General features: G+C 63.1%; 48 protein-coding genes (2 of these 48 running past the window's edge). 23 read left to right on the top strand and 25 right to left on the bottom strand.

Features of this window, described 5'->3' with window-relative positions; genetic code table 11:
- From FG13_RS11070 to FG13_RS11055, 4 genes are all read left to right on the top strand, one after another.
- Positions 1-224 carry the 3' portion of an SOS response-associated peptidase gene (locus FG13_RS11070; protein WP_035820845.1) on the top strand. Its footprint begins 418 nt before the window's first position, so only the last 224 of its 642 coding nucleotides appear in the window; its start codon lies off the left edge, out of view; its stop codon occupies positions 222-224.
- Positions 225-348: 124 nt separating this feature from the next.
- Complete coding sequence (locus FG13_RS29420) at positions 349-1086, top strand: HNH endonuclease (protein ID WP_081922533.1); 738 nt, start codon at positions 349-351, stop codon at positions 1084-1086.
- A gap of 149 nt (positions 1087-1235) precedes the next feature.
- Positions 1236-1586, top strand: a complete 351-nt coding sequence (locus FG13_RS11060; protein WP_152598744.1) for a hypothetical protein — start codon at positions 1236-1238, stop codon at positions 1584-1586.
- A gap of 770 nt (positions 1587-2356) precedes the next feature.
- Complete coding sequence (locus FG13_RS11055) at positions 2357-2497, top strand: hypothetical protein (RefSeq protein ID WP_235211718.1); 141 nt, start codon at positions 2357-2359, stop codon at positions 2495-2497.
- Between the two features lie 170 nt (positions 2498-2667).
- Here FG13_RS11055 and FG13_RS30030 read toward each other — a convergent pair whose 3' ends face one another.
- A complete protein-coding gene (locus FG13_RS30030) occupies positions 2668-2994 on the bottom strand; it encodes a hypothetical protein (RefSeq protein WP_152598743.1) in 327 nt (108 codons plus the stop codon).
- Positions 2995-3055: 61 nt separating this feature from the next.
- On the opposite strand from FG13_RS30030, the gene FG13_RS29415 reads away from it, so the two are divergent.
- The 4 genes from FG13_RS29415 (at position 3056) to FG13_RS30440 (ending at position 5175) form a co-directional block, all read left to right on the top strand.
- A protein-coding gene (locus FG13_RS29415; RefSeq protein ID WP_235211717.1) for an IS5 family transposase occupies positions 3056-3860 on the top strand; the annotation gives its coding sequence in 2 pieces (ribosomal slippage) (positions 3056-3391 and positions 3393-3860; 804 coding nt in all).
- Between the two features lie 57 nt (positions 3861-3917).
- A complete protein-coding gene (locus FG13_RS11040; RefSeq protein WP_035820839.1) occupies positions 3918-4199 on the top strand; it encodes a hypothetical protein in 282 nt (93 codons plus the stop codon).
- A 348-nt stretch (positions 4200-4547) separates the two neighbouring features.
- On the top strand, positions 4548-4739 hold the full coding sequence (locus tag FG13_RS30920; RefSeq protein WP_235211716.1) for a hypothetical protein: 192 nt from the start codon (positions 4548-4550) through the stop codon (positions 4737-4739).
- A 232-nt stretch (positions 4740-4971) separates the two neighbouring features.
- Entirely contained in the window at positions 4972-5175 is a 204-nt protein-coding gene (locus FG13_RS30440) for a hypothetical protein (RefSeq protein WP_051958909.1), read from the top strand.
- Positions 5176-5556: 381 nt separating this feature from the next.
- Here the strand turns inward: FG13_RS30440 and FG13_RS30020 are convergent, their stop codons facing one another.
- The 6 genes from FG13_RS30020 to FG13_RS30010 form a co-directional block, all read right to left on the bottom strand.
- Positions 5557-6015 carry a hypothetical protein gene (locus tag FG13_RS30020; protein WP_152598741.1) on the bottom strand — a complete coding sequence of 153 codons (459 nt, stop codon included), beginning with the start codon at positions 6013-6015 and terminating at the stop codon, positions 5557-5559.
- Entirely contained in the window at positions 6012-6794 is a 783-nt protein-coding gene (locus FG13_RS30015; RefSeq protein ID WP_152598740.1) for a hypothetical protein, read from the bottom strand. Before FG13_RS30015 ends, FG13_RS30020 begins: the two co-directional genes overlap by 4 nt.
- A gap of 148 nt (positions 6795-6942) precedes the next feature.
- Entirely contained in the window at positions 6943-7242 is a 300-nt protein-coding gene (locus FG13_RS28935; RefSeq protein WP_152598739.1) for a hypothetical protein, read from the bottom strand.
- Between the two features lie 18 nt (positions 7243-7260).
- Entirely contained in the window at positions 7261-7767 is a 507-nt protein-coding gene (locus tag FG13_RS28930) for a tyrosine-type recombinase/integrase (RefSeq protein WP_051958904.1), read from the bottom strand.
- A 5-nt stretch (positions 7768-7772) separates the two neighbouring features.
- The gene (locus FG13_RS30435; protein WP_161784175.1) at positions 7773-7916 is read right to left on the bottom strand and encodes a hypothetical protein; all 144 of its coding nucleotides are present in this window, start codon (positions 7914-7916) and stop codon (positions 7773-7775) included.
- A complete protein-coding gene (locus FG13_RS30010; RefSeq protein WP_152598738.1) occupies positions 7913-8143 on the bottom strand; it encodes a hypothetical protein in 231 nt (76 codons plus the stop codon). Before FG13_RS30010 ends, FG13_RS30435 begins: the two co-directional genes overlap by 4 nt.
- Before the next feature lie 97 nt (positions 8144-8240).
- Here FG13_RS30010 and FG13_RS11015 point away from each other — a divergent pair, with 97 nt between their 5' ends.
- The 3 genes from FG13_RS11015 to FG13_RS11005 are packed head-to-tail and all read left to right on the top strand — an operon-like array spanning position 8241 to position 14085.
- The gene (locus FG13_RS11015; protein ID WP_327062294.1) at positions 8241-9407 is read left to right on the top strand and encodes an efflux RND transporter periplasmic adaptor subunit; all 1167 of its coding nucleotides are present in this window, start codon (positions 8241-8243) and stop codon (positions 9405-9407) included.
- The gene (locus tag FG13_RS11010) at positions 9407-12595 is read left to right on the top strand and encodes an efflux RND transporter permease subunit (RefSeq protein WP_035820832.1); all 3189 of its coding nucleotides are present in this window, start codon (positions 9407-9409) and stop codon (positions 12593-12595) included. Before FG13_RS11015 ends, FG13_RS11010 begins: the two co-directional genes overlap by 1 nt.
- The gene (locus FG13_RS11005; protein WP_035820829.1) at positions 12592-14085 is read left to right on the top strand and encodes an efflux transporter outer membrane subunit; all 1494 of its coding nucleotides are present in this window, start codon (positions 12592-12594) and stop codon (positions 14083-14085) included. The genes FG13_RS11010 and FG13_RS11005 overlap by 4 nt, the downstream gene beginning before the upstream one ends.
- Before the next feature lie 22 nt (positions 14086-14107).
- On the opposite strand, the gene FG13_RS11000 is transcribed toward FG13_RS11005, so the two are convergent.
- Genes FG13_RS11000 through FG13_RS10990 form a run of 3 tightly spaced genes read right to left on the bottom strand, consistent with a single transcriptional unit; the run spans position 14108 to position 15848 of the window.
- Positions 14108-14947 (bottom strand): MBL fold metallo-hydrolase, encoded by an 840-nt coding sequence (locus FG13_RS11000; RefSeq protein ID WP_035820827.1) that lies wholly within the window; start codon positions 14945-14947, stop codon positions 14108-14110.
- Between the two features lie 21 nt (positions 14948-14968).
- Positions 14969-15295 (bottom strand): hypothetical protein, encoded by a 327-nt coding sequence (locus tag FG13_RS10995; RefSeq protein ID WP_035820825.1) that lies wholly within the window; start codon positions 15293-15295, stop codon positions 14969-14971.
- A 7-nt stretch (positions 15296-15302) separates the two neighbouring features.
- Positions 15303-15848, bottom strand: a complete 546-nt coding sequence (locus tag FG13_RS10990) for a hypothetical protein (RefSeq protein WP_035820823.1) — start codon at positions 15846-15848, stop codon at positions 15303-15305.
- A 158-nt stretch (positions 15849-16006) separates the two neighbouring features.
- Here FG13_RS10990 and FG13_RS10985 point away from each other — a divergent pair, with 158 nt between their 5' ends.
- The 4 genes from FG13_RS10985 to FG13_RS10970 all read left to right on the top strand — a co-directional run bounded on the left by FG13_RS10985 (position 16007) and on the right by FG13_RS10970 (position 27836).
- On the top strand, positions 16007-16915 hold the full coding sequence (locus tag FG13_RS10985; RefSeq protein WP_035820821.1) for a LysR substrate-binding domain-containing protein: 909 nt from the start codon (positions 16007-16009) through the stop codon (positions 16913-16915).
- Positions 16916-17103: 188 nt separating this feature from the next.
- Complete coding sequence (locus FG13_RS10980) at positions 17104-19116, top strand: S9 family peptidase (RefSeq protein WP_035820818.1); 2013 nt, start codon at positions 17104-17106, stop codon at positions 19114-19116.
- Between the two features lie 755 nt (positions 19117-19871).
- Entirely contained in the window at positions 19872-27377 is a 7506-nt protein-coding gene (locus FG13_RS10975; protein WP_051958901.1) for a putative Ig domain-containing protein, read from the top strand.
- A 165-nt stretch (positions 27378-27542) separates the two neighbouring features.
- Positions 27543-27836, top strand: a complete 294-nt coding sequence (locus tag FG13_RS10970; protein ID WP_235211715.1) for a DUF6916 family protein — start codon at positions 27543-27545, stop codon at positions 27834-27836.
- 70 nt (positions 27837-27906) lie between these two features.
- On the opposite strand, the gene FG13_RS10965 is transcribed toward FG13_RS10970, so the two are convergent.
- The 3 genes from FG13_RS10965 to FG13_RS10955 are packed head-to-tail and all read right to left on the bottom strand — an operon-like array spanning position 27907 to position 29556.
- Complete coding sequence (locus tag FG13_RS10965) at positions 27907-28440, bottom strand: phage tail protein (protein ID WP_035820816.1); 534 nt, start codon at positions 28438-28440, stop codon at positions 27907-27909.
- A 48-nt stretch (positions 28441-28488) separates the two neighbouring features.
- On the bottom strand, positions 28489-29022 hold the full coding sequence (locus FG13_RS10960) for a phage tail protein (protein WP_035820813.1): 534 nt from the start codon (positions 29020-29022) through the stop codon (positions 28489-28491).
- Positions 29023-29052: 30 nt separating this feature from the next.
- Complete coding sequence (locus tag FG13_RS10955) at positions 29053-29556, bottom strand: phage tail protein (protein WP_235211714.1); 504 nt, start codon at positions 29554-29556, stop codon at positions 29053-29055.
- A 544-nt stretch (positions 29557-30100) separates the two neighbouring features.
- Between FG13_RS10955 and FG13_RS10950 the strand changes: the two genes are divergently transcribed.
- Positions 30101-36865, top strand: coding sequence for an IPT/TIG domain-containing protein (locus tag FG13_RS10950; protein ID WP_051958898.1), 6765 nt, complete (start codon positions 30101-30103; stop codon positions 36863-36865).
- Between the two features lie 331 nt (positions 36866-37196).
- Here the strand turns inward: FG13_RS10950 and FG13_RS10945 are convergent, their stop codons facing one another.
- The 8 genes from FG13_RS10945 to FG13_RS10910 form a co-directional block, all read right to left on the bottom strand.
- Complete coding sequence (locus tag FG13_RS10945; RefSeq protein ID WP_152598737.1) at positions 37197-37817, bottom strand: hypothetical protein; 621 nt, start codon at positions 37815-37817, stop codon at positions 37197-37199.
- A gap of 217 nt (positions 37818-38034) precedes the next feature.
- The gene (locus tag FG13_RS10940; RefSeq protein ID WP_152598736.1) at positions 38035-38709 is read right to left on the bottom strand and encodes a hypothetical protein; all 675 of its coding nucleotides are present in this window, start codon (positions 38707-38709) and stop codon (positions 38035-38037) included.
- A gap of 273 nt (positions 38710-38982) precedes the next feature.
- Complete coding sequence (locus FG13_RS10935; RefSeq protein WP_035820807.1) at positions 38983-41061, bottom strand: methyl-accepting chemotaxis protein; 2079 nt, start codon at positions 41059-41061, stop codon at positions 38983-38985.
- A gap of 57 nt (positions 41062-41118) precedes the next feature.
- Entirely contained in the window at positions 41119-41913 is a 795-nt protein-coding gene (locus tag FG13_RS10930; protein WP_051959597.1) for a TorF family putative porin, read from the bottom strand.
- Between the two features lie 239 nt (positions 41914-42152).
- Positions 42153-42566 carry a hypothetical protein gene (locus FG13_RS10925; protein WP_035820805.1) on the bottom strand — a complete coding sequence of 138 codons (414 nt, stop codon included), beginning with the start codon at positions 42564-42566 and terminating at the stop codon, positions 42153-42155.
- A 62-nt stretch (positions 42567-42628) separates the two neighbouring features.
- Positions 42629-43648: a helix-turn-helix transcriptional regulator gene (locus tag FG13_RS10920; RefSeq protein ID WP_051958896.1), complete on the bottom strand. Its 1020-nt coding sequence runs from the start codon at positions 43646-43648 to the stop codon at positions 42629-42631.
- Between the two features lie 81 nt (positions 43649-43729).
- Positions 43730-44749, bottom strand: a complete 1020-nt coding sequence (locus tag FG13_RS28925) for a GGDEF domain-containing protein (RefSeq protein WP_161784174.1) — start codon at positions 44747-44749, stop codon at positions 43730-43732.
- Between the two features lie 108 nt (positions 44750-44857).
- Positions 44858-45568 carry a FadR/GntR family transcriptional regulator gene (locus tag FG13_RS10910; RefSeq protein WP_035820803.1) on the bottom strand — a complete coding sequence of 237 codons (711 nt, stop codon included), beginning with the start codon at positions 45566-45568 and terminating at the stop codon, positions 44858-44860.
- 140 nt (positions 45569-45708) lie between these two features.
- On the opposite strand from FG13_RS10910, the gene FG13_RS10905 reads away from it, so the two are divergent.
- The 4 genes from FG13_RS10905 (at position 45709) to FG13_RS10890 (ending at position 50455) form a co-directional block, all read left to right on the top strand.
- Positions 45709-46500: a (Fe-S)-binding protein gene (locus FG13_RS10905; RefSeq protein WP_035820800.1), complete on the top strand. Its 792-nt coding sequence runs from the start codon at positions 45709-45711 to the stop codon at positions 46498-46500.
- A complete protein-coding gene (locus FG13_RS10900; RefSeq protein WP_035820797.1) occupies positions 46497-47213 on the top strand; it encodes a LutC/YkgG family protein in 717 nt (238 codons plus the stop codon). Before FG13_RS10905 ends, FG13_RS10900 begins: the two co-directional genes overlap by 4 nt.
- A complete protein-coding gene (locus tag FG13_RS10895) occupies positions 47210-48655 on the top strand; it encodes a LutB/LldF family L-lactate oxidation iron-sulfur protein (RefSeq protein WP_035820794.1) in 1446 nt (481 codons plus the stop codon). Before FG13_RS10900 ends, FG13_RS10895 begins: the two co-directional genes overlap by 4 nt.
- A gap of 93 nt (positions 48656-48748) precedes the next feature.
- Positions 48749-50455: a lactate permease LctP family transporter gene (locus tag FG13_RS10890; protein ID WP_035820791.1), complete on the top strand. Its 1707-nt coding sequence runs from the start codon at positions 48749-48751 to the stop codon at positions 50453-50455.
- Positions 50456-50513: 58 nt separating this feature from the next.
- Here the strand turns inward: FG13_RS10890 and FG13_RS10885 are convergent, their stop codons facing one another.
- Together FG13_RS10885 and FG13_RS10880 are read right to left on the bottom strand one after the other, a co-directional pair.
- Complete coding sequence (locus tag FG13_RS10885) at positions 50514-51041, bottom strand: NADPH-dependent FMN reductase (protein WP_035820789.1); 528 nt, start codon at positions 51039-51041, stop codon at positions 50514-50516.
- A gap of 109 nt (positions 51042-51150) precedes the next feature.
- On the bottom strand, positions 51151-51384 hold the full coding sequence (locus FG13_RS10880; protein ID WP_081922528.1) for a DUF3563 family protein: 234 nt from the start codon (positions 51382-51384) through the stop codon (positions 51151-51153).
- Between the two features lie 303 nt (positions 51385-51687).
- Here FG13_RS10880 and fucP point away from each other — a divergent pair, with 303 nt between their 5' ends.
- Complete coding sequence (gene fucP / locus FG13_RS10875; RefSeq protein ID WP_035820787.1) at positions 51688-52989, top strand: L-fucose:H+ symporter permease; 1302 nt, start codon at positions 51688-51690, stop codon at positions 52987-52989.
- A gap of 51 nt (positions 52990-53040) precedes the next feature.
- On the opposite strand, the gene FG13_RS10870 is transcribed toward fucP, so the two are convergent.
- On the bottom strand, positions 53041-53934 hold the full coding sequence (locus tag FG13_RS10870; protein ID WP_035820784.1) for a LysR substrate-binding domain-containing protein: 894 nt from the start codon (positions 53932-53934) through the stop codon (positions 53041-53043).
- A gap of 160 nt (positions 53935-54094) precedes the next feature.
- Here FG13_RS10870 and FG13_RS10865 point away from each other — a divergent pair, with 160 nt between their 5' ends.
- Entirely contained in the window at positions 54095-55591 is a 1497-nt protein-coding gene (locus FG13_RS10865; protein ID WP_035820781.1) for a succinate CoA transferase, read from the top strand.
- An 86-nt stretch (positions 55592-55677) separates the two neighbouring features.
- Here FG13_RS10865 and FG13_RS10860 read toward each other — a convergent pair whose 3' ends face one another.
- Complete coding sequence (locus FG13_RS10860) at positions 55678-56340, bottom strand: TetR/AcrR family transcriptional regulator (RefSeq protein ID WP_035820778.1); 663 nt, start codon at positions 56338-56340, stop codon at positions 55678-55680.
- 301 nt (positions 56341-56641) lie between these two features.
- Between FG13_RS10860 and FG13_RS10855 the strand changes: the two genes are divergently transcribed.
- On the top strand, positions 56642-57671 hold the 5' portion of the coding sequence (locus tag FG13_RS10855; protein ID WP_035820776.1) for a M14 family metallopeptidase. It continues 92 nt past the right edge of the window; only the first 1030 of its 1122 coding nucleotides appear in the window; it begins with the start codon at positions 56642-56644; the stop codon falls past the right edge of the window.

The following is a 57671-nucleotide window of genomic DNA, read 5'->3' as shown; positions in this document are numbered from 1 at the left end:
TGTCGTTCTCGATGCTGACGATAAACGCCGATGGATACCCGCTCATGCAGCGTTTCCACAAACCGGATGATGAAAAGCGGATGGTGATGATCCTCGACCCGGGCCAGTATCAAGGCTGGCTCGATGGCTCACTTGTGAGTGAAGCGGATTTGTTCCAGCAATATCCAGCAGAACGCCTGGTGGCTGTAGCTGATCCACTTCCGCCCAGAGCAAAGGCAAAATGAAGCGCAGATTGGGTTTTGTTAAAAAAGTAAGTGCGTGTTCGTTGCCTATCGCAGAATATTAGAGATGGCCTACTGAGTTTCACTTATATCTCAGGTCATTACAGCTCGGTATATCGGGAGGGAAATGATGAAGATTACTGAGGAACAGGTGTCAGCAGCTTACCAAGTAGCAAAAAAAGTGTTTGATGGTCATATGAAGGCGACTTATGGAGGGAAAGTTCTTTCTTCGGAACACGGCCTAAACGACACCACGGCAAATGATTTCATAGTTGACTACAAGTGCTTGTTAGAAGGTAGGGTGTTTTATCGGGCTATGAGTGCGTCAGCGATGCGTTACTTCATGGAGCAGATTTTCGCAGAGAATGATGAGCATTGTAAGGTAAATGCCATTACTGCTCTGCGAGGTCATATAGCGTACTATGAAAATCACTACAAGACCCGGATGCACTTAATGCGAGAGGTCGCTAATTATTTCGATGCGCTTATGCAAAGACCCAAGACTATTGTTGAGGTTGAAGCTGAGTTCGCCGTTGCTGTCGAACGATCTTTGCGTGGTTCGTCAAGAGATCGATTGCGACGTCTCGCAAATGCAGGAAGGAAACCCACTTCAATCGTTGTTCAGTCAACAGTCTTTGTCAGAAATCCGGATGTTGTCGCCGAAAGGTTACTACGAGCTGGTGGACGATGCGAATCATGTCTGGCTGAAGCGCCTTTCATGCGCGCCAAAGATGGTACACCATACCTGGAAGTTCATCATAAGGTGCGGCTAGCTGCCGGTGGTGATGATTCGATAGAGAACACTGTTGCACTTTGTCCCAACTGCCATCGAAGGTTCCATCATGGGGCAGCCACTACGATGTAGCACGCTTGCCTGATACTGCTTTCTGGTGTCGCATAATGGGGAGCCCGCTTCCAGGATCTCCAACGCATCAGCCCGTGTCTGAATGGCGGACCTGATCCTCGCGTCCACGTCGCGGCGTTCGCCAGACAATGGCGGGAGGGGCAAACGGAGTGGATCAATTCGGTGCGCAAACGATCACAGGGGGGGATATGCGAGATGGATACGAAGAGTTCGGGGCTGGCTGGCTTCTCATCGTTGGTGTTATAGGGTTTGTTTTGGGGTTCCTGCTTACTAAAATGAAAGTCTTAAATGACTGCAACGCAAGCAAATTTGCAACGGTGTCATCGGGCATACTTGCCGTGCTTATGGCGCTGTCTGCTGACGGTGTAGCGACTGGCTTTATAGGTTGGATGGGACGAGTTGCAATCTTCGTTTTAATGTGGTTTGCTGGCGGTATTGTGTTTACTCTCGGTGTCTTGTTGGGACGGGAAAAAGCAGACTCCCAATCCAAGGGTAAATAATGTTGGTTTGCGAGCGGAATTGATCCGGTCGATCTGACCCTCCCTCCATGTCCTCGCGAACGCTGTAACCCTGTCGTAAGATCCCTGGAACCCCAATTCTTTTAGGTGCCCATGGATTTTCTTTAGCGTGTGTCGCTGCTTGCGCGATTACGCTTCTTCCGTTTGAGCATTGCCGAAAGTTGGCCAGCGTATTGATCGATGGCGCCCTGCTGCTATTGCACCCATGTATATTCCAGCGTGGTGCCATTGCGTTTTGGGACGGGTACGCAAGATATCTTGTATCGATGTCTGAGTGTAGGTAGTTGTGTAGGTACGGTTTTCATATTCTCTGTGAAAATCGCATGAAAACTAACTATTCGCATTACACCGCTTCAACGGATTTTTCCGGAAGTGAACATGGGATTCGTGAGGCCGGAAGTGGCGAAAAAATAGGTGCGAAAATGTATAATTTTCGAAGACAGAACGCCGAAACATGCGGGTTTGAGTACCCATCGAAAAGTACTGTATATTATACGACTCACCCCCTATATGTAGCATCCATGCGGGTTCCGGCTAAGTATCATCGAGCATGGGGTGCATGGGGTCGGAAGTTCGAATCTTCTCGCCCCGACCATTAGATTCAAGGAATTAGGCCACTCTTCGGAGTGGCCTTTTTCTTTTCTGGAGTTTTTTACCCCTACAATTACCCCTACAGTTCTACGGATTCACATTACCCCTCGCGGTATCGCCTGAACCTGTTCGACATCATCGACAAGCGGTACCGGGCGCTGATGCCGACCATCCTGCTGACCAATCAGGGTAATAGTGGCTTGAAGGCGTTCCTGGGCGATCGCAGCTTTGACCGACTGTGCGAGGGCGGCCATTGGGTGATTTTCGAATGGGAATCGTATCGCGGGCGGGTTGCTGCATGAGCTTCCACCTATTCCGGACCGGCAAGGCCAAGAATTACCACTATCGCTTCCAGATCGCCGGCGCGCGCGTGCAACGCAGCACCTGTGAGAGCTGCTAGGCGAAAGCCAATGCGGCGGCGCAGCGCGCGTATGACGAGGCGCTTACGCATCTTCATGATTATCATCAGTCATCAGTTGATGGCAAAACCGTCCTGCGTGTAGGGCTGTCTGCGGCAGGAACGGTAAATACCGGCGGCAACGACTATGCAGAGTACATTTTTAAGCGTGAAGGGTGTGGTGTAGTCGCACCTGGCCAAATAGTCGGTATCAACGCCGACAATAAAGTCACCGACAAGTGGGCCGATGCCGTTATGTTCTCGATCAAATCGATGGCGCCGTCGTTCGTGGGCGGTGCTTCCTGGGCCGTCGATGCCGGGCTGCAGCCATCCCCACAGGCGCGGCCCCAGCTCAGCCCGTTCGTCGCGAAGACTTAGAACGCCTAACAAAACCTCACCCATAGAAACAAACGGCCCCGAAGCTGGTCAAACTCACTTGACATCGTTTTTGGGAGCCGATCACATGGCCAAAGCACTTCTTCCTGATGACCTGTGGGCGCTGATCCAGCCTTTACTGCCAGTACATCATCCTTCCCCAAAGGGAGGACGCCCTCGCATTGACGACCGCGCCGCCTTGACCGGTATCCTGTTCGTCCTCAAGACAGGCTTGCCCTGGGAATATCTTCCTCGTGAATTGGGCTGTGGCAGCGGCATGAGTTGCTGGCGGCGCCTGCATGCATGGCAACAGGCTGGTGTGTGGGAACGCATCCACGAAGCCATGCTGCACCACTTGCGGGAATACGATCAGATTCAATGGGAACGCGCCAGTGTCGACTCGGCCAGCGTGCCATCCCCCCCTCGGCGGACAGCATACCGGCCCCAATCCCACCGACCGCGGCAAGCTCGGATGCAAGCACCATCTGCTCGTCGACCAACGCGGACTGCCTCTGGTGGCGAGCATATCGGGGGCTCAGGTACATGATTCCCGGATGCTGATCCCGCTGCTCGAAACTGTCCCATCCGTATCCGGGCTAGCGGGCCGGCCACGCAAACGTCCGGCCAAACTGCACGCCGACAAGGCATATGCTTCGCGTGCCCATCGGGCCTGGTTGCGCAGCCGTGGCATCGCTCCACGTATAGCCCGCTACGGCATCGAGTCGCGCGAACGCCTGGGTAAATGGCGCTGGGTGGTCGAACGCACACTCGGTTGGCTCCACCGTTTCCGCCGGTTGCGTATCCGCTACGAGCGCCGAACCGATATCCACCAAGCATTCCTCTCGCTTGCCTGCATACTCATCTGCTGGCGATATATTCAGAGGTTTTGTTAGGTGTTCTTAGTTGCGCAGCAGGCAATTCCCCACACTGACCCACCGGAATTTGAGGAGATGGTTGCCGAACCCGGCGACACCGATGACGCGTGGGCCGCAAAGCAGGCCGCCTACACTGCCGCGCTGGCCGCCCACAGCATCGCCGTGCTGCAGGACGCCGAGGCCATGGCCGCCTTCGACGCGGCGCTGGAAGTCGAGCGCCAGAAGGTGGACCGCATCGCCATCGCAGGCCGCGTGCCGGTCAACGTGCAGGACGGCGCCGGCATCAAGGGCATTCCCGTGCACGAGGATGACCTCAGCATGAAGCAGTACTTTCGCGCGGTTGGCCGCGTGATTTAGATTGAACCCGACGGCAGGGCCTATGTGATGGTCAAGGTCGTGTAGCAAATCAGCATCCCACCACAAACCCGCTTCGGCGGGTTTTTTCATTTCTACCACCTGAAAGGCATTACATGGCCATCGAAACGACCGCAGCCGGCGGCGCACTGATAAAAATTTTTGGCATCCCGGTTCTTGCCGGCGCTGTCGTAACCTCACTGAGATTCATGTTCATGTGGCCAAAAACTGGCAAGGAAGCGGGCGTACGCTTCTTCGTCACTATTTTGTTTTCGGCCCTGATGGGCCCGGCCCTGGTGGTGGTCGTGCGCAACTGGATGCCGGGCCTGTTCGACAGCGCGCGCCGTCGCCGTGCTGTACGGCAGCGACCCGGCGCTGGGCTTCCTGTTCATTGCCGCGCCGCTGATGGTGGCCGCCGGCTTGCCTGCCTGGTGTTTGTTGGACGCCACAGTGCGCTGGTTCGACAAGCGCCGCGACAAGGACATCGGTGAGCTGGCGCGCGACGCGGCCGCCGTCGTCAAGGATGTGAGGGGTGGCCTGTGAGCCTGAACCCACATTTCAGCCTGGCCGAGCTGGTCGCCTCGCAGGTGGCCACTCGCAAAGGCATCGACAATACGCCGGCGGCGGCCGGCGGCGGCCGTCGTCGCCAACCTCACGCGCCTGGCCGCGCTGCTCGAGTATGTGCGCGCGCTGGTCGGTGCGCCCATCGCCATTCCCAGCGGGTACCGCTCGCCGGCACTGAAAAGCTGTGGGCGGGGCCGGTAATAGTGCTCACGTGCAGGGCCTGGCCGCCGATATCAGCACGGCCAAGCTGGTGGCCAGCTCCACCGGCACCGGCTGGTGGCTGGTCGCCAGCGACCGGGATGCCGCGCGCGCGGCGCTGGCGAAAGAACAGAGCGGAAGCGCCATATTGCGAGCGTCAATCGGCGAGCAAAACCGCGCCATCGATGGTATGGCCAAGGCAACCTTGGCGGCGTAAGAGCGCGGCGATGCGGCGCAGGCGGCGGCCGCTGCCAAGGGCAAGAAGTATGACGCCGCCTTGGTGCAGATCGCTAGCGCGCGCCACGACCTGCGACGAGGCTATGCCGGCCGACAGGCTGCTGCTGGAGGGGGTGCGTGAAATGGCTGCTTGCATTGGTTCTGGCCGGCTGCGGCAGCGCCCCGAAGTTCCCGTCTTTACACCATGTGTAAAGACGATGCCAAAGCCGCCGGCCTACGAATTCGATAAGCTGGAGCCAACTGCAACGGATGGCGAGATCGTTTTAGCGCTAGCGAGAGATTGGCCACGCAGCCGGAAATACGAGGCGGAACTTGAAGCTTTAGTTGCTGGCTGTCCTCAAAAATCGTTGACAACCCCAATCTAGATTTTTCTTATGGCAAGAGCGCTTGGCTTGAATATGCCGCCTACGGTAGTTAACCAATCCGATCGATCTTTTTCTGTGCCTACAAAATTTAAAATTGTATGCAGCAACATGGAGTGGTGTAATTTTACTTCAGCAGAGCAAATGGTAGCTAGTACAACTCCATCATCTACAATTTCACGCAATGAAGAAGAAAAACGAATATTATAGATTGTATCAAACCTAACCACATCATAATTCAGATCCTCTCGATCTCCCGTGAGGCGGCTCTCGGCTATGTAGTCTTTTGATATAAAGAAAATTGAATTTAGAGTTGGGGTATCTGATCCAATTTCCATGGAAGGGATGCAAAATAGTATATCTTGTTCAAAAATAGATTCCATTTTATTCTTAATTTCGTCGAAATGGTCCTCGTCTATATATTGAAGTGAAATGGATTTTAGTTTTTGAAAATTCATTTTTTTTCCTTGCTTGCTTGTATGTCTCGAAGTTGAACTAAAAGCCCATCTGCTAAATGAACCATGTGCCCCAGTTGGTTGGCAATAAATCTGGGATCGCTAGGATCCCATTGCCACTCTTGAGCATCAGAGGACTTGCCACGAGTTAATTCGTACAGGCCGTGAGATGCATCCCACATTTTTGTGGCCATATCTGACGCTATCTGAATTTCTGCCTTAACTTTAATGGGAATGGCGGCGCCTGAAACCCGAAGAAATGCATCAATTTCAATATTAATATGTTGAGCGTAATAACCTTCAATTTTCCCCTGCCTCTCAAGAGTGGCAGAAATGTTTTCGCTCTTTGCTAGATCCATTAGTTTTTTTGCAATATAGTCTACACCGTCAATGTAATTGCAGCGAATTCGAGTGCGTACCAGATCACCTAGCATCGGAACAGGGAAGGCGCCTGAGAAAAGATCGGTGGCATCACGTTTTGCAAAAAACTTTCGCGAAATTTTATCTTTAATGCTTTCGCAGGACTTTGGGACAAATACTGGTAAAGATACTTGACTAAGGAGTCGCGCTCTGGTTCGTGCTACATATTCAGTCTGCCACTTAGGTAATTCTCGACTGGCAGCTGTCCAAAGAGGATTTGAGGATGCTTCAGTTGCCCATTGAAAAATATTTGATTCGATAATTTTCCAATAGCCAGATTCAAGTGTTAGGGGAAATTTTTCACCCGTCGCATCCATCCAATTTTTTTCTGTATTAGTATTATTAGTATTTTGCGTGGTCATATTTTCGGCGTCCTGCAATCACTAGCTTTAATTTCCCACGTTTCAAGGAGCGTGAATTATCCTACTATTATGCCGCGTCAGTCGAAATTGGTATACTAATTGATAGTTTTTCTAAGGATTATGTTTCCTTAGGATTCATGGCAGGGCGTTAGCCTGCAATCAGAGCTTTAAAATTTTCTCCCAGCGCTGCCCATGCTGCCCGTTTCTCGTTCGAATAGTCATGCAGCATGTAATGCCGGCGCACCTTGCTGCCCGGCAGCACATGGTTCTGGCAGCGGTCAATCAGTTCAAGCGAAATTCCCAGTGCTTGCATCATCGTCGCGCCCGTCCGACGCAGGTCGTGCGGCGTCCAGGTGCCATGCTTCCCGCCTGCCAGCACAAGCGTGTTGTCGCTGCGCCGATTCTTCAACGGCGCGCGCGGCGTGCCATCCTTGTTCTTCTTGAACATAGACTGGCGGTCGCCCACCTACTTGCTGATCGACTTGCCCTCGATGTTGGCTTCATTGTTCCGGGCCGGGAGGCACCAGGCGCTGTGACTAGTGTGCGCGTGCAGCTGCTGAAACTGGTCCAGTGCGAACGCTGACAGGTAAACGGTCAGGTCGGCCACGTTATCCTTGTCGTTTTCCTTCGGTATGGACCAGATGCCGGCGGCCAGGTCGACGTGCTCCCAGCGCGCCATGGCCGTCTCGCCGACCCGGCACAACGTCGACAGCATGATCCAGATCGCGCGCTTGGTGGTTGCTTCCAGTGGCTGAGACACGATGCGCTTATTCGGCGCTGCATCGTAGTCTGTATGCATCCTGGTGATGATGGCGTGCAACTCTTGGATCTCGTCGACCGACAGGATCCGGTCGCGCATGTTGTCGAGGTCGTAATCTGGGCTGACGATCTTCTCGATCTCGATCAGCTCCATAGGATCGCCGTTGACCAGCAGCTTGCGCCAGGGCTGCCGCTTGCGGGCCCAAGCAAACATTTGCGTCAGGCCGTTGCCTTGATGCCCTGCGCCTGCCTGCGGCGCAGGTCGATGGCCACATTGTGATTGATGGCGCGACGCTGGGCCGGTTGCAGCTTGGCCAGCAGGGCGCTGGCCCAAGTTGCCAAAGTGTGCAGGTTGCCGCTCATGGCGTTGCCTCGGGCGTGCGCCATTCGGGCAGAAGCATTTCGTCGGCATACAGTTTCCAGAACTCGTCCGTGTAGGCCGGCATGTGCTGTATCTCGGCCACGCGCTCGGTCAGGTCCAGCGGTCGGGGGATCTCGCTGCAGGTCGGGAAGGCAGCGGCCATACGCGCCAGGGAAATATCGACACGGTGCGCACCACCGCACCGCTCCGGCACAACCCTCATATTCATAAAAAAGCTTGACCTTCCAAGTGTGTCAGGTCGGATAAAGGCAATGGGAGTTGTTTCAGCTCAAAAAACCATGTCGACTCCAGTCGCGAAAGGCACAATGATGAAAGTCACACCAATAATTCTGATCCCCGCGGTGCTGGTCACCGCGCTTGCCGTCAGCGGATGCAAGCAGACGGCAGCGCCTGCCGCTGCGGCCAAGCCGCCCGGCGTTCCCGTTGCCGAAGTGGTCGTTCGCCAGGCAACACCGTACGTCGAGTTCAACGGCTCGCTGACCGCCGTCAAGCGGGTTGAGTTGCGCCCGCAGGTGGCTGGCTACCTGCAGGACGTGAGCGTGCCGGAAGGCCGCTTTGTCGAGAAGGGCAGCAAGCTCTTTGTGATCGATCCACGCGTGTTCCAGGCGGCGGTGCATGCCGCCACGGCGCGCCTGCGCGAGGCTGAGGCGGCATCGATGCTGGCGCAGACCGAGCATGCACGGGCCGAACAGCTGTTCGCCACGAAGATCGTCGCGCGCGACCGTCTCGACGTGGCCACCGCGGCGCTGCATGCGGGCAAGGCACAGGTCGACGCCGCCAGGGCCGCGCTTGACGCTGCGCAGCTGGAACTCGGTTTCACGCGCGTCACGGCGCCGATCAGCGGACGAGTCGGCCAAGTCCTCGTCACCGAGGGCAACTACGTCGCCAGCGGCGTGACACCCCTGACGACGATCGTTTCCGTCGATCCCCTGCACGTCTATTTCGATGTCGATGAGCGCACCTATTTGCGCTCGCTCGCCGCCGGCCGCGCCAGCGCCACCGCGCGTGGGGCGCAGGCGGCCAAGGTCATGGTGGCGCTGGCCACGGACAAGACATATGTACGTCCCGGCCGTGTCGATTTCCTTGCCAACGCCGCGGACCGCGGCACGGGTACGGTGCGCGTCCGCGCCGTGGTCGACAACCCCGATGGCAAACTGACGCCCGGCCTGTTTGCCAAGGTCAGGCTGGAGACGGGGGCGCAGCAAGCCAGGGTGCTGGTGTCCGATCAATCGATAGGCACGGACCAGGGGCGCCGCTATGTGCTGGTGGTCGGCAAAGGCGACAAGACGGAGTTCCGGCCCGTCGAGCTTGGCCCGATGGTCGACGGTTTGCGCGTGATCGAGCAGGGACTGCAGCCAGGCGAGCGCATCGTCGTCAAGGGCCTCGTGCGCCCTGGCATGCAGGTGACGCCGCAGCCGGCCGGCATTGATGGCACGCCCATCGCCGTGCCGAAAACATCGGGAGCCGCGTAATGTCCTTCCCACGTTTTTTCATCGACCGCCCGATCTTTGCCATCGTCCTTTCGGTCCTGATGGTGCTCGCCGGCATCGTCGCTTTCTTCCAGATGCCGCTTAGCGAATATCCTGCCGTGACGCCGCCGACCGTGCAGGTGAGCGCCGCCTATCCTGGCGCCAATCCCAAGGTGATCGCCGAAACGGTGGCGGCGCCGCTCGAGCAGGCCATCACCGGGGTCGAGGGCATGCAGTACATGTCGTCGCAATCGGCAACCGACGGTCGCATGACCTTGACCGTCACTTTCGCGCAGGGAACAAATGCCGACATGGCGCAGATCCAGGTGCAGAACCGGGTCGCGCGCGCGCTGCCGCGTTTGCCTGAAGAAGTGCAGCGCCAGGGCGTCGTCACGCAGAAAACCTCGCCGGACATCCTGATGGTGGTGCACCTGCTGTCGCCCGACAAACGCTACGATCCCCTGTACATCTCGAATTACGCCTACCTGCAGGTGCGCGACGAGCTGTCGCGCATCCCCGGCATCAGCGACGTCCTCGTGTGGGGCGCGGGCGAATACAGCATGCGGCTGTGGCTCGATCCGAACCTGATCGCCGCACGCGGCCTGACGGCCGGCGAGGTGATTGCCGCCGTGCGCGAACAGAACGTGCAGGTGGCAGCCGGTTCCGTCGGCCAGTCGCCCGATTCCAGCGCCGCCTTCCAGGTGATGGTCAACACGCTCGGACGCTTGACCGACGAGGAACAGTTCGGCGACATCATCATCCGCACGGGCGCCGAAGGCCAGGTGACGCGTTTGCGCGACGTGGCCCGCATCGAAATGGGCGCCGACGCCTATGCGCTGCGCAGCCTGCTCGACGGCGAGCCCGCCGTCGCTCTGCAGATCATTCAAAGCCCAGGCGCCAATGCGCTCGACGTAGCGCAGGCGGTACGCGACACCATGCAGCGGCTGGAGGAAAATTTCCCGGCCGGACTGAGTTCGCGCATCGCCTATGACCCGACGGTCTTTGTGCGTGCCTCGCTGGAATCGGTGGCAACGACCTTGCTCGAGGCGATCATTCTCGTCGTCATCGTGGTGGTGCTGTTCCTGCGCAACTGGCGCGCGTCGCTGATTCCCCTGATGGCGGTGCCGGTGTCGCTGATCGGCACCTTCGCCGTCATGCACCTGATGGGTTTTTCGCTTAATACCCTGTCCCTGTTCGGCCTGGTGCTGTCGATCGGCATCGTCGTCGATGACGCCATCGTGGTGGTCGAGAACGTCGAGCGCCACATCGAAAATGGCGAGGAACCCAGGCAAGCGGCAAGGCGCGCCATGGACGAGGTCACTGGTCCCATCATCGCGATCACCTCGGTGCTCGCCGCCGTGTTCATTCCGACCGCCTTCCTGAGCGGCTTGCAGGGCGAGTTCTACCGCCAGTTCGCGCTGACGATCGCCATCTCGACCATATTGTCGGCCGTCAATTCGCTCACGCTCAGCCCGGCGCTTGCCGGTATTCTGCTCAAGCCAGGCAAGGTCAAGGCCGGGGCCGGGGCCGTGCATGATCCGCGCAGCCTGCGTGGCCGGGCCGAGCGCCTGTTGCAGATGCTGGGCCGGCCGTTCCAGCGCGCGCCGGATGCCTATGGCAACACGGTGCGCAAAGTCGTCAGGGTCAGCGGCGTGGCCTTGCTCGTGTATGGCGGCCTGCTCGCGCTGACCTTCTTTGGCTTCAAGGCCGTGCCGCCGGGCTTCGTGCCGATGCAGGACAAATACTATCTGGTGGCGATCGCCCAGCTGCCCAACTCCTCATCGCTGGACCGTACCGACGCGGTCGCCAAGCAGATGTCGAAGATTGCACTGGCCGAGCCTGGCGTTGAAAGCGTCGTTGCCTTCCCCGGCTTGTCGATCAACGGCTTCGTCAACGTGCCGAACGCGGCCGTCATGTTCGTCATGCTTGATCCGTTCAAGGACCGCACGACGCCCGACCTCACGGCGAGCGCGATCGCCGCGCGCCTGCAGGCGAAATTCGCCGGCATTCCCGACGGTTTCCTGGGCGTGTTCCCGCCGCCGCCAGTGCCCGGCCTTGGCGCGACGGGCGGCTTCAAGATGCTGGTCGAGGACCGCGGCAGCGCCGGGCTCGATGCCCTGGTGCAGCAGACGCATATCCTGATGACCAAGGCAAGCGAGTCGGGACAGGTGGCCGGACTCATGACCAGCCTGGACGTCAATGCCCCGCAGCTCGAGGTCGCCATCGACCGTACCCAGGTCAAGAGCCAGGGCGTGCGCCTGGCCGACGTGTTCGAGTCGCTGCAGATCTATCTCGGGTCCCTCTACGTCAACGACTTCAACCGCTTCGGCAGAACCTACAAGGTGACGGCCCAGGCCGATGCCGAGCATCGCATGCAGGCCGAGGCCATCGGCCGCTTGCAGGTACGCAATGCGGCCGGCGACATGCTGCCCTTGTCGTCGTTTGTCACCGTCACGCCAAGTTCCGGTCCGGACCGCGTGGTTCACTACAATGGCTATCCCTCGGCCGACATCTCGGGCGGCGCGATGCCAGGCGTCAGTTCGGGGCAGGCCGTGGCGGTCATGGAACGCATTGCCAAAGAGGTGCTGCCTGAAGGCATGAGCTTTGAGTGGACGGACCTTACCTACCAGCAAAAGCTGGCCGGCGATTCGGCGCTGTTCATCTTCCCGCTGTGCGTGCTGCTCGCCTATCTGATCCTGGCCGCGCAGTACAACAGCTGGCTGCTGCCGCTGGCCGTCTTGCTGATCGTGCCGATGTGCTTGCTGAGTGCGATCATCGGCGTGTGGCTGGCGGGAGGCGACAACAACATCTTCGTGCAGATCGGACTCATCGTGCTGGTCGGATTGGCGGCCAAGAACGCCATCCTCATTGTCGAGTTCGCACGTAGCCAGGAAATGGAAGGGGCCAGCGCGCTCGACGCCGTCATCGAAGCTTGCCGGTTGCGGCTGCGGCCCATCCTGATGACCTCGCTTGCCTTCATCGCCGGCGTCGTGCCGCTGGTGTTCGCCAGTGGCGCCGGCTCCGAGATGCGCCAGGCCATGGGCATTGCGGTGTTCGCCGGCATGCTGGGCGTGACGCTGTTCGGCTTGTTCCTCACGCCCGTGTTTTATGTGGTGATGCGCGCCCTGGCGGCCCGCTTCGAGCGCCACACGCCAACTCCCAAGACCAGCATGCACAGGAGCACGACATGAATCGCCCGTATCAAACAATTGTAGTTTCATTGAGTGGGCTCACCTTGCTGGCCGGCTGCGCGGTCGGCCCCGATTATGCGCCGCCGTTGCCGCCGCCGCTGTCCGCATCGCAGTTTTCCGGCAGATTGGGCCAGAGCCACGCCGGTCTCGTGCCGGGGGCGGTCGAGGTGGAGTGGTGGCGCAGCTTCGACGACCCGGTGCTCGTCACCCTGATCCAGCGGGCGCTGGCGGCAAACCATGACGTCGGCATCGCTGCCGCCCGGCTCGCGCAGGCAAAAGCCCTGCTGCGCGAAGACAGGCAGGGCTACCTGCCACAAGGTGGCGCCGCGCTCGGGTATGAGAAGCGCCGCCTGAGCAAGGCCGAGACGCTGCCCGGCCAGCCGCGCCAGAGCGAAAGCTATCGCGGCGCCGTCGATGCTTCCTGGGAGCTCGACCTGTTCGGCCGCGTGCGGCGCTCCGTGGAGGCGGGCCAGGCGCAGGCGGGCTCGCGCGAAGCCTTGCTGCGCGGCGTGCAGGCGGGCGTGGCCGCCGCGGTGGCGGCTACCTGGTTCGAGCTGGGCGGCATCGAGGCTGAACTCGCTGTCGTTGCCAGCATCGTGCAAAGCCAGCGCGACAGCCTGGCTCTCGTTGAGCGCATGCTGAGCGCAGGCTCTGCCAGCGAGTTCGACCGCCTTCGCGCCGAGGCCTTGCTGCGCTCGGTGGAGGTGGCCGCGCCCGAACTGGAGCGCCGCCGCGCGGCCTCCGTCAACGCGCTGGCGGTCCTGCTTGGTGAAGTGCCGCAGACGTTCAGCCTTCCCGCCGCCCCGCCGGCAGGTGACGCGCTGACGCTGCGGACGATTGCCGTGGGCGACCCTGCCGGACTGCTCGCGCGGCGCGCCGATATTGCGGCGGCCGAGCGCAACCTGGCTGCCGCGACGGCCCGCATCGGGGTGGAGACGGCTGGCCTGTATCCCGACGTCCAGGTAACGGGTTCCATCGGACTCGTCGCGGGCAGCCTCGATGCCATGGGCGACGCTGGAATGCAGTCGAGCTTGCTCGGCCCCGTCATCCGCTGGAATCTGCTCGATACGGGGCGCGTGCGCGCCCGCATCGCCGCCAGCGAGGCACGCACCCGGGAGGCCCTGCTTGTCTATGACCAGACCGTTCTGCGCGCACTGCAGGAAACGGACGATGCCTTCAAAGCCCATGGCGCGGCAGGCAGCACGCTTGGGCTGCGGCTGATGGAGGCGGCGGCAAATCGCGAGGCTGCGCATCTTGCCAGGCTACAGTTTTCCGCAGGCGCAGGCCTCTACCTGGAGGTGCTCGAAGCGGAACGGGCCGACTTTGCCAGCCGGCGCGCGCTGGCCGTCGCGCGCACCAACCAGCGCCTTGCCGTTGTCAGCATCTACAAGGCGCTGGGCGGCGGCTGGGAGATCTGCGCGCAGGCAAGCCACGACTGTGATGGCGCCGGGTGGCTTCCGCGGACGACGCAACTCGCCGGCAGGCCGTGACCTGACTGCGCGCGGGCAGCCGCTAGGCTTCGTAGACTATCCTGTAGAGATTGCCTTTGCGCCGGATGTGTGCGAAGCCGAGTTCGCCAAGGTGCATGCCGGCGATGAGGATGTTGTCGGCGCTGACCACATCGAGCAGTGTCGAGCGTGTTTCGGCCGACAGCAGGGGATCCTGATCGAAGGCAATGGATACGTCGGGGCGCGCAATCTGGATTTGGGGGAAATGCACAATATCCCCCCAAATCAACAGACTGCGGCTAGCGGAATCGATGCGATAACCGGAATGGCCTGCGGTATGCCCGGGAAGGGGCATGGCACTAATGCCCGGGAGAACTTCGTTTTCAGTGAACAAGCGCATCTTTTCCCGGTACTTTTCAAACACCTTCCGGGCAAACAGGAAGTTGCCGCGAGCGCGATCACTTGCCCGGCTGAGATTGCCATCGTCTTCCCAGAAAGCAACCTCGTGCTGGTGGACCAGCAACTGCGCATCGGGAAAGGCGGCTTCTCCTGACGCATCAAGCAGCCCGCCGACATGATCGGGATGCGCATGCGTCAGCAGTATCGTATCGATGTCCGAGGCTTGTACGCCAGCCAGCGCAAGATTGACTTTCAGCTTGCCGCCCCATTGCTTGAATCCCCCCGCACCCGCATCAATCAGGATTGTGCGGCCACGGCCGCGCACCAGATAGCAGTTGATATGGATGGAAGAGGGATCGCTCACACCTGCGTCTTGCTGCAGTTTTGACGCATCCATCGAGTCTATATTGGAGAGCAAATCCAGACTGGCTGACAGGTATCCGTCACTGATGGCCGTGAGCGAAAACTCGCCTATCTGCTGGCTGGGAAATGGTATGTGATCCATTGCTGTATTCCTCAATAATAATCAATTGCGTGCATGAATGGCCGGGGCCGTATAGCCAAAACAGCGGATGCGTGCAGCAAGGCCGGTATTTGCTTTGATGACGCCCTCCAGCCTTTCCATGAACACATCCATGACCGCTTTCGTCCTGAACGGTACAAGCCGGTATTGGATTTCCGCATAGGCCGGATTCCCCCGGCCATGACGGACGCCAACATAGATGATGTGCACGTTCTCCAGCGCAGCTTCAAGCATCCCTGTGCAGAGTTCGGTACATTGGTCGGTGAGTTCCCCCAGATTTGCATCTGGCGGCATCCTTTCGTCTGGTATGAAAATCGTCACGTTGGGCATGTGGGCTCTACCGCGAAATTTGATGAGCGATGTCACTGCCATTCGTCAACTGACCGGTCATGGGCGCATACAGATGGACGCCCTCGGGAAGCTGTTCCATGCCGGGGCCAGTGGCACGCCCCATCTTCGCCACCCATCGATGTTCAGGGAACCTTTCCAACGCGACAGCCTGCATCCGACAAGGAGCGAGGCCCAGGTCGATGAGCGGCTCCGGGCCGATCGCACTCGTCACCAAATAGTCGTCTTCGCCGATGGCCGGGGCGCGGTCAAGGCCGGCATACAGATTGCGGTGCCAGTCGCTGATGTGCTGCTGCCAGCGCGCGAAATTGCCGCCGCCTTTCTGGCGATACTCCTCTCCCTGGAGCACATCGAAACTGTCGATCGTATGCATGGCGAGGTAGACAGGGCAACCGGCGCTCAAGGCCTTGAAGCGCTGCGAGGTATGGAAGCCGCTCACCGAAATGAGCGCGGGTAGCTTTTCCAGGCTATAGAAGTTATTCCACTCTGCTTCACTGGCGGGATCGGCAAAGCTGCATTCGACTGTATATATCATGAGATCACTCGCGACCGGACGCTTTGCGCGCCGGCCTTCCTTGTTGATGTTCAGTCATTGTGTGCCCTGAATTTCGCCGTATAAATCGATTTTTTGGTATCCTTCCATGATTAAAAATCAAGGTGAGCCGCTAACCTGGCTCTGAGTCAGGAACTCTCATGCGCCGCAAGATCCCCAGCAACGCCGCACTGATGGCCTTCGAGGCCGCCGCCCGCCATGGCAGTTTCGCCCGGGCGGCGGCGGAGTTGTCACTGACGGAAGGGGCCATCAGCCGGCAGATTGGCCGGCTGGAAGCCTTTCTCGGCGTCACCTTGTTTGAAAGAGTCGGCAATCGCGTGCGGCTGTTGCCGAACGGGGAGCGCTATGCGGCGCAGGTGCGCGAGTCGCTCGACCGGCTGGAGCGGGACAGCCAGTACCTGATGGGACAGCCAGTCGATGGTGCCAGCCTCGACATTGCCGTCATCCCGACATTCGCGATGCGGTGGCTGATTCCCCGCTTGCCACAATTTCAGCAGCAGCATCCGCACATTTGCGTGCATCTTGCAGAGCGGATGGAACCCTTCGTTCTTGCCGGCAGCGGCTTCGATGCCGCCATCCATTTCGAGCATCCGGCCTGGACAGGAATGCGTACGTATCCGTTGCTGCATGAGGTGCTGGTGCCGGTTTGCCATCCCGCACTTCTGAAAGAGGGCAGAGGAGCAACGGCACTGGACGCGCTGCCGCGTCTGCACCGGCGGCAGAACCCGGATGCCTGGGAACGTTATTCCCAGGAAACCGGAGTCGCGCTGAGCAATCCTGCGACCGGTGCGCGCTACGATCTGCATGCCATGCTGATCGAGGCGGCATTGGCCGGCCTCGGCGTCGCCCTGGTGCCGCGCCTTTACGTGGAAACGGAGCTGGCGCAAGGCCGCTTGGCCGCTCCATGGCCCGATGGGAAAACCATCTCCAAGACCTTCTGCATCGTCCTTCCCGAACCTATCGGCTTGAGCGGAAAACCGGTCCAGGCATTGACGCAATGGATACTGGACGAGGCGAAGAATACAACGATGGCTATGCCGCAGACCTAGCCGATCAAGCGCGGCCCAGCGTTGAGATGTTCGCCTGCGCCGCGTTCCATTCTCTCTTTCCTGCATTCCATCCCCCGATTTGCGTCCTTCATCACTGTCATCAACCTGGCGACATGGCTTTGGCCTATGATGTGCTGGCACATGCAAAATTATTATGTTTTCCTTCATCCTACAACCATGAGGTGTCCATGATTCGCTATGTCCTGCCTGTCCTGTTGTTCGCCGGCGCACTGCCAGCGCACGCCCAAGCCCCTGTCAAGGAAACGCCGCTGATCGAGCGGGCCAAGCTGTTCGGCAATCCCAGCAAGTCCGGTGGCAAGCTCAGTCCTGACGGGCGGTGGCTGTCGTGGATCGCGCCGCGCGATGGCGTGCTCAATGTGTGGGTGGCGCCGGCCAATGATCTGGCGCAGGCGCGCCCGCTGACGGAAGAAAAGGTGCGGCCCATCCGCAGCAGCTTCTGGTCGCCCGATTCGACAACCCTGCTGTTCATCCAGGACAAGGGCGGCGATGAAAACTTCCTGCTGTACGGCGTGAACGTGGCGAGCGGCAAGCAGATCAATTACACGCCGTTCGAGAAGACGCGCGTGCGGATCGTGCAAATCAGCAGCAAGGTGAAGGACCGCATCCTCGTCGGCATCAACAACCGCGATGCGCGCTGGCACGACGTGCACAGCCTGGACCTGGCCAGCGGCAAGCTGACCCTGGTGCAGCAGAACGATGGCTATGGCGGCTATGTCGCCGATGAGCTGCTCAACTTGCGCATTGCCAGCAAGGCGCGCACCGATGGCGGCATGCAGTATTTCCGCCTGAGCGATGGCAAGGTCGAGAGCACGCCGCTGGCCGAAGTGGGCCTGGAAGATGCGCAGACGACGTCGCCGCTGGGCTTTACGGTCGACGGCAAGACCCTGTACTGGACCGATTCGCGCGGCCGCAATACTTCGGCGCTGCTGGCGCAGGACGTGGCCAGCGGCAAGACCACGGTGGTGGCGCAAGACCCGCGCACGGATATCGCCGATGCGCTGTACGACATGCGCACGGGCAAGGTGCAAGCCTATACGGTCAATTATCTGCAGCAGGAATATCTGCCGCTGACGGACGAGCTGAAAGCCGACCTGGCTTTCCTGAAGAAAAATACGAAGGGCCAGTTCACGGTGACGTCGCGCACGGATGCCGACGACAAGTGGCTGGTGGCAGTTGACGCCGTCACGGCGCCGCCATCGAGCTGGCTGTACGAGCGCAAGACCAAAAAGCTCACGCGTTTATATGTGACGCGTCCGGAACTGGAAGGCGCGCCGCTGGTGCCCATGCATGCGCAGCAGATCAAGGCGCGCGACGGCCTGACCCTGGTGTCCTATCTGACCTTGCCGCAGGCGTCGAAGGCGACGGCCGGCGGCAAGGCCACGCAGGCGGTGCCGATGGTGCTGCTGGTGCACGGCGGCCCGTGGGCGCGCGACACCTATGGCTACAATGGTTATCACCAGTGGCTGGCCAACCGCGGCTACGCCGTGCTGTCGGTGAACTTCCGCGGTTCGACGGGCTTCGGCAAGCAATTCATCTCGGCCGGCGACCTGCAGTGGGGCCGCAAGATGCATGACGACTTGCTCGACGCCGTGCAATGGGCGGTGCAGAGCGGCGTGACCACGGCCGACAAGGTGGCCATCATGGGCGGCTCGTATGGCGGCTACGCCACCCTGGCCGGCATGGCGTTTACGCCGACGACGTTTGCCTGCGGCGTCGATATCGTCGGCCCGTCGAACCTGTTTACCTTGCTGCAAACCATCCCACCGTACTGGGAAGCGGGCAAGCAGCAGTTCTACAAGCGCATGGGCGACCCGACCACGGAAGAGGGCAAGGCGCTGCTCAAGGAACGTTCGCCGCTGAACTTTGCGCAGAACATCCAGCGCCCGCTGCTGATCGGCCAGGGCGCGAACGACCCGCGAGTCAACGTGGCTGAATCGGACCAGATCGTGGCGGCCATGGCGGCGAAGAATATTCCCGTCACGTATGTGCTGTTCCCGGACGAAGGCCATGGTTTTGCCCGGCCCGTCAACAACATCGCTTTCAATGCGGTGACGGAAAACTTCCTGGGACAATGCCTGTCTGGCCGCGCCGAGCCGATCGGCGCCACCCTGAAGGCGTCCACCGCGCAGGTCAAGCACGGCGCCGAGTTTGCGCCGGGGTTGAAGGAAGCGCTGCAGTAAAGGTGCTGTACAAGCGGGGCCGCCCATGCGCGGTCCCGCTTGCCATACAAAATCCCGCATGCCGATGACGAGGCATGTTGGGAGGGTGGCTAGCGACATGACAGCCTCCCGAGCCCCCGGCCACACGTAGAATCCACCGTCCACCCTGTCCGTTCGAAACGGCAGCGGCTCCCGAAACGATAGGCGCGCGCCGCGCGCATCCGCTAATTCACGTCGTGTTTTGGCGGCGTCGTCACATATCTCACACAGCAGAGGAAAGCAGGCTTGCCTGTGCCGAGCGGGGGACGATTTACCCTTCAGTGCCGCGCAAATAGCGCGTCATGGTATCGCTGCCAGCCATACGCTCCGCTCGGAAGCAGTGCTTGAAACAGTGTTATTTTTTCAAAACACTTGTCAAATGAGACATAAATGAGACAGTTTTTAATGGAATTTGATTTTTCTTAAAGACAGTGGCCTTTAGCATTACCTTATCGTTGCTTTTTGTATCACTTATAGTAGGATGCATTGATCAAAAGCAAGTCTCATAATCCTGGTAAACCTTTTCTGCATGCTGCCTGGCGGCTGAAAAATCGGTGTGAATGTTTGTCAAGGTGTGCGGCTATTCGGGCAAGGTTCAGTCTTAAAAAATGTATGAAGGAAGACAAATGTTTCTAAATTTCACGAAATTTGGATGGCTATCCACGCCTGTCCGGGGTGTTGATGGCTGCATTGCCAGAGCCCATGGCGCGCCGCCTGCCCAAGGTCTGGCGCCGTCAATGCTGATGTACCTGGCGGGAACTTTGCTATTTGTCTTGCTGTCCCTTTTTTCCAGCCAGGCTTCCGCCGCCAGCACCTGCCCGAGCCCGCGCGCCGTCAGCGTCGTCGCGGGGGGAGAGTATTACGAGGATTACACCAATGCGCCTTGTTCCCAGTTCGGCCTGACGGGAACCCTGGTGGCGCCGCTGTATGGCACGCTGGAAGATTCGAATGCCACGAATGCCGTGCGCTACCGGAATACCAATTTCAGCGCGACTTCGGACACGTTTACCGTCAGGGATGATGTGGGGCAGCCCATCGTCTACAACGTCACGATCACCTCGGCCATCGTGGTGGCGCCGGCCACCGTGCCAAATGCCACGGTGGCCCAGGCATACCCCACGACAACGTTTACATCGACGGGTGGCGCGGCGCCGTACACCTATGTCATCAGCGCTGGCGCCTTGCCGGCTGGCATGAGCTTGAGTGCTGGCGGTGTGCTGTCGGGTACGCCGACAGCGGGCGGCACCTTCAACTTCACCGTGCGCGCCACCGACTCGCTGGCCATCAATGGCACGCGCCCGTATACGCTGACGGTCTCCGCGCCCACCATCGCCATCTTGCCGACGACCCTGCCGGCAATGACATCCGGTGTCGCCTACAGCCAGACGATAGCTGCCAGCGGCGGCACCGGCACGTACACCTATGCCAGAACGGCCGGCAGCCTGCCCGCAGGCTTGACCCTGGCATCGAACGGCACCCTGTCCGGCACGCCCACGGCGGCCGGAGCCTACAGTTTTACTGTCACCGCGACCGACAGCAGTACCGGCGCCGGCCCCTATTCGGGCGCGCGCGCCTATTCCGGCACGGTAGTGCCTGGTGCGCCGACGGCCGGTGCTGTCAGCGCCACGGTGGCCTACGGCAGCAGCGCCAACCCGATCACGCTGAACCTGAGCGGCGGTGCGGCGACGTCGGTGGCCATCAGCTCCAGCGCCTTGCATGGCACGGCGACAGCCAGCGGCACCAGCATTACCTATACGCCGACGGCAGGCTACGGCGGGCCGGACAGCTTTACCTACACGGCCAGCAACGGCATCGGCACCTCGGCGCCGGCCACCGTGACGATCACGGTGGCCGGCCCCACCATCGTTCTTGCGCCAAGCACCGTGCCTGCGGCAAGCGTAGGGACGGCGTATAGCCAGAGCGTGACCGCCGCGAACGGCACGGGTCCCTACACTTACGCCATCAGCGCCGGCTCCCTGCCGGCCGGACTCAGCCTGAATACAGCTACCGGTACGCTGTCTGGTACGCCAACGGCCGGCGGCGTCTTCAACTTTACCGTGCGCGCCACGGACAGTTCGTCGGGCAGCGGCCCGTATTCCGGTGCGCGCGCCTACTCGCTGACGGTGTCGGCGCCATCGGTCACTGTGGCGCCGTCAACCTTGCCGGTGATGACGGCAGGTCTCGCCTACAGCCAGAGCATTACGGCCGCCGGCGGCACGGCGCCGCATAGCTATGTCATCACTGCCGGCAGCCTGCCGGCGGGCTTGAGCCTGGCGGCGGACGGTACCTTGTCCGGCACGCCTGCGGCCGCCGGGGCCTACAGTTTTACCGTCACCGCGACCGACAGCAGTGGCGGCGCCGGACCTTATACGGGGGCGCGTGCGTATTCCGGCACGGTGGCTGCTGGTGCGCCCGTTGCCGCTAATGTCAGCGCCACGGTGGCGTACGGCAGCAGCGCCAACCCGATCACCCTGAACCTGAGCGGCGGCGCGGCAACCTCGGTGGCCGTGGCGTCCGCCGCCAGCCATGGCACGGCGACATCCAGCGGCACCAGCATTACCTATACGCCGACGGCCGGCTACGGCGGACCGGACAGCTTTAGCTACACGGCCAGCAACGGCGTGGGTACCTCGGCGCCGGCCACTGTGACGATCACGGTCAGCGGACCCACCATCACGATTACGCCAAGCACCGTGCCCGCGGCAACTGTGGGGACGGCCTATAGCGAGAACGTGACTGCCGCGAACGGCGCCGCGCCCTACACCTATGCGATCAGCGCTGGCGCCTTGCCAGCCGGGCTCAGCCTGAATACGTCCACAGGTTTGCTCTCGGGCACGCCGACGGCGGCAGGCACGTTCAATTTCACCGTGCGCGCCGAGGACAGTTCGACGGGCAGCGGCCCGTATACCGGCGCGCGTGCTTATTCGCTGACGGTGGCGGCACCGGCGATCGGCATCGCGCCGGCGACCCTGCCGGCCATGACGGCAGGCGTCGCTTTCAGCCAGGCCATCACCGCCACGGGCGGCACGCCAGCCTATAACTATGCCGTTACCGCCGGCAGCCTGCCCACCGGCTTGACCCTGGCGGCGGACGGCACCCTGTCCGGCACGCCGGCGGCAGCGGGCGCTTACAGCGTCACCATTACCACCACCGACAGCAGCACCGGCGCAGGCGCTCCCTTCTCTGGCTCACGCGCCTATTCCGGCAGCGTGGCACCGGGTGCGCCCATTGCCGGCAATGTCAGCGCCACGGTAGCCTACGGCAGCAGCGCCAACCCGGTCACCTTGAGCCTGAGCGGGGGCGCGGCAACTTCGGTGGCCGTGGCATCCGCCGCCAGCCATGGCACGGCGACGGCCAGCGGCACCAGCATTACCTATACGCCGACGGCCGGTTATGGCGGGCCGGACAGCTTTACCTACACGGCCAGCAACGGCATCGGCACCTCGACGGCAGCCACCGTGACGATCACGGTTGGCGGACCCATCATCACGATTGCGCCAGGCAGCGTGCCCGCGGCCACGGTGGGTACTGCTTACAGCCAGAACGTGAGCGCCGCGAACGGTGCCACGCCATACAGCTACTCCATCAGTGCTGGCGCCTTGCCTGCCGGCGTGACCTTGTCCAATGCCGGCCTGCTGTCGGGCACACCGACTGCTGTTGGCACCTTCAATTTCACCGTGCGCGCCGAGGATAGTTCGACGGGCAGCGGCCCGTATACCGGCGCGCGTGCTTATTCGCTGACGGTGGCTGCGCCAACGATCAGCATCGCGCCGGCGACCCTGCCGGCCATGACGGCCGGCGTCGCTTTCAGCCAGGCCATCACCGCCACGGGCGGCACGCCAGCCTATAACTATGCCGTTAGCGCCGGCAGCCTGCCCACCGGCTTGACCCTGGCGGCGGACGGCACCCTGTCCGGCACGCCGGCGGCAGCGGGCGCTTACAGCGTCACCATTACCACCACCGACAGCAGCACCGGCGCAGGCGCTCCCTTCTCTGGCTCACGCGCCTATTCCGGCAGCGTGGCACCGGGTGCGCCCATTGCCGGCAATGTCAGCGCCACGGTAGCCTACGGCAGCAGCGCCAACCCGATCACCTTGAGCCTGAGCGGGGGCGCGGCAACTTCGGTGGCCGTGGCATCCGCCGCCAGCCATGGCACGGCGACGGCCAGCGGCACCAGCATTACCTACACGCCGACGGCCGGTTATGGCGGGCCGGACAGCTTTACCTACACGGCCAGCAACGGCATCGGCACCTCGACGGCGGCCACCGTGACGATCACCGTGGGCACGCCGACGGTGACGATTGTGCAAACCAGCGTAGCTGGTGGAACAGTCGGCGCGGCTTACAGCCAGACCCTGACGGCTGCAAATGGTCTGGCACCATACACCTACGCGATCAGCGCCGGCGCTTTGCCGGCCGGCGTGAGCCTGTCCAGTGCCGGTCTGCTGGCGGGCACGCCGACGGCCGGCGGTACCTTCAACTTCACCGTGCGCGCCACGGACAGTTCGACGGGCAGCGGCCCCTATGCCGGCGCGCGGGCTTATTCGCTGACGGTGGCGTCGCCAACGATCAGCGTTGCGCCGGCGACCCTGCCGGCCATGACGGCCGGCGTCGCTTTCAGCCAGGCCATCACCGCCACGGGCGGCACGGCAGCGTACAGCTATGCCGTGACGGCTGGCAGTCTGCCGACGGGCTTGAGCCTGGCGGCGGACGGTACCGTGTCCGGCACGCCGACGGTGGCGGGCGCCTACAGCTTCAGCATCACCGCCACGGACAGCAGCACCGGCAGCGGACCGTATGCAGGCGTGCACGCGTATTCCGGCACGGTGGCGATCGCCGCGCCCGTGGCCGGCGCCGTGACCACCACGGTGGCTTACGGCAGCAGCGCCAACCCGGTTCCATTGAACCTGGGCGGCGGCGCGGCGGCCTCCGTGGCCGTGGCATCGGTACCCGCACATGGCACGGCGACGGCCAGCGGTACCGGCATCACGTATACGCCGACGACCGGCTACGGTGGCAGCGACAGCTTTACCTATACGGCCACAAATGCCAGCGGCACCTCGGCACCGGCCACCGTGACCGTGACCGTGGGCGCCCCGTCTGTAAGCCTGGTCCCCGCCACCTTGCCCAATCCCGTGGCGGAGACCCCCTACAGCGTCAGCGTCACGGCGACGGGCGGCATGGCACCGTACACCTACAGCGTGACCAGCGGCAGCCTGCCGGCCGGCCTGAGCCTGAACACGGCCACTGGCGTACTGTCCGGCACGACCAATGTGGCGGGCAGCTTTACATTCAGCATCAAGGTCACGGACAGCAGCACGGGCGCGGGCGCGCCATTCAGCGCGAGCAAGAGCTATACGGTGATCGTCTCCGCACCGACCATCACGGTGACGCCAGCCACCTTGCCGGCGGCGAGCGTGGCCACGGCATACAGCCGTCAACTGACGGCCAGCGGCGGCGTCGCTCCGTATGCCTACACGCTGTCGAGCGGCAGCCTGCCGGCTGGCCTGACCTTGAACGCCAGCGGTTTGCTCAGCGGCACGCCAACGTCGGCCGGCAGCTTCAGCGTGACCGTGCAGGCGGCCGATGCGCACCTGTTTACCGGTGCGCAAAGCTATACCCTGGTTGTTGCCTCGGCCACGGTCAGCCTGGCCCCGGCCAGCTTGCCCAACCCGACGGCGGAAGCGGCCTACAGCACGACTCTGACCGCAACGGGCGGCACGGCGCCATACAGCTATGCCGTGGTGGGCACCTTGCCTGTGGGCCTGAGTCTGAACACGGCCACCGGCGTGCTGTCCGGCACGACGAATGTGGCGGGCAGCTTCCCGTTCAGCATCAAGGTCACCGACAGCAGCACGGGCTTGGGCGCGCCATTTAGCGCCAGCAACAGCTACACACTGGCCGTGGCGGCGCCGGTATTGACACTGACGCCGGCCAGCCTGGCGGCGATCCGCGCCGGCGATGCGTATAGCCAGCAGTTCACGGCTGGCGGCGGCGTCGCGCCCTACGTCTACTCCTTGAGCAGCGGCACCTTGCCGACCGGCCTGGTACTCAATGCGGCGACGGGTATCGTCAGCGGCACGCCGACCGTGGCGGGCAGCTTTGCCTTTACCTTGCAAGCGCGCGATGCGCACCAGTTCACGGTGCAGCAGGCGCTGACCCTGCAGGTGAACCAGGCGCCGCCGCCGGTGCCGAATGAAACGGCGACCACCTCGTCCAACCAGGAAGTGAGCCTGACCATTGCTTCCACGGATGGCAGCCCGATCACGGCAGTGACCATCGTCACGCCGCCGCAGCACGGCACCGTCACGGTGGTGTCGAGCGGCGCGGCGGGCGGCGGCAGCGGCCGCTCTTTCAAGGTGACGTATGTGCCGAATGCGAACTACTTCGGCCCTGACGCCTTCAGCTACACTGCGACGGGTCCGGGCGGCACGTCCGCGCCCGCGACGGTCAGCCTGACGGTGGCGCCGCAGCCGGTGCCGGTGCCGGTCGCCAAGACGGCGACGGTATTGGCCGGCACGCCGGTGACCTTGAACGTGACGCAAGGCGCGACGGGTGGGCCGTTCACGGCGGTGGCGATTACCACGCAGCCGGCCAGCGGCACGGCGGTGGTCAATGGCATGGACATCGTCTACACGCCAGGCATCAACACCAGCGGCGAGATCCGCATCGGCTACACCGTGTCGAACGCCTTCGGCACCTCGGCGCCGGTGACGTCGACGATAGCCGTCAATCCGATGCCGCAAGTGCTCAGCCAGAGCGCCACGGTGGTGGCCGGCCTGACGGTCACCGTCGACCTGACGGCGGGCGCCACGGGCGGCCCGTTCACGGCGGCGAATGTCCTGAGCGTGGCGCCGGCGGAAGCGGGCAAGGCGGTGGTGCGCGACGTGGGCACGGCAGGCAAGCCGTCGTACCAGCTGAGCTTTGCGGCCTCGGGCAAGTTTGCCGGCGCGGCCGTCGTCAGCTACACCCTGAGCAATGCGTACGCCACCTCGAAGCCGGGCGTGGTCAACGTGACCGTGACGGCGCGGCGCGACCCGTCGGTCGATCCGGAAGTGATCGGCCTGCAGGCGGCGCAAGCGGACGCGGCGCGGCGCTTCGCCAGCGCGCAGCTGTCGAACTTCACGCAGCGCCTGGAAAGCCTGCATGGCGATGGCTGGGGACGTTCGAACTTTGGCCTGAGCCTGACGCCGCCGAACGACAGCGGCAATCCGACGGCGGCGCTGGCGCGCTGGCAGGCGGACGAAGCGGACCGCGTGTTCGGCACGGCCGTGAAACCGTTCATGCGCAAGGCGGCCTTGCGTCAGGTTGACACGGGTTTCAGCAGCGAGCGGCAACAGGTGGACGTCAGCGGCGCCACCAGCGGCTTGCCGGACATGCCGCAAAAGCCGGACACGCAGAAGCAGGCGTTGTCCTTGTGGCTCGGTGGCGCGGTGGACTTCGGTCAGCACTATGTGAATGGCCGTGAGACGGGTTTCCGTTTCCGCACGAATGGTGTCAGCGTGGGTGGCGATTACCGCCTCAGCGACCTGGCCACCCTGGGCGTGGGCGCCGGTTTCAGCCATGACCGCAGCGACGTGGGGCAGAACGGCAGCCGCAGCACGGCCGACAGCGCCGTGGCGGCCGTGTATGGCAGCCTGCGTCCGAGCAAGGGCGTCTTCCTCGATGGCGTGCTCGGCTACGGCACCTTGCAGTACGACGCCTCGCGCTACCTGTCCGACGGCAGCGGTTTCGCCACGGGCGAGCGCGACGGCAAGCAGGTGTTCGGCGCGCTGGTCGGAGGTATCGAGATGCGCCAGGAAACCTGGATGTGGTCGCCGTATGGCCGCGTGGAACTGATGTCGGCCAAGCTCGATCCGTACACGGAGAAGGCGGCGGGCATCAACGCCCTCAGTTACTTCAAGCAGACCGTGCGTTCGCGCATCGGCGCGCTCGGTGTGCGGGCCGAGGGCATCTATGTGGGTGGCCTGGGCACATGGTTCCCGCGCGCGCGCCTTGAGTACCGGCACCAGTTCCAGGGCGCCGACGATGCGCGCCTGGCGTATGCCGACCTGGCGGCCGATGGTCCCGTGTACGTGATCCGCACGGTGCCGCAGCAGACGGGTAACTGGACGGCGGGGCTGGGCGTGAAACTGCTGCTGTCGAACGGCATGACGATCACCCTGGACTACAACAGCAATCTGAACATCGATAGCGGACGGACCCAGTCGGTGATGTTCGGCATCGCCATGCCGCTCAGGTAGGGCTGCGCATCAAGGAAGTGACGCCACGGGGCGGGAGCGGCTTGCTCCCGCCCCGTGGCGCATGTGGGGGCTGATTTTCATGTCATTGCCGTGCCAGGGCGGCAATGATTCCATTAGAATCAGGCATCGTCTTGACCACACTGCTTACGGAATGGAATGCCTGGAATGATGACTGTCCTGACCCTCGAACACTTTGCCGCGCGCATCAATGAGACGTTTATTGCGGCCAGTGACGGCAATGCCGCCTTTGTCCTGAAAGAAGTGCAGCCGCTGCCGTCAGCGACGCTGGAGGGCTTGATGCGCAAGCCGTTCAGCCTGTTGTTTCACCATAGCTCGCCCATCCTGTTCAACCAGAAAATCTTCCAGATGCAGCATGAGGCGTTTGGCGAGGTGGGTATTTTTCTGGTGCCGGTGGCGCGCGACAGCCACGGTTTTCTGTACCAGGCCGTATTCAACTGAGGCCGGTATGGGGAGTAGGGAAGGGCAAGGCGGGCGCCGCGATGGCGCCGCCTGCCTGAATTAATCCAACTTAGTCAAACGATGGAAACTCGCCTTGCAGGGCGATGCAGAAATTGACCGCCAGCATCGGCTGGCGGTTTTCGTGCGCCTGTCCGCCACCGGCACTACCGATCGTGGACGGGGACAGCGACACATTGGGTGGTGTTGCCGGCACGAACGCGGACGTGCCGCCAAGCGCAATCAAGCCATCGCCCGGAAGCGGCGTGTTGTGCTGCAGGGCGGCGGTGGGCTGGCGGTACACATTGAGTTGATGGCTGTGGTTCGGCATCTCCGTGGCGTTCAACGTGACACTGTTGGTGCCGAAGGTTTCGCCCATCACGCGCGGCGTCAGGCCTGGTCCTTGTCCCTGGCTGCAGGGCGCGCGTCCCGTGAAGTTGGGCAACTGGAAGGTGGTGGTGCCATTGCCGCCATACTGCGTGCCGATCAAGGAAAACAGCGCGCTGTATTGCTGGATTTGCAGGGTGGCGCCATTGCAGCTGGCCCATCCGTAGGGTGTGAAATTGAAGCCGAAGACTTGTATCTCGCCAAGGTATGGTGATGTCACGGTAGGTTCTCCTGATCGATTTTATGGGCTGCGCTTGCGTGCCGGCTGTTATTGCTGGGATGGGAAAATGCCTGCCCATGCGATGCAAAATGAGGCCGTCAGGGTTGGCATGGTGTTCTCGTGCGGCAGGTTGCCGCCTGTCGCGCCCGTGGCGGCCGGTGCCAGTGCATAGGCGGTCAGGCCGGTCAGGTCGCTCGTGTACATCTTGTCGTTGTTCGACGGGGCCGTCAGCATCAAGTTGGTCGCCGGCACGTTCGCCGTTGCCAGGGTGCTGTTCACATTGAACGGGTGCGTATGCAAAGGCAGCTGGGTCGGCAGCAGGGTCACCGATTCGCTGCCGCTGCGTTGTCCGATCACGCGGTTGCTCAGGCCGGGGCCGGTTCCCATGTGCACGGGAACCTGGCCGCGCAGGTCGGGCACGGCAAAGGTGGTGACGCCGTCGCCGCCGTAGGTGGTCCCCAGCAGAACGTACAGTACTTCGTATTCGGAGATCGGTTTCAGGCTGCCGTCGCAGGCGAACCAGCCGCTGGGAATACGCGGAAAGGAAAACAGGCGAATTTCGCCGACATAGGGTGTGGTCATGACTATGCTCCGTAAGAAGTGGCTGATTCGTTAGTTGCGCGACGGGAAGATACCGTTCAAGGCGATATTGAAGTTGATGACCGAGAACGGCTGCATATTGGGATGCGCCTGGTTGCCACCGGCCAACGCCAGGGTCTGGCCGGACAGGGTGACTTGCGGTCCGGCCGAACCGTAGATGGATTCCGCGCCACTGCCGCCAAACACGGTATTCGTGGGATTTTTCGAGGTGCCGGGCGTCGTCACCGCATTGGCCGCATGTGTGTGCGGCGGAATTTGGGTCGGTAGCAAGGTGACAGTCTCCTGGCCCGCCCGCGTGCCGGTCTGATAAGGCGCGGGTTGCCAGGAACCATCCACCGAACTGCCAGCTCCCACAGGAGTACAGCCTTGCAAATTAGGCAAGGCAAAGGTGGTGCTGCCATTCCCCCCGTAAGCGGTGCCCAGCAGCGAAAACAGCGCCTGATTCTGCGCAATAGGCAGCATTTGCCCGTTACATGCTGCAAAGCCACGCGGCGCAAAATTGAAGCCGCCCATCATGATTTGTCCTAGGTACACATCAGCCATCATCGTTCTCCCACGGTTGGAATAGCATTAAATTACAAATGGGAAATATTTTCCATTTGTAATCAATCTTGCGTTTTGAAAAACCCTTTTTGTTATAGTTACTTTATTGAAATCTCGGAGTAGCATACGTTGTCATATGGCAAGCGTCAACACCTGTTGGCACTCTGGAAGAGCTCGTAATTAGCATCGCTGGCGGCCTGAAATCACCCTCATTTTTGTCTGAATTTCGTCTGAAAAACTCTGTATTGGAGAAACTATGTTGCGTACTTGCAACGATATTATTGGCCGCCCGGCACATTTTTTCCTGCGTTCTTTTTTTGTGGGGAACCAGGGACGAATGCCAAACCGTGCCGCGGACAGGCCGCCAGTCTCGGGCCTTTTCGTGCACTGGTTCGCTTCGCTGTGCCTGGTGATGCTGGGACTTGTCGCAGGTCCTGCACAGGCGGATCCGGGTGATCCGAGCACGAAATGTACTCCCAATCAGAGAAGTTTTACCGTCGCATCAGGAGCCCCCTATGTGATTGATTTGTCTGACTGTAGCGAATTTGGCCTGACGGACAATGGCGCGACGGCGTTGCACGGCACGATTACCGGGCTCGTGGGTAACGGTACCGGCATTGCGACCTATATCAATAATGGCGACGGGGCCTTGTCCGACAGCTTTGTTCTGTGGGACGAGGACAGCAAGGCCGTGACTTTCACGGTGACTGTCTTGCCTCCCGCGGCAGCCTTTACCGTTTCGCCGGCCGGTTTGACGCCACCCGTGATCGGCGTGCCGTACAGCCAGGCCATGTCGGCGAGCGGTGGCGTGGCTCCCTACACTTACGCGCCTGACTCGGGAACCTGGCCGCCTGGCATCAGCGTATCGTCGAGCGGCGTGATTTCCGGTACCGTGACGGCGACCGGCGCCTATGTGTTCAGCGTCAAGGTCACCGATTCGACCCCAGGCACGCCGCAAGTGGTCATCAAGAACTATTCCGTGTCGATCGCCATACCGATCCTGTCCATCACGCCCACCACCCTGACGGCGGGAGGTCTGGCGACGCCCTACAGCCAGCAGATGTCGACCGCGAATGGCACCGCGCCCTATACCTATGTGGTGGAATCGGGTGCCTTGCCCACGGGCCTGAACATGTCGAGTAGCGGCCTGATTTCGGGCACGCCCACCGCCCTGGGCACCTATAACTTTGTGATCAAATCCACCGATGTCACGGGCGGCAACGGACCGTACAACACGTCCAGAAGCTATTCCCTGGTGATCAACGCCCAGCCGCCGCCGACCATCACTGGCGTGACGCCGGCGTCCGGCCCAGCCTCTGGCGGCACGGCCGTCACCATTACCGGTACCGGCTTTACGGGCGTCACGGCGCTGAAGTTTGGCGCCAACAATGGCGTCGCCGTCACCGTCGTCAATGCCACGACCATGACCGCCACCTCACCAGCGGGCAGTGCCGGCATCGTGAACGTGACCGTCACCGCCAGCGGCGGTACCAGCGCCACCGGCGCCGCCAACCAGTTCACGTATATTCCTGCGCCAACGGTCACCAGCATTTCGCCCACGGCAGGTCCTACCGCTGGCGGCGGCAGCGTCATCATCACGGGCACGGGCTTTACCGGCGCCACGGCGGTGACCTTTGGCGCGACTCCCGCCACCGGCTTCACCGTCAACAGCGCCACGCAGATCACGGCCACGGCGCCAGCTGGCAGCAGCGGCACGGTCGACGTGCGCGTCACGACGACGGGCGGCACCAGCGCCACCAGCGCGGCGGACCAGTTTACTTTTGTGGCCGCACCGACGGTGACGAGCATTTCGCCCACGGCCGGCCCGGCTACGGGCGGCAGCACCGTCATCATCACCGGCACGGGTTTCAGCACGACGACAGCGGTGACCTTCGGCGCCACATCGGCCATCGGCTTTACGGTCAACAGCGCCACGCAGATCACGGCGACGGCACCCGCCGGCACGGGTACGGTGGACGTGCGCGTCACTTCGCTCGGCGGCACCAGCGCCACCAGCGCCGCCGATCAATTTACCTTTGTGGCAGCGCCGGTGGTGAGCAGCATTTCGCCCACTTCGGGCCCTACGACCGGCGGCACCACCGTCATCATCACGGGGTCGAATTTCAGCGGCACGACAGCCGTGACGTTTGGCGCCACATTGGCCAGCGGCTTTACGGTCAATAGCGCCACGCAGATCACGGCGACGGCGCCCGTGGGCAGCGCAGGCACGGTCGACGTGCGCGTCACTTCGGCCGGCGGCACCAGCGCCACGAGTGCCAACGATCAATTTACCTACGTGGCGGTGCCGACGGTCAGCAGCATTTCTCCGACGGCGGGTCCCGCCAGCGGCGGCACCACGGTCATTATCACCGGTTCGAATTTTAGCGGCACGACGGCGGTGACCTTCGGCGCCACGTCGGCGGCCGGCTTTACCGTCAACAGCGCCACGCAGATCACGGCGACGGCGCCAAGCGGCACGGGCACGGTGGACGTGCGCGTCACCACGACGGGCGGCACCAGCGCCACCAGCGCGGCGGACCAGTACACCTTTGTCGCGGCGCCGGCAGTGACGAGCATTTCACCGACGGCGGGTCCTTCTACGGGCGGCACCACGGTCATCATCAGTGGTTCGAATTTCAGCGGCACGACGGCGGTGACCTTCGGCGCCACGTCGGCCGCCGGCTTTACCGTCAACAGCGCCTCGCAGATCACGGCGACGGCGCCAGCCGGCACGGGTACCGTGGACGTGCGCATCACCACGACTGGCGGCACCAGCGCCACCAGTGCGGCCGACCAGTTCACGTATGTCGCGGCACCGGCGGTGAGCGGTATTTCGCCGGGCACGGGGCCGGCTACCGGCGGCACCACGGTCATCATCACCGGCGCGAATTTCAGCGGCGCGACTGCCGTGACGTTCGGCGCCACATCGGCTGCCGGCTTCACCGTCAACAGCGCCTCGCAGATCACGGCGACGGCGCCCGCCGGGACGGGCACGGTGGATGTGCGCGTGACCACGGTTGGTGGTACCAGCGCCACCGGCGCGGCCGATCAGTTCACTTATTTCGGTGCGCCAGTTGCGGGCGCCGTCAGCGCCTCGGTGGCCTATGGCAGCAGCGCCAACCCGATCACCTTGAGCCTGAGCGGCGGCGCGGCAACTTCCGTGGCCATCGCCACTGGCGCCTCGCACGGCACGGCCAGTGCCAGCGGCACCAGCATCACCTACACGCCGACGCCAGGGTATGGCGGGCCTGACAGCTTCACTTACACCGCCACCAATATCGTCGGCACCTCGGCACCGGCGACCGTGACGATCATGGTCGGCGCGCCCACCCTGACGCTGGCGCCAGGCACCGTGCCCGTGGCAGGCGCAGGTGTGGCCTACAGCCTGAGCGTGAGCGCCGCGAACGGCGCCGCGCCCTATACCTACACGATCAGTGCGGGTGCCTTGCCTGCCGGCATAACCTTGTCCGGCGCGGGCCTGCTGTCGGGCACGCCGACGGCGGTGGGTACCTTCAACTTCACCGTGCTTGCCACGGACAGTTCGACGGGCAGCGGCCCGTACACCGGTTCGCGCGCCTACGCGCTGACGGTGGCGTCACCAGCGATCAGCGTTGCGCCGTCGACCCTGCCGACCATGACGGCCGGCGTCGCCTTCAGCCAGGCCATCACCGCCACGGGCGGCACGCCAGCCTATAACTATGCCGTTTCCGCTGGCAGCCTGCCTGCGGGCCTGAGCCTGGCGGCAAACGGCACCCTGTCGGGCACGCCGACGACGGCAGGCGCCTATAGCTTCACCGTCAGCGCCACCGACAGCAGCACCGGCGCAGGCGCGCCGTTCTCGGGCGCACTCGCGTATTCCGGCACGGTGGCGATCGCCGTGCCCGTCGCTGGCGCCGTGACCACCACGGTGGCTTACGGCAGCAGCGCCAATCCGGTGACCCTGAATCTGGGCGGCGGCGCGGCAAGCTCGGTGGCCGTGGCAGCGGCGCCCGCGCACGGCACGGCGACGGCCAGCGGCACCAGCATCACCTACACGCCGACGCCCGGCTACAGCGGTAGCGACAGCTTTAGCTACACGGCCACGAATGGCAGCGGCACGTCCGCTCCCGGCACCGTGACGGTCACCGTGGGCGCGCCGACGGTCAGCCTGGCCCCGGCCAGCTTGCCCAACCCGACGGCGGAAGCGGCTTACAGCACGACCCTGGCGGCGACGGGCGGCACGGCGCCGTATACATTCAGCGTGACCAGCGGCAGCCTGCCGGCTGGCCTGAGCCTGAACACGGCCACCGGCGTGCTGTCCGGCACGACGAATGTGGCGGGCAGCTTTACATTCAGCATCAAGGTCACGGACAGCAGCACGGGCGCGGGCGCGCCATTCAGCGCGAGCAAGAGCTATACGGTGATCGTCTCTGCACCGACCATCACGGTCACGCCAGCCACCTTGCCGGCGGCGACCGTGGCCACGGCATACAGCCGTCAACTGACGGCCAGCGGCGGCGTCGCTCCGTATGCCTACACGCTGTCGAGCGGCAGCCTGCCGGCTGGCCTGACCTTGAACGCCAGCGGTTTGCTCAGCGGCACGCCAACGTCGGCCGGCAGCTTTACCTTGACGGTGCAGGCGGCCGATGCGCACCTGTTTACCGGTGCGCAAAGCTATACCCTGGTTGTTGCCTCGGCCACGGTCAGCCTGACCCCGGCCAGCTTGCCCAACCCGACGGCGGAAGCGGCTTACAGCACGACCCTGGCGGCAACGGGCGGCACGGCGCCATACAGCTATGCCGTGGTGGGCACCTTGCCTGTGGGCCTGAGCCTGAACACGGCCACCGGCGTGCTGTCCGGCACGACGAATGTGGCGGGCAGCTTCCCGTTCAGCATCAAGGTCACCGACAGCAGCACGGGCTTGGGCGCGCCATTTAGCGCGACCAACAGCTATACCCTGGCAGTGGCGGCGCCAGTCCTGACACTGACGCCGGCCAGCCTGGCGGCGATCCGCGCCGGCGACGCGTATAGCCAGCAGTTCACGGCTGGCGGCGGCGTTGCGCCCTACGTCTACTCCTTGAGCAGCGGCACCTTGCCGACCGGCCTGGTGCTCAATGCGGCGACGGGTATCGTCAGCGGCACGCCGACTGTGGCGGGCAGCTTTGCCTTTACCTTGCAAGCGAAGGATGCGCACCAGTTCACGGTGCAGCAGGCGCTGACCCTGCAGGTGAACCAGGCGCCGCCGCCGGTGCCGAATGAAACGGCGACCACCTCGTCCAACCAGGAAGTGAGCTTGACCATTGCGTCAACGGATGGCAGCCCGATCACGGCAGTGACCATCGTCACGCCGCCGCAGCATGGCACCGTCACGGTGGTGTCGAGCGGCGCGGCGGGGGGCGGCAGCGGCCGCTCTTTCAAGGTGACGTATGTGCCGAATGCGAACTACTTCGGCCCGGACGCCTTCAGCTACACGGCGACGGGTCCGGGCGGCACGTCCGCGCCGGCCACGGTCAGCCTGACGGTGGCGCCGCAGCCGGTGCCGGTACCGGTCGCCAAGACGGCGACGGTCCTGGCCGGCACGCCGGTGACCTTGAACGTGACGCAAGGCGCCACGGGTGGGCCGTTCACGGCGGTGGCGATTACCACGCAGCCGGCCAGCGGCACGGCGGTGGTCAATGGCATGGACATCGTCTACACGCCAGGCATCAACACCAGCGGCGACATCCGCATCGGCTACACCGTGTCGAACGCCTTCGGCACCTCGGCGCCGGTGACGTCGACGATAGCCGTCAATCCGATGCCGCAGGTGCTCAGCCAGAGCGCCACGGTGGTGGCCGGCCTGACGGTCACCGTCGACCTGACGGCGGGCGCCACGGGCGGCCCGTTCACGGCGGCGAATATCCTGAGCGTGGCGCCGGCCGAGGCGGGCAAGGTGGTGGTGCGCGACGTGGGCACGGCCGGCAAGCCGTTGTACCAGCTGAGCTTTGCGGCCTCGGGCAAGTTCGCCGGCGCGGCCGTGGTCAGCTACACCCTGAGCAATGCGTACGCCACCTCGAAGCCGGGCGTGGTCAACGTGACCGTGACGGCGCGGCGCGACCCGTCCGTCGATCCGGAAGTGATCGGCCTGCAGGCGGCGCAAGCCGATGCGGCGCGGCGCTTCGCCAGCGCGCAGCTGTCGAACTTCACGCAGCGCCTGGAAAGCCTGCATGGCGATGGCTGGGGACGTTCGAACTTTGGCCTGAGCCTGACGCCGCCGAACGACAGCGGCAATCCGACGGCGGCGCTGGCGCGCTGGCAGGCGGACGAAGCGGACCGCGTGTTCGGCACGGCCGTGAAACCGTTCATGCGCAAGGCGGCCTTGCGTCAGGTTGACACGGGTTTCAGCAGCGAGCGGCAACAGGTGGACGTCAGCGGCGCCACCAGCGGCTTGCCGGACATGCCGCAAAAGCCGGACACGCAGAAGCAGGCGTTGTCGCTGTGGCTCGGTGGCGCGGTGGACTTCGGCCAGCACTATGTGAATGGCCGCGAGACGGGTTTCCGTTTCCGCACCAACGGCGTGAGCGTGGGCGGCGACTACCGCCTCAGCGACCTGGCCACCCTGGGCGTGGGCGCCGGTTTCAGCCATGACCGCAGCGACGTGGGCCAGAACGGTAGCCGCAGCACGGCCGACAGCGCCGTGGCGGCCGTGTATGGCAGCCTGCGTCCGAGCAAGGGCGTCTTCCTTGACGGCGTGCTCGGCTACGGCACCCTGCAATACGACGCCTCGCGCTACCTGAGTGACGGCAGCGGTTTCGCCACGGGCGAGCGCGACGGCAAGCAGGTGTTTGGCGCGCTGGTCGGCGGTATCGAGATGCGCCAGGAAACCTGGATGTGGTCGCCGTATGGCCGCGTGGAACTGATGTCGGCCAAGCTTGATCCGTACACGGAGAAGGCGGCGGGCATTAACGCGCTGAGCTACTTCAAGCAGACCGTGCGTTCGCGCATCGGCGCGCTGGGCGTCCGGGCCGAGGGCATCTATGTGGGCGGTCTGGGCACATGGTTCCCGCGCGCGCGGCTCGAGTACCGGCACCAGTTCCAGGGCGCCGACGATGCGCGCCTGGCGTATGCCGACCTGGCGGCGGATGGCCCCGTGTACGTGATCCGCACGGTGCCGCAGCAGACGGGCAACTGGACGGCGGGGCTGGGCGTGAAACTGCTGCTGTCGAACGGCATGACGATCACCCTGGACTACAACAGCAATCTGAACATCGATAGCGGACGGACCCAGTCGGTGATGTTCGGCATTGCCATGCCGCTCAAGTAATCAACTAGCCCTCAGGCTAGACCTGATCGCCGGCCCGGAGTCAATCCGGTCCGGCGATTTTTTTTTGCTGGCGCGCCGTCACAGTGTCGAGGGTTGGTCTTGCGCGCCGGCGACGATATCGCGGCACAGGGCCGGCGCCCAGCGTCGTTCCAAGCCGGGCAGCAGGTCGTCCAGTGCAGCGTGGGAGGGCAGGGGAAGGGTGTGGTGCGGGATGGCAAGCGCCTGTTTTTTTTAACAGGGTAGCTTTGTATTTTTGCAATGTCTGTTTGATTTTGCACAGACAGCTGCTCACGGCCACGAGTCCAGGACGTGGCCGCAGCAGCTTATGCGCTTATTTTTTTACGTAGTGCATGTCCAGCACATACACGCCCTTGTCCAGCACCACCGAGTACAGGTCGTTGCCGCGCAAGGACAGGCCGCCGGGGACGCTTAGCGCCGGCTGCATGCCTTCGTCCCACATGCACGATTCGCCATTGTCCACATCGACGCACCATTGCTGCTGGTTTGCTCGCAGCACATATTTCACCGTGGCGCCGCTGCGCTGGAAGGTATAGGCCGGAACCGACGAGGTGAACTTATCGACGCGCAAGCTCGTTGCCGCCGCATTTTCCGCCAGCTTGATCAGCATGTCGGCGGTGCCGTCCGGCTTGCCGGTGATCTTCGCGCTCATGCCGTCCGTCGCGATCACGGGGCCGGAGCAATCGGCCTTGAAGTAGGTTTCGCCGGTTGGCGTCAGTTCCAGCGAGCCGCTGCCGTCGTTCTTGAGCGCGATGACGAGCATTTGACGGTCGTGATCGTCGCAAGCCGATTGCCACGTGCCGATATACGCGGCCAGCGGCGAGGTGGTGCCGGAATCGCCGGCAAGCTGCTGCGTGGAACCGCCGCCGCCACCGCCGCAGCCCGTCAGGAGTGCCGCGGCCGAGCCGGCCAATACTGCCAATAATGTTTTCATTCAAAGTCCTTTTTATCCGGCAGCGGTGCGTGCCGTCAACGCGGCCTGATTATAGGAGTATTAATAAGGGGAAAATCTCACCAAATCTATCGCTGAATTGATTTTGATCAAGTCGCGACAATGCGCTGAAATGGTTTGATGGACTGAAGGGGAAATGTGATGTAGCTGCTACGCATTGCGCCGACTGTGCGGCGCAATGGCTAATTCTTGGCTGATTTTATTGTTTTACATAGCGCATATCGAGCACATAAGCACCGTCTTTTTCCATTACGGTAAACAATTCGTTACCGCGCAGATAAAAGCCGCCCTTGCCACTTACTGCCGTTTGTACGCCGGTATCCGGAATGTCCGTGGTGTTGCCATTGCCATCATTGATGTGCCAATGAGGTTTGCCATTCAGCATCACGGTGGTGACGGCCGGACCCGTAATCTGGACGGTGTGGGCTGGAAGCGACGATACGACCTTGTCGATGCGGATGTCCGAAGCCGGGCTGTCCGCCGTCAGCTTGAGCTGAATATTGCCTGCGCCATCTGGCGTCGCGGTAATCTTTTCACTCGTGGTTTCCGTAAATTGCACGGGGCCGCTGCAATCGGAAGTGGCGAAGGTTTCGCCGTAGGTCGACATTTCCAAAGCGCCGCTGCCATCGCCTTTGAGGGCGACGACGAGGCGCTGGCGGTATTGGTCGTCACAAGCGGGTTGCCAAGTGCCAACATAAGCGGCCAGTGCCGGCGGAGGCGGGGGCGCGACCACCACTGGCGGAACGGGAACGGCTACATCACCGCTGGCGCCATTCGCACCGCTATTCGCACCGCTATTGCCATCGCTGCCACCACCGCAGCCGGTCAATACCACCGTGCCCGATACCATTAATAATGCCAGTACTTTTTTCATGCGTTATTCCTATCAATCTTCAACCGGCTGAAAGCGTGCCGTATGCGCGGCGATATTATAAAGTACATGCGCATCTTATTTTTCTGCAATCTGAAATGGGCCGCAATAAATGGGCCGCAATACTTGTATTGAAAGTGCGGCCATTGAATGGCGGGGCGGAGAAACAGGCGGGTGCCGCGCATGGTAATGCGTGAGGCAGGTATGGAGATGGCAGATTATGAAACGCGTGCCGGCGCCTGAGCATGGCGCCGGCCGAAGCCGGAAATGTCCGGCTTAAAACTCTTCCCAGTCATCACCTGCCGGCGCCTTGGCGGGCGCGTGCTGTGTTGCTTGCGGCTTGGCAACATTCAGGCGCTTGGCTGGCGTAGGTGTTTTGGGCGTCGCGGCGCGCGGCGCGGCCGTTGCTGCTGCCAGCGCTGGCTGGCGCGTCTGCTCGCCCAACTTGAAGACGCTGACTACCTCGGCCAGATGGCTGGCCTGGTCTTGCAGGCTTTCGGCGGCCGCTGCCGCTTCCTCGACGAGGGCCGCGTTTTGCTGCGTCACGCCATCCATTTGCGCCAGCGCCTGGTTGACCTGCGCGATGCCGTCGCTTTGCTCGGTGGTGGCGACGCTGATGTCGGCCATGATGGCGGTCACCTTGCGCACGCTGTCGACCACTTGCTCCATGGTGGCGCCCGCCTCATCGACGAGCTTGCTGCCGGCGGCCACCTTGCCCACGGAATCGTCGATCAGCAGCTTGATTTCCTTGGCCGCCGCGGCCGAGCGTTGTGCCAGGTTGCGCACTTCCGTGGCGACGACGGCGAAACCGCGGCCCTGTTCGCCCGCGCGCGCCGCTTCCACGGCCGCGTTCAGCGCCAGGATATTCGTCTGGAAGGCGATGCCGTCGATGACGCTGATGATGTCGACGATCTTGTTGGACGAGTCATTGATCGAGGTCATCGTTGCTATCACCTTGCCGACCACTTCGCCGCTCTTCTGTGCCACGCTGGACGCTGACGCGGCCAGTTGATTGGCCTGGCGCGCATGGTCGGCATTTTCCTTCACGGTACCCGTCAGTTCTTCCACCGAGGCGGCCGTTTCTTCCAGCGAGCTGGCTTGCTGTTCCGTGCGGGCCGACAGGTCGTTATTGCCTTGCGCAATTTCCGCGCTGGCGCGGGCCACATTGTCGGCACTGGCCTGCACTTGCAGCAGCACGGCGTGGATCTTTTCCACGAAGGCGTTGAAACCCTTGCCGATGACGGCCAGTTCATCCGTGCCCTTGACTTCCAGCTTGACGCGCAGGTCGGCGTCGCCGCTGGACAGGTCCGTCATGGTGCGGCCCAGGGTGCGCAGGGGGCGCGTCAGCTGGTTGACGACGAGGATCAAAATACCGGCCGTGGCCGCCGCGCACAGCAGGGCGACGATCAGCGTGTAAATCATCAGGTCGCGCGCGGAGGCGGTGGCCACGCTTTTTGGGAAATTCAGTTCCACGCTCCACGGCGCGATGTCGGGGTGGATCTGCAGCGGCTGCAGCAAGTGGATGTAGCCCTTGTCGTCCTCGTATTCATACGCCTGGCCCTGGCGCACCTTTTCCAGGCCGGCGGCCGGCACGTCGTCCGCCTTCTTGCCCAGCCGTTCAGGCGCGGGATGGCTGGCGTACAGGCCGCCGTTCGAGATCAGGGCCAGCTTGCCGCCTTCGATCACTTTCAGGTCGGCCAGGATTTTCGCCAGGCGCGTGAGCATAAAGTCGGCGCTGGCCGTGCCCTTGAAGCTGCCGTCGATCATGATGGGCGCCACCAGCGAGGCCATCAGCACATCCTTGCCATCGACGGGGTAGATGTACGGTTCCGTAAAGTAAGTCTTGCCCGTGCGCTTGGGCACGTCGTACCAGTCGTTGGCGCCCGGTTTCGGGTCGAAGACGATGGGTTCGACTTGCAGCTTGCCGCCGGCACCGCGTGTCCAGTAGGGCATGAAGCGGCCGCTGGCGTCGTAGTTCGGTTTCTGGTTGGCGAAATCCGCATCCTTGCCGTCGAGCGCGTTCGGCTCCCACGTCACGGCCGAACCCAGCAAGTCTTCCGAGCTGGTCAACGTCGCCTTGGTCAGTTCATTGATCTGCTCGCGCTGCAGGGGCAGGCTGGCGCTTTTGGTGCCGCGCATGGCGCCGGCCAGGCTGGACACGCTGGACAGGTTGCTGGCGATGCGCGCCTGCAGCGCACCGGCCACTTCGCGCGCCGACGTACGGGCCAGTTCCAGTGCGGCGGCTTCGGCGCTGGCGCTGCTCTTGTAGCCGATCACCGCCGCCGTGACGCCGAGGCTGAGGATGGCGAGCGCGGTGGCGGCGACGCAGATTTTACTGTTCAGTGATAGTTGCATGAGGCTGTTCCTTGATGGGGATAGATATCGGTATCTCGGGCGTCGCGGGTAGCGCGCCTAGAAAGTTTTGCTGACGGCCAGCACGAAGCTGGCCGCGGCCGGGTTCGAGGTGTCGAACTGGCCGGCCGCATTCGGGATGCCTAAAGTGTAATGGTCGTAGGCGTCGCTGGCGCCCCAGGCGCGCGTGACGGCGGCGCTGGCGCTCCAGCCGCCGTCGAAGGCCCGGGTGACACCGATCTTGGCGTCGCGCCAGTTCCATATCGCATTGCCCGTGCCCGCCACCCGGCCGTTGCCGGCGTGCAGGTTCAAGGTCCAGGCATTGCCCAGGTCGACATTCGCGCCCACGTCCAGGTAGCCCGTGCCGCGCGCATTGGTGATGCCGAAAAAGTCGCGCGTGACGGTATGGTTGTACCTGGCGTACAGCATGCGGTAGGTCAGGCCCAGCGACAGTTCGCCATAGTCGTATTTCACGCCTGTGGCACGGTAGATGGCGCCCGGATATTTGTAATAGTAGGCCAGCACGCTGTAACCGAGTTCGCCCAGCGTGCCGCCGTAGCCGCCGTACAAGTCCCATTCGATCGTCGCATCCTGAATGTAGCGGTCGCTGACGGTGGAAGCCCACGTGCCCAGCGACCAGCCGCTCGGGTGCGCGTAGTCGGCACCCGCCTGCAGGGCCGGCTTGCCCCAGGTCTGGCGAAAGCCGCGCGAAATGTATTGCGTGGTGAGGCTGGCATTGGCGCTGAAGGTGGCGGCAGTGCTGTCCGTGGTCTGGGCCTGCACGGGCAGGGCGGCTGCCAGCAGGAAGGCGCAGCCCAGCAACGATGAGGCGGGAAAATGGTGGTGCGATGGCATGGCAGTCAGCTCCGTATTTGCTGGCAGCGGCCGTTCAGGCGCGTTGCCCTGATGGTTGCAATAAAAATGCGGAATGGACTTTTGTGAAGGCAAGGCGGCTTGCGGGCATGTTCGCCTGACCATGCACACATTCTCACCAAACGTAACTGAAAGGATAGGGGCTAGGACTAGTGGAAGTCAATAAAGTTGCGCTGCGGAAAGCGTAAGTTGTTGTTTCCTGGCACTTTTTCATGCGCCTGTCATATTGCTGGTACGCCACGGCTGGCTGAATGTTGCAAGCCGGCCAGCAGGCCAGGCAGAGCCGCATGCAAGGCTTGCAGGTCGCCAGCATTTAGATCTGCCTGCATTTCCACCTGGCCCGAAGGCTGACCCCAGACGACCTGTGCGCTGAGCCGCGCGCCCGACGCGAGTCCCGTGACGCTGACCAGTAGGGCGACTTCTTCCGGGGCATCCGCGGGCACGTCTGCGAGCAGGCAGGAAATGCCGAAATGATAATCCTGGAAGGCGCTGGCCGTGCCGCTGGAAAAGGCGAAGACTGAAGCGAGCACCTGTGGCGCAGCGGCCGCAAGTGACGGCAGCGCGGCGCGAAACAGGGGCAGCAAGTCGTTTTCCAGCTGGTGTACCAGCGGATGAGTGTGGCTGAGGACGGTCATGGGCGGATGAAAGGAGTGGCGGCGCGCGATGGTAGCAGTTTTCGCCGCCGCCGGGGCCGTCGTCAGGCGGCGTAGCGGCTGGCCATGCTGGCGATGGTGTTTTTCATCTGGTCGCGCAGGGCAGCGGGCGCCAGCACTTCCACGCCATCGCCCAGGCCCAGCAACCACCATTGCAGTTCGCGCGTGCTGGGCACGGTAGCGGTCAGGTGCAGCGAGCCATCGGCGCGTTCCTGTAATTGCTGGTCCGCGCTCAGCGGCGTCTCGTACAGGTGCTCGCCGCTGCGACGGGCAAACACGGCTTCGAGCAGCAGCGGTTCGCCATCGCGGATGCCCATGGCGCCGGAGGCGATATACGCATCGATGTCGAAGCCCGGCTGCGCGCGCGCGGAAAGGTAAAGCATTTCCGCCTGCTGCACGCGGTGCAGGACCAGGGTGCGCACGTCGTTGTAGTCGGCGAACAGGCAGACCAGGTAGAGCAACTGGCCGCGCTGCACGATGGCCAGCGGATGGACGGCGTCATAGCTGACGGGATTGTCGTTGTCGCGCTTCTTGTAGCTCAGCTTGAGCTGGCGGTTCTGCATCAGCGCTTCATACACGGTGCGCTGGCAAGCTTCGTCGATGTCGGGCGCCAGCAGCCGCTGCATGGGGGCGATGACGCGTATCTTGCCCAGCCAGGCGGACGCGCTGGCGCGCTCGCTGGCCGCGTTCAGGGTCTGGCGCGCCGCGCTGAAATACGGCTGCATGCTGTCGAGCGTGGATGGCGGCAAGGCATGGCGCATGTGCTGTTCCATCAGGGCCAGGGTCAGCGCGGCCGGCGTCGACAGGCCCGGCATGTCCATGCGCGCCGCATTTTCCATCCAGCACCAGCCAAACGGCTTGCTGTCGACTGGATTGGTCAGCGGGAAAATCTCGGCCAGGTCGAGCAAGTCGCGCTGGATGGTGCGGATGCCGATGGCAAAGTCGATGGCCTTGAGCTTGTCGTGCAATTCGGCGACGGTGATGGTGCGTGGCGCCGGCGGTATCAGGCGCAGCATTTGCCATTGGCGCATGATGGTGGAAGGGCGGGGCGCGTGTTCAGACATGGTGGTTCCGTTCTCTTCAGTGGCAGGATGTGTACTGATAAGTACACAAGTTAACGAATGGTAACATTGATTCGATGGCAATTACAGGGCGTCCAGCATGGCTGCCCTGACGCAATTGCGCCCCGCGTGCTTGGCCTGGTACAGCAGGCGGTCGGCGGCATTGACCAGGGCGGGGGCGCCGGGCGCCGGGCTGCCGGGCGTACACGCGAGCGAGGCGACGCCGAAGCTGGCCGTCGTCCCGATGTGCTGTGCCAGGCCGTCGCGCAGGCGTTCGGCCAGGCGCACGCCGCCAGCCAGGTCCGTTTCAGGCAGGATCAGCAGGAATTCCTCGCCGCCGTGGCGCACCACGCTGTCGATGCCACGGCGCGTGGCGTTGCCGAGCAGGGCGGCAAAGTTGCGCAGCGCGGCATCGCCTGCGGCATGGCCGTGGGCGTCGTTGATGCGCTTGAAGTGGTCGAGATCGCACAGGATCGCCGTCAGGCACAGGCCATGGCGTTGTGAGCGGGCAAGCTCGGCGCCCAGCAAGTGCTCGTCGAGGTAGCGGCGGTTGTAGCAGCCGGTCAGGTGGTCGCGCACGGCCTGTTCGGCGAGGATGGCGTGTTGCAGGACGTGCGCGCGGCGCTGGCGCTGCTGGCCATGGCTGGCGCACAGACCGGTCAGGTTGAGCAGCAGCACGGTGGCGGCGTTGCCGGCTTGAAAGTCATCCTGCAGGCCGAGCCAGGCCAGGCTCGCCACGAAGGCCAGGCCGGCGCCGGCCAGCAGGTGCCGCGTGACGCCGGCATAGGGCGCGACGAGCAGGATGCAAAAGGCCGTCGCGTGCCAGCTCGCGTCGGCTTCGCGCAGTGCATAGCAGAGCAGGAACACGAGCAGATCCAGCGCCAGCAGCGCGGTGCCGGAGGCGGCGCTGCCAGGCTGTGCGGCGGGTGCGTGCAAGGCCCGCAGCAGCATGGCGAGGATAAGCAGGCAGCAGGCCAGGCCCAGCGGCCAGCCGGCGGGCGGCAGCAGCGCGACGGCAAGGATGGCGCTGGCGCCGGCATGCAGCGCCAGCAAGGGAAGCGGCGCCGGCTTGCGGAGATCGTCAGTTGCATGGTGCAAATGCATGGAAACCTGTCGGATAGCGAATCGGGATCCCATTCTTGCCCGGCCCTGCGACAAGCCGCGACGCATTGCCCACCATCCTGCGTATTGGATTGGTCCTACCAGTGACCCTTATTCGTCGCTGGTGACGCGCGTGCGCACGAAATCGATGTGGCCTTGCATGGCCGTGCGCGCCTCTTCGGGCTGGCTGGCGCAGATCGCTACGCACAGGGTGCGGTGCTGCGACAGCAGTTGCAGCGAGGTGGCCTCGTCCTGCTGGCGCAAGCCCGTGCCATTGATGGTGATGTGTTCGCGCAGCATGCCGATGATGCTGGTGTGCAAGTGCAAAAACATGGTGTTGTGCGACGCCTGCGCGATGACTTCATGCAGGCGGGCATCGGCCTGCGCCTCGCCGCTCTTGTCATCGCTGGCGCGCGCCTGTTCCAGCTCGGCCAGCAAGGCCATGATCTGCGCGCGCTCGTCGCCGCTGGCCCGCTGCGCCGCAAAGTATGCCGTTGCCCCTTCCAGCACGCGGCGAAATTCCAGGATGTCGTCGCGCAGGGCGGGGTGGTCGGCCACCAGCTGGCTCCATGGCGACGCCATGCCGGTGCGCAATTGATCCGTCACAAATACGCCGGCGCCGCGCCGGCTGCGCACCAGGCCCCGTGCCGCCAGCCGCTGCACGGCTTCGCGCACGGTGTTGCGCGAAACCGCATATTGCTGCGCCAGCAGGCGTTCGGCCGGCAGCTGCGCGCCCGCCGGCAAGCTGCCGTCCAGCAGTGCCGTTTCCAGCCGGCGCATCACCATCTCGACCCTGCCCCGCGTCTGCATGCCTGTCGCCATCGCTGTCTTCCGGTGTTGTTTTAAAGTGGTCCGAGCAATTTGAAGTGGCTCGCGGAAGCTGGAATTATGCGTGAACCGGTCATTCTTAACAACACACAGCGGCGCCGCAGCAACACACAGAGCGCCGGGGAGACACATTCATGCAGCCAGACCCGCGCCAGCCACGCCGCTATCCACCCGCACCGCTCCAGGTGTACCTGTTCGCCACTTGTCTGGTCGACCTGTTCGTGCCGCAGGCGGGGCTCGACGCGGTGCGTCTGCTGGAGCGCGAAGGCTTGCTGGTGCATTATCCGCGCGGCCAGAGCTGCTGCGGCCAGCCCGCCTACAGCAGCGGCAATCCGGAACAGGCGCGTGCCGTGGCCCGCGCCCAGCTCGACCTGTTTGCGCAGCCGTGGCCCGTGATCGTGCCGTCCGGTTCCTGCGCCGGCATGATGCGCCACCACTGGCCGCAGCTGTTCCACGACGACCCCGTCGCCGGCCCCAAGGCGGTTGAGCTGGCCGAACGCGTGTATGAGCTGAGCGAATTTCTCGTCTGCGTGCTGCAGCTCGACCTGGCCGGCATGGCTGCCGCCGGGCAGGCTGATGAAAACGTGGTGCTGCACACCTCGTGCGGGGCGCGCCGCGAGATGGGCACGCGCACCCACGGCGTGGCGCTGGTCGACGCCTTGCCTGGCGTGACGCGCATCGAACACCAGCGCGAATCGGAATGCTGCGGCTTTGGCGGCACGTTTTCACTGAAACATCCGGATATTTCCGGCGCCATGGTCAGCGACAAGATCGCCTCGGCCTGCGCCACGGGCTGCGACCGCCTCGTTTCGGCCGACTGCGGCTGCCTGCTCAATATTGGCCACGCCGCGCAGCACCAGGGCGCGCCGCTGCCCGTCGAACACATGGCCAGCTTCCTGTGGCGCCGTACGGGAGGCGCGGCATGAGCGCGATCCTGACCGCCCGCGAACGCATGCTGGGGCGCTTGCGCGCCGCGGCCCCCACCGCGCCCGAGACGGTGGACGTCATCGATACGGCCATCGACCAGCACTATCTGGCGCGCCGCGCAGCATGTCCGCTGTCGCCGCGCCAGCGCATCGATGCCATGCAGGCAGCCTTGCGCGCCTCGCATGCGGAGGTCGATTGCGTCGGCGTGGACGCCTGGCCGGCCTTGCTGGCGCTGCGCCTCGGTGAACACGGCGTGCGCCGTTTGCTGCTCGATGCCGGCAGCGCCGAAGGGCAGGCCTTGCGCGCCGCCTTGCCCGCTGGCGTGGAAACGCTGTCCTTTGACCGTCCGCTGGCGCAGTGGAAGGGCGAGTTGTTCGACAGCGTCGATGCCGGTTTCACCGTCGCGCGTTCCGGCATCGCCGCCACGGGCACCCTCGTCATCGCGCCTGACGCAGCCACGCCGCGCACGGTGTCGCTGGCGCCGCCGCTGCATATCTGCCTCGTGTATGCGAGCACTGTGCATGCGGACTTGCACGCTGCGGCGCGCGCCGAGCGCTGGTGCGACGGCATGCCGGCCAACCTGGTGCTGGTGTCGGGGCCCTCGAAAACGTCGGATATCCAGCAAACCCTGGCCTATGGCGCGCACGGCCCGCGCTGGCTGTGGGTGCTGATCATCGATGATTTATCTGCCCATGCAGGAGGCCAGCCATGAACGCCAAGCCCCTGCAGTTCGTCAAGCCGGCGGACTTCCATGCGCGCGCCCGCGCCGCGCTGGATGACCCGAAACTGCGCCAGAGCTTTCGCGGCGCCATGGATTTTTTACAGGACAAGCGTAGCGCCCAGTTCCCCGATGGCGACGAGCTGGAACGCCTGCGCGACATCGGCGCAGCCGTGCGCCAGCACGCGCTGGCGCACCTGCCCGATTTGCTGGTGCAGCTGGAAGACAAGCTGACGGCAGCCGGCGTGCAGGTGCACTGGGCCGAGGATGGCGAGCAGGCCAACGCCATCATCCACGCCATCGCCGAGAGGAATCAGGCGACACGCTTCATCAAGGGCAAGTCGATGGCCAGCGAGGAAATCGAGCTCAATCACTACCTGGAAGCGCGCGGCATGACGTGTTTGGAATCGGACATGGGCGAGTACATCGTGCAACTGGCCGGCGAAAAACCGTCGCACATCGTCATGCCGGCCATTCACAAGACCAAGGCCGACATCGCCGGCCTGTTCGCCGAGCACATTCCCGACGCGCCCTACACGGAAGACGTCGACAGCCTGATCCAGACGGGGCGGCGCGCCCTGCGCCAGGCCTTTGTCGAGGCGGACATCGGCCTGTCGGGCGTAAACTTCGCGGCGGCCGACACGGGCACCCTGTGGCTGGTGGAAAACGAGGGCAATGGCCGGCTGACGACCTCCGTGCCGGAGGTGCACATCGCCATCATGGGCATGGAAAAAGTCGTGGCCAAGCTCGAACATATCGTGCCGCTGTCCAGCCTCTTGACGCGCTCGGCCACGGGCCAGGCCATCACCACGTATTTCAACCTGATTTCCGGCCCGCGCCGCGCCGGTGAGCTGGATGGCCCGCGCGAAGTGCACCTGGTCTTGCTCGACAACGGCCGCAGCCAGGCCTACGCCGACGAGCAGCTGCGCGCCACCCTGCAGTGCATCCGCTGCGGCGCCTGCATGAACCACTGCCCCGTCTATACGCGCATCGGCGGCCACGCCTACGGCACCACGTATCCGGGGCCGATCGGCAAGATCATCTCGCCCCATTTGCTGGGACTGGCTGCGACGGCGGACCTGGCCACCGCGTCGAGCCTGTGCGGTGCCTGCGGCGAAGTGTGCCCCGTGCGCATTCCGATTCCGCAGCTACTGGTGCGCCTGCGCACGGAAGCGAACCGCAATCCGAACGAGGAAGTGGCGCATCCGCTGCGCGGCCAGGGCGCCAAATTCAGCCGCGGCGAAAGCCTGATCTGGCGCTTCTGGAGCGGCGCCTTCGCGCGTCCCGCCAGCTACCGTCTGTTCCGCTGGGCCGCCACGCGGCTGCGCCTGCTGACGCCGCGCGCGCAACTGGGCTGGACGCAGCACCGCAAGCCATTGACGCCGGCGCCGCGCAGCCTGGCCGACCTGCTGAACGCGCGGGGCCAGGAAGAATAGCGCCGCTCCGCCATACCGCAAAAAACACGCTACACACAATTACATCAAAAGCCGTTTTTTCAATCAACCCGCATCCACCGGAGGAGACCCGACATGCAAACCTGGACCCAACTTTATACACCGCTCGGCAGCTTGTGGCTGTCGTCGCTGGCGGCAGCCATTCCCATCATTTTCTTCTTCATCGCGCTGGCGGCGCTGCGCATCAAGGGACACGTGGCGGCGGCCGTCACCTTGGCGCTGGCGCTGGCCGTGGCCATCTTCGCCTACGGCATGCCCGTGCCGCAGGCGCTGGCGGCGGCCGGCTACGGTTTTGCGTACGGCTTGTGGCCGATCGCCTGGATCATCGTCACGGCCGTCTTCCTGTATAAAATCGTCGTGAAAACAGGGCAGATCGAGATCATCCGCGCCTCCGTGCTGTCGGTCACGGACGACCAGCGCCTGCAGGTGCTCTTGATCGGTTTTGCCTTCGGCGCCTTCCTGGAAGGGGCGGCCGGTTTTGGCGCGCCCGTGGCGATCACGTCGGCCCTGCTGGTGGGCCTGGGTTTCAACCCGCTGTATGCGGCAGGCCTGTGCCTGATCGCCAACACGGCGCCCGTGGCCTTTGGCGCCATGGGCATCCCCATCATCGTGGCGGGCCAGGTGACGGGCATCGACCCCTTCCTGATCGGCGCCATGGCGGGCCGCCAGTTGCCGCTGCTGTCGCTGGCCGTGCCCTTCTGGCTGGTCTTCATGATGGATGGTGTGCGCGGCGTGCGCGAAGTGTGGCCGGCCGCTCTGGTGACGGGCGCCAGCTTCGCCGTCACCCAGTATTTCACCTCGAACCATATCGGCCCTGAACTGCCGGACATCACCTCGGCCCTCGTCAGCCTGGTGTCGCTGACCCTGTTCCTGAAAGTGTGGCAGCCGAAGAATGCCAAGGTGGTCAACGCCGTCGGCGGCGGCGCCGCTGCGCTGTCCGGTTTTGGCGGCGGCGTGGGCAATGCGGACTTGCGCGGCAGCGGCAGCCGCGCCGCCTCGCCCTACACCCTGGCGCAAACGGCGCGCGCCTGGGCGCCTTTCGGCTTGCTGACGGCCATCGTCACCGTCTGGAGCCTGCCCGGCTTCAAGTCCCTGTTCGCCGCCGGCGGCGCGTTGGCCAGCCTGGTCGTCAAGATCCACGTGCCTTACCTCGATAAACTGGTGATCAAGACCATGCCCATCGTGGCGGAGCCGAAGGCGTATGACGCCGTCTTCAAGCTCGATTTGCTGTCGGCCGTGGGTACGGCGATCTTGCTGACGGCCGTGCTGTCGATGTGGATGCTGGGCATGAAGCCGCGCGATGGCCTCAAGGCCTTCGTCGAAACGGTGGTGGAATTGCGCCGTCCCGTGCTGTCGATCGGCCTGGTGCTGGCATTTGCCTTCGTCGCCAATTACTCGGGCATGTCGTCCACCCTGGCCCTGCTGCTGGCCGGCAGCGGCGCCGCCTTCCCGTTCTTCTCGCCGTTCCTGGGCTGGCTGGGTGTGTTCCTGACGGGCTCCGACACGTCGTCGAACGCCTTGTTCTGCTCCCTGCAAAACACCACGGCGCACCAGATCGGCGTGTCCGACACCTTGCTGGTGGCGGCCAATACGACGGGCGGCGTGACGGGCAAGATGATTTCGCCCCAGTCGATCGCCGTCGCCTGCGCCGCCACTGGCCTGGTGGGCAAGGAATCGGACCTGTTCCGCTTTACCCTGAAGCACAGCCTGCTGTTTGCCGTGATCATTGGCATCATCACCATGCTGCAGGCGTACGTGTTCACGGGCATGATCCCGCATTGAGTGGTCCGTAGAAGTACGTAGTAAAACTAGATGAATTGATAGTAAAACGTGCAGAGGGTCATGAAAATGACCTGATGCACTGCAGCATATCGAGGATGGCCCGGCGCAATGCCGGGTCCGCAGCGATGCCGTCGGCATCGAGGCCCGAGCCCAGCAGGGGCAGGCTGATGCAGGCCTCGTCGATCAGGCGCGCCGACATGGTGCGCACCGTTTCGCGCAGCGCCGCCTGTGCATGCGTGGCGCGCGGCGAGGCGTTCAGCAGCGCCAGCGGCTTGTCGATGAACGATTCATTTCCCACCATCCAGTCCAGCGCGTTTTTCATGGGGCCGCTCACGCCGTGCGCATACTCGGGACTGGCCAGCATCAGCACGTCGGCCGCGATGATCGCGTCGCGCAGGCCCGTCACGGCCGGCAGGCTGTCGGCGTCGAGGTCGGGATTGAACAGCGGTAATTGCCCGAGTCCCGGATAAATGCGGATGTCGAATGGCGCTGGCGCAAGCGTGGCGATGGCGCGCAGCAGGGCGGTGTTCAGCGAGGCGGCGCGCAGGCTGCCGGCGATGGCGAGGATGGTGATGGGCGTGTGCATCCCGCCTGTATAGCCCATCCTGTGCTCAAGCGCAAGGCGAGCAGGATGGCGCTATCGATGTTGCTACAGCCGTTGAGCGACTGGGAACTGCGGCAATACTGCGTCAATCTTAACGGCTCAGACCGCTCATCCAGCTAGGCTGTGGATTGGCACGGGCCAGTTCGCGCATGCGGTATTCCAGGTCGTAACGGTCGGTCGATTCGGCCAGATACGCTTCTTCGTAAGCGCGTTCGCGGCGGTCGCTGCTTTGGTTCAGCCAGGCGCCGACGCGTTTGGCGGCGTGGACCAGGGTGCCGACGATATTGCTGTTTTGCGTGGTGTGGTAAGTAAATGCGGTAGACATGGCAGACTCCTTATGTGGCGTGCCGCGTTGTGCTGCACTGCAATATAAGTATAGCGGTTTCAAGTTATAAGGCTACTTTTGATTTCGAATGTCAGCTATTCAATTATCGAATAATTGATGTGAAACCTGCGCAATCCGGGGCCTTTCGGGCATAATGCGGCCGCAGCAAGGTAGTTTTACTACGCGCTCGGCCTTGCGAAGATGTTGCTTTCAAACACGAGCGCTGCCGCTGCCTGGCGGTGTCCATGCAAGCGATGGGCCAGGGCAGGGCACGACAATCTTGGATAGAACAATGGAGAAAGTATGGAACACGTAAAGCAGGGGCTGGACGCATCGCGCGCACAGGCCGGCACGCAAAACAATACAGGCGCCCTGATCATTGTCACGGTGCTGTTTTTCATGTGGGGGCTGCTGACCTCGCTCAATGATGTGCTGATCCCCCATCTGCGTTCGATCTACACCCTGACGTATGTCCAGGCGATGCTGGTGCAGTTCTGCTTCTTTGGCGCCTACGCCATCGTCTCGCTGCCGGCAGGCATGCTGATCAAGAAAATCGGCTATCAGCGCGGCGTCGTCGCCGGCCTGCTGATCGCGGCCGCCGGCTGCGCCATGTTTTACCCGGCGTCCACCGGCAGCTATGCGCTGTTCCTCTTGTCCTTCTTCATCCTGGCGGCCGGCATCACCGTGCTGCAGGTGGCGGCCAACCCGTACGTGACGGAACTGGGCGACCCGCAGACGGCGTCGAGCCGCTTGACCCTGACGCAAGCGTTCAACGCGCTGGGCACCACCGTGGCGCCTGCGCTGGGCGGCATGCTGATTTTGTCGGGCACCGTGCTGACGGTGCAGCAGTTCGACCTGCTGCCGGCCGCCGAGCAACTGGCTTACCGCGCCAAGGAAGCGGCCTCCGTGCAAGGCCCGTACCTGGTGCTGGCCGCCACCCTGGTGATCCTCGCCGTGCTGTTCGCGCTGGCAAAATTGCCGAAGATTTCGCATGCCGATGATGCTGCCGCCCTGGCGCAGGATGGCCATAAAGTCTCGATCTGGTCGCACCGCCACCTGGTGCTGGGCGCGCTGGCCATCTTCCTGTACGTGGGCGGTGAAGTCAGCATCGGCAGCTTCCTGATCAACTTCCTGGGCGAGAGCCATATCGCGGGCCTCAGCCACGCCGACGCCGCCTATTTCGTCAGCTATTACTGGGGTGGCGCCATGCTGGGCCGCTTCGTCGGCTTTGCCGTGATGCGCTACGTCAGCCCGGGCAAGACCCTGGCCTTCAACGCCGCCGTCGTCATCGCGCTGATCCTCGTCGCCGTGTTCTCCAGCGGTCACACGGCCATGTGGGCATTGATCGCCGTCGGCCTGTTCAACTCCATCATGTTCCCGACCATCTTCAGCATGGCCTTGAACAAGCTGGGCGCGCAAACGGGACAAGGTTCGGGCATCCTGTGCATGGCCATCGTCGGCGGCGCCATCGTGCCGTTCATTCAGGGCTTCCTGGCCGACCACATCAACCTGCAGCTGTCCTTCCTCGTGCCGGCCGTGTGCTACACCTTCATTCTGTACTTCGGCTGGAAATACGCCAGCATGTACAACGACGACGCCAAGTAAGCCAGGTGGCGTGATCAAGCAAAAGGGTGGCCTCGGCCACCCTTTTTTGCGTCAGTGCGCGAACGGCGTACCCAGCACGTCCTGGCATACCTCGAGCCAGGCGCGCGCCGCATGCGACAGATAACGCCCGCTCCAGACGTGCGCCACCTGCCATGCCACTTCCGGCTCGACGATGCGCACGGCCTCCAATGGCTCGCCGGCCAGGCGGTGGATGAAGGGTTCGGGCAGCAGGGCCACGCCCAGGCCCGCCGAGGCCATGGCCACCAGCCAGTCCCATTGCCCGCTCTGCGCCGCGATGGTCGGCGTGAAGCCCGCTTGCGCGAAATGCTGGCGCAGGCTGCGCGTGAGCGCGAAATCATCTTTTAACAGCACCAGCGGCAAGTCGGCCAGCGCCTTGAAGGGCAGTGTCGTGCGGTTTTTCTGGAAGGTGCCCGGTTCGGCCAGGGCCCAGATCGGGTAGTTGGCCACTTCCACGGCCACGAGGTCGAGTTCCGGGTCGGCAGGCAGCACCGTCATGCCGATTTCCAGCTCGCCGGCCGCCACCTTGCGCTCGATCTGCTGGCCCGTGTCTTCCTGCAAGGTCAGGCTGATATGCGGATGGCGCGCGCGGAACGCCTTTAATACAGGTGTGAACAGCACATTGATCATGGGCGGGATGCCGACCGTCAGGCTGCCGCGCTGCAAGGACTGCGTGTCGCGCACTTCCAGGGTCAGCTGGCGCATATTGGCCAGCATTTCCTGGCCATGCTGGTAGACGATGCGGCCCGTGTCCGTCAGGGTCAGCTTGCGCCCGTCGCGTACCAGCAGCTGGGCTCCAACCTCGTCTTCCAGCTGACGGACCATCTTGCTGATGGTCGACTGGGTCAGGTGCAGCGATTCGGCCGCCTGCGTAAAGCTCGACAGGCGCACGGTTTCGACGAAATAGCGCAGGGAACGGATATCCAAGAGGAGGCTCGGCGTTGGCAAAGCATGAAAATATCGACTGGATATGACGAAATTAATTCATGCCATGCATGTAGGCGGGATTTTATACTGAATCCACTTATGGGGTTGGTGTATGACAGCCATCCAGTTTGAGAATATTAAGAATATCAGGAGCATCACGATGTACGAGGACCGTATTCGCCACCCTGGCTTGCTCAGCAAAATCATGAGCGCCGATGAGGCCGCCAAATTGTTCCACAACGGCATGCGTGTCGGCATGAGCGGCTTTACCCGTGCCGGCGACGCCAAGGCCCTGCCGCGCGCGCTGGCCGAGCGCGCCCTGCAAGACCCGCTGAGCCTGACACTGATCACGGGCGCCTCGCTGGGCAATGGCAGCGATGGCCTGATGGCCGAGGCGGGCGTGCTGGCGCGCCGCATGCCGTTCCAGGTCGACCCTGTGCTGCGCGGCAAGATCAACAACGGCGAAGTCATGTTCATCGACCAGCATCTGTCGGAAACGGCGGAGCAACTGCGTTCGGGTAACCTGGCCGCCGTCGACATCGCCGTCATCGAAGCGACGGCCATCACGGCCGCCGGCGCCATCATCCCGACCATGTCTGTGGGCAACTCCGCCGCGTTTGCCCAGCAGGCCGCGCAGGTCATCATCGAGATCAACCTGTCCACGCCGCTGGCGCTGGAAGGCTTGCACGACATCTATATTCCGCAAACCTTGCCGGGGCGCGAACCGATTCCCCTCACGCGCGTCGACCAGCGCCTGGGCAGCACGGCGATTGCCATCGACCCGGCCCGCATCGCCGCCATCGTCATCACGGACAGTCCCGACAGCCCGTCGAACGCCTTGCCGCCCGACGAAGAGACGCAAGCCATTGCCGGCCACGTGATCGCCTTCCTGGAGGGCGAAGTGGCGGCTGGACGCATGGGGCCGGAATTGCTGCCCCTGCAGGCGGGCATCGGCACCATCGCCAACGCCGTGCTGCATGGCCTGATCGGTTCGCCTTTCCGCAATATGACCATGTATTCGGAAGTGCTGCAGGACAGCGCCATCGAGCTGCTCGACTCGGGCCAGCTGGCGTTTGCCTCGGCCTCGTCGATTACCCTGTCGGCCGCCGTGCATCAAAAGCTGATGGACAATATCGACCATTACCGCTCGAAGATCGTGCTGCGCCCGCAAGAGATCAGCAACCATCCGGAAATCGTGCGCCGCCTGGGCATCATCGCCCTGAACACGGCGCTGGAATTTGATATCTACGGCAACGTCAATTCCACGCATGTGTGCGGCACACACATGATGAACGGCATCGGCGGCTCGGGTGACTTTGCGCGTAATGGGCAAGTGTCGATGTTCGTGTCGAAATCGGCGGCCAAGGGCGGGCGCATTTCCAGCGTCGTGCCGATGGTCTCGCATGTGGACCATACGGAGCATGACGTCGACGTGCTGGTGACGGAATGGGGTTTTGCCGACTTGCGTGGCCTGGCGCCGCGCGAACGGGCGCCGCTGATCATCGAGCGCTGCACCCATCCCGCTTACCGTGCGCAGCTGCGTGCCTATTACGACGCGGCATGCCAGCGCGGCGGCCACACGCCGCACATCTTGCAAGAGGCGCTGGCCTGGCATGTGCGCTACGAGGAAACGCAGAGCATGCTGGCAGCGCAGTAAATCCTCGTCAGCGTAAAGACAGGGCAGGGCGGTCCGGCGCCGCGCCTGCCTTTTTTTGCCTGGCGCATGTTGCGCCAGATTAAGGATCAGACCGTCGGCGCAAAGCGCAGGCGGATGCCTGTCGTGACGACGGCCAGCAAGTCGTCGATATGTGCGTTCATTTCCGGGTGCGGCGTCCATGGATCGCCCGCATCCATGACGATGCGCAGTGACACGAGGCCGTGCAGCGATTGCCAGAAGATCTGCGTCATCGTATGCAGCGCCGGCGGATCCTGGCGTACCTGGCCCGCTTGCGCCAGTTCGGTAAACAGGTGCAGCGCATAGGCGTACGGGTCTTGCTCGATATTGCCGTGTTCCACTTCGACGGCGTCGACTTCCGCGTGCGGACGCAGCTCCATGAAGATCAGCGAATACTCATCGGGATGCTGGAAGCCGTATTCGATGTAGGCGCGGCCGATCAGGCTGATGCGTTCCCATGGGTCCATGCTGGTGGCGCAGGCCGTGCGCATGGCGCGCACCAGTTCCAGCAAGTCCTTGTCCATGGCCTGGGCGATCAGGGTGGCCTTGTCGCGGAACAGGGCGTACACGACGGTGGTGGAAAAGCCGGCTGCCTCGGCCACCTTGCGGATCGAGACGGCGCGCGCGCCGCCCTTCTTGATGAGATCTTTGACGACGTCGATGATGTGCTCGCGCCGCGCCTGCGCCTCGCGTAACTTTCTTTCCTGGATGTTAGTTAACTTCTTGTCCACGACTCTTTCCTGGCGACTCTATGAAAGCAAGAATTATAGGGGGGCGGCCCGGCGCTAATGTGTCAGCGGCTGTTACAAAGCAGTTTTTTGTCCGGTAGATGCAACAGCTTACCGATTTTTCGTGCTTTTGCCCGGCACTTTTCCATCGATGCCCCGGATTGGTGCATAAATCACCAGACCAGGCTTTGCGAACGGTGCCAAAGGGCGGAAAATAGCGGGATAGCTTACACTGCGTTTTTTAGCGCGACGGCGGAGCCCACGAGGCAACGCCGTAACACTTACATTCGGACGGGATCATTACATGACCATTAAAATCAGCCAGAACTTCGACTCGGGCGCCATCGACGTGGTGAGCGCCAACAGTGCCGGCGCCATCGACCTGAACTTGCGCAAGGATAGCCACGCCGACATCCACCAGTGGTTCCACTTCCGCCTGCAGGGCGCGCGGGGCCAGGCATGCACGATGCGCTTCCTGAACGCGGGCCAGGCCACCTATCCTGCCGGCTATGAAGACTACCAGGCCGTGGCCAGCTACGACAGCGAAAACTGGTTCCGCGTACCGACGGCGTTCGATGGCCAGGTCATGACGATCTCGCACACGCCTGAACTCGACAGCGTGTACTACGCCTACTTCGAGCCGTATTCGTGGGAACGCCATTTGCGCCTGCTGGGTGAAGTGGCCGAGCATCCGCTGGCGCGCGTGTCCGACCTGGGCAGCACGGTCGACGGCCGCGACATGAACATGGTTACCATCGGCAACCCGCAGGCGGAAAAGAAAATCTGGGTCATCGCACGCCAGCATCCGGGCGAATCGATGGCCGAATGGTTCGTCGAAGGCCTGATCGACTCGCTGCTCGACGACGCCAACCCGATCGCACGCAAGCTCTTGCAGTGCGCCGTGTTCCACATCGTGCCGAACATGAATCCGGACGGCTCCATCCGCGGCAACCTGCGCACGAATGCGGCAGGCGCCAACCTGAACCGCGAATGGATGACGCCTTCGCTGGAGTCCAGCCCGGAAGTGCTGTGCGTGAAAAACAAGATCCACGAAACGGGCGTCGACATGTTCTTCGACATCCACGGCGATGAAGCGCTGCCGTACAACTTTGTGGCCGGCAACGAAATGCTGGAAAACTTCACGCCGGCGCAAGCGGCGCAACAGAAGGCCTTCATCGAGCGCTACAAGCAGGCCAGCCCCGACTTCCAGGACAAGTTCGGCTATGCGGCCAGCAAGTACAAGTCGGACATGCTGACCCTGGCGTCGAAATACATCGGCCACCACTTCGGCTGCCTGGCGCTGACCCTGGAAATGCCGTTCAAGGAAAACGCCG

Origin of the sequence: Janthinobacterium sp. RA13 (assembly GCF_000745325.1) — a bacterium.
Classification (GTDB): Bacteria; Pseudomonadota; Gammaproteobacteria; order Burkholderiales; family Burkholderiaceae_D; genus Janthinobacterium; species Janthinobacterium rivuli.
Note: the sequence above shows the minus strand (reverse complement) of the source record. Positions and strands in the feature narration are given on the sequence as shown.

Bases quoted from the DNA above. Each gene is read 5' to 3' on its own strand.
- FG13_RS29420 (WP_081922533.1), top strand. From the start codon at position 349: ATGATGAAGATTACTGAGGAACAGGTGTCAGCAGCTTACCAAGTAGCA.
- FG13_RS11055 (WP_235211718.1), top strand. From the start codon at position 2,357: ATGCCGACCATCCTGCTGACCAATCAGGGTAATAGTGGCTTGAAGGCG.
- FG13_RS30030 (WP_152598743.1), bottom strand. From the start codon at position 2,994: ATGGGTGAGGTTTTGTTAGGCGTTCTAAGTCTTCGCGACGAACGGGCT.
- FG13_RS11040 (WP_035820839.1), top strand. From the start codon at position 3,918: ATGGTTGCCGAACCCGGCGACACCGATGACGCGTGGGCCGCAAAGCAG.
- FG13_RS30020 (WP_152598741.1), bottom strand. From the start codon at position 6,015: ATGAATTTTCAAAAACTAAAATCCATTTCACTTCAATATATAGACGAG.
- FG13_RS30015 (WP_152598740.1), bottom strand. From the start codon at position 6,794: ATGACCACGCAAAATACTAATAATACTAATACAGAAAAAAATTGGATG.
- FG13_RS28935 (WP_152598739.1), bottom strand. From the start codon at position 7,242: ATGTTCAAGAAGAACAAGGATGGCACGCCGCGCGCGCCGTTGAAGAAT.
- FG13_RS28930 (WP_051958904.1), bottom strand. From the start codon at position 7,767: ATGTTTGCTTGGGCCCGCAAGCGGCAGCCCTGGCGCAAGCTGCTGGTC.
- FG13_RS30435 (WP_161784175.1), bottom strand. From the start codon at position 7,916: ATGAGCGGCAACCTGCACACTTTGGCAACTTGGGCCAGCGCCCTGCTG.
- FG13_RS30010 (WP_152598738.1), bottom strand. From the start codon at position 8,143: ATGAATATGAGGGTTGTGCCGGAGCGGTGCGGTGGTGCGCACCGTGTC.
- FG13_RS11015 (WP_327062294.1), top strand. From the start codon at position 8,241: ATGATGAAAGTCACACCAATAATTCTGATCCCCGCGGTGCTGGTCACC.
- FG13_RS11010 (WP_035820832.1), top strand. From the start codon at position 9,407: ATGTCCTTCCCACGTTTTTTCATCGACCGCCCGATCTTTGCCATCGTC.
- FG13_RS11005 (WP_035820829.1), top strand. From the start codon at position 12,592: ATGAATCGCCCGTATCAAACAATTGTAGTTTCATTGAGTGGGCTCACC.
- FG13_RS11000 (WP_035820827.1), bottom strand. From the start codon at position 14,947: ATGGATCACATACCATTTCCCAGCCAGCAGATAGGCGAGTTTTCGCTC.
- FG13_RS10995 (WP_035820825.1), bottom strand. From the start codon at position 15,295: ATGCCCAACGTGACGATTTTCATACCAGACGAAAGGATGCCGCCAGAT.
- FG13_RS10990 (WP_035820823.1), bottom strand. From the start codon at position 15,848: ATGATATATACAGTCGAATGCAGCTTTGCCGATCCCGCCAGTGAAGCA.
- FG13_RS10985 (WP_035820821.1), top strand. From the start codon at position 16,007: ATGCGCCGCAAGATCCCCAGCAACGCCGCACTGATGGCCTTCGAGGCC.
- FG13_RS10980 (WP_035820818.1), top strand. From the start codon at position 17,104: ATGATTCGCTATGTCCTGCCTGTCCTGTTGTTCGCCGGCGCACTGCCA.
- FG13_RS10975 (WP_051958901.1), top strand. From the start codon at position 19,872: ATGCTGATGTACCTGGCGGGAACTTTGCTATTTGTCTTGCTGTCCCTT.
- FG13_RS10970 (WP_235211715.1), top strand. From the start codon at position 27,543: ATGATGACTGTCCTGACCCTCGAACACTTTGCCGCGCGCATCAATGAG.
- FG13_RS10960 (WP_035820813.1), bottom strand. From the start codon at position 29,022: ATGACCACACCCTATGTCGGCGAAATTCGCCTGTTTTCCTTTCCGCGT.
- FG13_RS10955 (WP_235211714.1), bottom strand. From the start codon at position 29,556: ATGATGGGCGGCTTCAATTTTGCGCCGCGTGGCTTTGCAGCATGTAAC.
- FG13_RS10945 (WP_152598737.1), bottom strand. From the start codon at position 37,817: ATGAAAACATTATTGGCAGTATTGGCCGGCTCGGCCGCGGCACTCCTG.
- FG13_RS10940 (WP_152598736.1), bottom strand. From the start codon at position 38,709: ATGAAAAAAGTACTGGCATTATTAATGGTATCGGGCACGGTGGTATTG.
- FG13_RS10935 (WP_035820807.1), bottom strand. From the start codon at position 41,061: ATGCAACTATCACTGAACAGTAAAATCTGCGTCGCCGCCACCGCGCTC.
- FG13_RS10930 (WP_051959597.1), bottom strand. From the start codon at position 41,913: ATGCCATCGCACCACCATTTTCCCGCCTCATCGTTGCTGGGCTGCGCC.
- FG13_RS10925 (WP_035820805.1), bottom strand. From the start codon at position 42,566: ATGACCGTCCTCAGCCACACTCATCCGCTGGTACACCAGCTGGAAAAC.
- FG13_RS10920 (WP_051958896.1), bottom strand. From the start codon at position 43,648: ATGTCTGAACACGCGCCCCGCCCTTCCACCATCATGCGCCAATGGCAA.
- FG13_RS28925 (WP_161784174.1), bottom strand. From the start codon at position 44,749: ATGCATTTGCACCATGCAACTGACGATCTCCGCAAGCCGGCGCCGCTT.
- FG13_RS10910 (WP_035820803.1), bottom strand. From the start codon at position 45,568: ATGGCGACAGGCATGCAGACGCGGGGCAGGGTCGAGATGGTGATGCGC.
- FG13_RS10905 (WP_035820800.1), top strand. From the start codon at position 45,709: ATGCAGCCAGACCCGCGCCAGCCACGCCGCTATCCACCCGCACCGCTC.
- FG13_RS10900 (WP_035820797.1), top strand. From the start codon at position 46,497: ATGAGCGCGATCCTGACCGCCCGCGAACGCATGCTGGGGCGCTTGCGC.
- FG13_RS10895 (WP_035820794.1), top strand. From the start codon at position 47,210: ATGAACGCCAAGCCCCTGCAGTTCGTCAAGCCGGCGGACTTCCATGCG.
- FG13_RS10890 (WP_035820791.1), top strand. From the start codon at position 48,749: ATGCAAACCTGGACCCAACTTTATACACCGCTCGGCAGCTTGTGGCTG.
- FG13_RS10885 (WP_035820789.1), bottom strand. From the start codon at position 51,041: ATGCACACGCCCATCACCATCCTCGCCATCGCCGGCAGCCTGCGCGCC.
- FG13_RS10880 (WP_081922528.1), bottom strand. From the start codon at position 51,384: ATGTCTACCGCATTTACTTACCACACCACGCAAAACAGCAATATCGTC.
- fucP (WP_035820787.1), top strand. From the start codon at position 51,688: ATGGAACACGTAAAGCAGGGGCTGGACGCATCGCGCGCACAGGCCGGC.
- FG13_RS10865 (WP_035820781.1), top strand. From the start codon at position 54,095: ATGTACGAGGACCGTATTCGCCACCCTGGCTTGCTCAGCAAAATCATG.